This is a genomic window from Sphingosinicella sp. YJ22, assembly GCF_011320075.1.
Taxonomy (GTDB): Bacteria; Pseudomonadota; Alphaproteobacteria; order Sphingomonadales; family Sphingomonadaceae; genus Allosphingosinicella.
The window spans coordinates 1-53,123 of record NZ_JAANPA010000017.1 but is presented as its reverse complement, the minus strand read 5'-3'; the positions used below and the strand labels follow the sequence as shown (position 1 = coordinate 53,123).

Here is a 53,123-nt window from a genome sequence, read left to right as displayed (position 1 = left end):
CCTCGGCGGCGCGGGGCAGGAGGTCGACGGCCTCGCCGCGGCCGCGCGCGGCGACCAGCTGCGCCGCGCCGGAGCCGACCACGAGATCGGCCTTGATAACGGCAGCGGCGGCCTCGGGCGGAAGCGATCTGAGATCGTCGGTCGGCTCGAGCGTCGCACCGCCGAAGCTTTGCACGAAAAGCTCGCCATGTCCTCCCTGGATCGCCGCCGCCACGGGCACTCCGGGCCGGTCGGCCATGGCGGCGAGCAGGGCGGGCGCGGCATAGCCGGCGATCGGCACGCTCCAGCCGATCGCGAGGCCCTGCGCCGCGGCGAGACCGACGCGCAGGCCGGTGAAACTGCCGGGACCGCAATCGACCAGGACGGCGTCGGGGATGCGGCCGTCGAGCAGCTCGGCGATCAACGGCACGAGCCGCTCGGCATGGCCTCGGCCGACCACTTCATGCGCCTCGGCGACCACGGCGCCGCCCGCATCGATCAGCGCCGCCGAGCAGGCCGCGCTGACGCTGTCGATGACGAGAGTGACGTGCATAAGCTTCCCTAACCCGCTCGCCCTGAGCTTGTCGAAGGGCCGTCCTTCTTCATGCTACTCAAGAGGAGAAAGGGCGGGGCTTCGACAGGCTCAGCCCGAACGGTTCGTCCGCGGCGCAGAATGCTCAAACCGCCTGGACGGCCTCGACCTCGGGGACATAATGTTTGAGCAGGCTCTCGATGCCCTGCTTCAGAGTCATCGTCGAGGACGGGCAGCCCGAGCAGGCGCCGTGCAGGGCGAGAAAGACGGTGCCGTCCTTGAAGCCGCGATAGACGATGTCGCCGCCGTCGCGCGCCACCGCGGGGCGGACCCGGGTGTCGATCAGCTCGCGGATCTGCGCGACGACCTCGGGATCGGCGCCGCTGTCATCGATCTCCTCGGGAGCGATGAAGATGTCGGCGGCGCTGCCGGCGGTGAACAGCGGCGCGCCGCTGGCGAAATGGTCGAGCAGCACCTCCAGCACCTGCGGCTTCAGCGCGCGCCACTCGACGCCCGGCGCCGCGGTCACCGAGATGAAGTCGCGGCCGAAGAACACGCCCTCGACGTCGCCGATCGAGAAGATCGCGGCGGCGAGCGGCGACGCCGCGGCGTCCTCGTAGGACGCGAAGTCGCGAGTCCCCGAGTCCATCACTGCACGGCCGGGCAGAAACTTGAGGGTGGCCGGGTTCGGCGTCGGTTCAGTCTGGATCAGCATGACGCTCATGTGGTCTATGGCCGGCGCTCGATCAAGCGCGCGGCCGGTGGGAAAAGGATGAATTCGTGACAGCAGCTTTGCTCCTTGCACTGGCGATCGCGCAAGCGCAGCCGCAGCCGGCCACTTCGGTGCCGGCGCGCCCGTCGCTGCCGTTCGAAAGCGGCGACGTGCGGGTGGTCAACCGCGCCGACGGCGCCGGCGAGGCGGACTGCCGAGTCGCCGCGACGTCGGACCTTATGCGGGCCTATGGCGAGGCCACCTGCCGGCGGCTGGTCAGCCCGTGGCCGGGGCGGGCCGTCGCGGCGCCGGTACGGGAATCGACGATGGTGATCGGGATCGCCGCCGGCGACAGCGCGCTGCCCGAACCGAGCGGCCGCGGCGCCGTCGCCGTCGACCAGGAGGCCGAAGTCACGATCGCGGCGGACGGCTCGGTCAGCCAGTGCTGGCCGCTGCGCGAGACAAGCGCGGCGCCGATGAGCGAGCGGGCGCGGATCTGCGGCGGGCTGATGCGCGAAGGACCGGGCCTGTTCGCCGCGGCAACCGAGGCGGAGCGCCGGGCGCGCGTGCGCATCACCTACTTCAGCTGGGACGCCGGGCGCGCGGCCAACTAGGCCCGCCCGCCGCGCTTGGCATCGCGCGCGAACCCGGGCAGTGTGGGGACAGGGGGGATCGACCGAATGATGAGCAGTCTCATTGCTTTGGCCGCGGCGCAGGCCGCGGTCCAGCCGCCGGCGCCGCCGATCATGGTGGTCCCGTCGCCGCCGCCGATCAGAGTGGTGACGCCGCCGCCGCTCCTCATTCCGGTTCCGCCGCGGCCGACACCGCCGCCGCCGGCGCCCCCGTCCGGAGTCGCCGCGACTCCGGCCCGCCAGGTCAGCGGGCAGATCACGTCCGACGACTATCCCGCCGCCGCCATCCGCGCGGAGCAGCAGGGTTCGGTCAGGATCCGCTTCGTCGTCGGCGCGGACGGCCGGGCGAGCGCCTGCGAGGTGGCCGAAAGCTCGGGCAGCGCGGCGCTCGACTCCGCCTCGTGCCAGCTGACCGTCCGGCGCTTCCGCTTCCGGCCCGCGACCCGCGACGGCGTGCCGGTCCAGAGCATGGCGACTCGCCGCATCACCTGGCGGCTGCCGGAAGAGCCGGTCATCCAGTTCGCGCAGGGCCGCTTCACCTGGGCGGTCACGGCGTCGCCGGACGGCACCACCGCCTGCACGCTCAGCCTCGACGGCACCACGTTCCGCGAATTCGACGAGGACAATTGCGACGTGCCCGCTGACGCGTGGCTGGTCGACGAGGGAATGCTGGATCCGGGACATCCGCCGGTCCGCGTCACCCAAATCCTGTCGCTGCTCCCGCAGGGCGAGTTGCTGACCTTACCGCGGCTCGCCGGCACGCCCTTCTGGGAGGAAGTCGCCGAGCTCGAGATCGCGCCGGACGGCCGAGTGACGAGCTGCGCGCCGGCGTCGCAGATCGGCGAGGTGCCCGACTATGCCGACGGGCGCTTCCAGCCGTTGTGCGAGCGCCTGACGGCTTTGCGATATTTCTCACCAGCCGCCGACGGCGCCGTGCGCCGCGCGCGGATGCAGTCGGCGCTCTACGTCGAAGTGCTCCAGCCCGAGCGCCGCTGATCCCTTCCCTGCAATGGAGGGGGTAGGGGTGGGCAGCACTGGGGAGGCTCGACGTCGGAAGCGCTGCGAGCCACGGCTATCATAGCTTCCTTGTCAGGAACCGTTTCGTCTCGATAGGTTATGACTGTGACTTTGCTCTCGCTCCTTGCGCTCCTGACGACTCAACAGGAGACGCCGCCGCGGCTGGTGGCGGGTTCGATCTCGAACGACGACTATCCGACCGAAGCCATCCAAGCCGGGGAATCCGGAACGGTTGCGGCCACCTTGACGATCAGCGCCGAGGGGCGAGTGACCGACTGCCGAGTCACCGCCTCGTCGGGCAGCGCGGCGCTGGATTCATCGACATGCCGTGCAGCCATCGAACGCTATGTGTTCGAGCCCGCGCGTAATTCCCAAGGGATCCCGGTGGCCTCCACCTACGCGCATCGAGTTCGCTGGCAGCTTCCCGAAGAGTGGCAAGGTCCGTTCCGCGCTTTCAACGTCGTGGCGGCGGCGCGCGTCCACGACGGGCTGCTGCTCGACTGTTCAATCGGCCCGGTCGGCGCACCGCGCTCGAGACTGCCGGCCTGCGACGAATGGTTCGGGCAGTCGACGGAGTGGGCGCGCCGCCGGGGCGATGTCGAGGACCTGACTCAGCTCCTCGCATTCGCGCCCGAAGGATCCGCACCGGTCCAGGCCGATCCGGCCTGGGGACCAATTGTCGTTCTGGCCCGTGCCTTGGTCACGATCGACGTGGAAGGACGGATTGCCGGTTGCGATCGCTTTCCCGATCACATCGCAGCCGATGCGCGCGGGGTTAGCACCGGCGATCCATGCAGTTTGAGCGGCGGACGCGGAAGGCCAGCCTTCGAACCGGCGGCCGATGGCGCGGCGAGGCGCGGCGAAGTGGTCATCGCCACTTTCGCCAACCGATCGCTCCGCCCCTAGAAATCCACCTTGTCGTAATGGGCGGGCGGGGTGATCACTTCCATTCGCTCGGCGAGGAGCGGGCGGAAGCTGGGGCGCGACTTCATGACGCCGTACCAGTCGACCGTCTGCTTGTGCCCGCGCCAGTCGACTCCGCCGAGATAGTCGGCGACGGAGAGATGCGCGGCGGCGGCAAGGTCGGCCAGGGTCAGCAGCGGCCCGGCGAGCCAGCGGCGGTGGTCGAGCAGATAGTCGAGATAGTCGAGGTGGGCGTTGCACGCCCTCATCGCCTCGCGCAGCACCTTGGTATCGGGTGCCTCGCGCTTTACCAGCCGCTTGCGCATCCGCTCCTCGAGCAGCGGCCCGACGACGTCGGCGTAGAGCTGCTCGTCGAGCCAGGCGACGAGTCGGCGGATCTCGGCGCGGTCGGTGGCGGGACCCGGGATCATCGGCACCGCGTCGACCGTCTCCTCGAAATAGTCGCAGATCGCCCGGCTATCGATGAGGACGATGCCGCGGTCGCTCTCGACCATCACCGGCGTGCGCCCGGCGGGGTTGAGGTCGACGAACTCGTCGCGCCGCTCCCACGGAGATTCGCGGACCAGTTCGAACGGGACGCCTTTCTCGGTCAGCATCAGCCGGACTTTGCGCGAGAAAGGGCAGAGCGGGAATTGGAAGAGCTGCCACATTGCGCCGCCTTCTTAGCGGACAAGTGGGCGGCGTCTACCGGCTGCGGGCGTTAACGACCGGTCGCGGGACTCACTCGTCGTCCCAATCCTCGTCGTCGCGATCGTCGGGGTAATTGCGGTCCGGCCCGCGCGGTACGTTGCGCATGGCGCCCTCGATGCTTCGCGACATCTCCTCGATGCTGCGCTGGAGCTGCGGAGCGACGGTGGCGAAGGCGCCGGCCATCTGCTCGAGGCCCTCGGCCGCACCATGGACTCCTGCGCGCACGCGCTGGTCGAAATAGGGATCGTCGCGGCGGCCCATGTCGCCCAGCGTCCGGCCGGGCCGGCCATAGTCCGGGTTGCGCCGCTGCGGGTCGGCCGCATCCATGATCGGTCCGACGTCGATGGTCAGCAAGGCGCCGATCATCCGGTCCATCGCGCCGGTCATTTCCCGAATCTCGCCGGGGCCCGGCAGGGCAGCGCGAATGTCGCGCTCGTCGAGCGGGCGCGGCTCGGGCTGAGCGACGGCGGGGGCGGCCAACAGGGCCGCGGCGGCGAGCGTGAGGGCAATGCGCATACAGGCCTCCTTGGCTGCGCAGGTCGCTCCCTAAATGCCTGAAACGGCTGGTTCGTTCAATGATTCGGCGGGCAAGCCGCCGCGCTCTCCGGACGTTCCGGCGTTTAAGCGGCGCTGAGCCAGGCGAGGGCGCCAAGGCCGGCGACAATACGATACCAGGCGAACGGCGCGAAGCCGTAGCGCGAGACGATGCCGATGAACGCCTTGATGACCACTACGGCGACCACGAACGACACCGCGAAGCCGACGCCGATCAGGCCCCAGTCGACGCCCGCCGAGGCGATCTCGTCCAGATTGCGGGCGAGGACGATCGTGGTCGCGCCCATCATCGTCGGGACCGCGAGGAAGAAGCTGAACTCGGCGGCGGTGCGCCGCTCGACGCCGAGGGTGAGGGCGCCCATGATCGTCGCGCCCGAGCGGCTGACCCCGGGGATCATCGACAGGCACTGGAAAATGCCGATCTTGAGCGCGGTGCGCGCCGGCATCGCGGCGACCCCGGGCTCGATGTCGGCCGGCTTCACGTAGCGCTCGATCAAGAGGATCGCGATTCCGCCGAGCACCAGGGTGATGCAGACAACCTCGGCATTCTCCAGCAGCGCCTCGATATTGTCGATGAACAGGACGCCGAGCACCGCCGACGGCAGGAAGCCCAGTGCGACGTTGCGGACGAAGTGCCACGAGGTTGGCTCGGCGCGGAACATGCCCGCCATCACCGCCCAGAAGGTGCGCCAGTAGAGCACGATCACCGCAAGGATCGCGCCCAGCTGGATGACGACGTTGAAGATCGCCCAGTCGGCGGCGTCGTAGCCGAGCAGCTCCGACGCGAGGATGAGGTGACCGGTCGAGGAGACCGGGATGAACTCGGTCAGGCCTTCGACGATGCCGAGGATGATGGCGGTAAGCAGGACACTCATGAAGGCGGCGCTCTAGCGGCGGCGGGCGGGAGGGGTCCAGCGATTTTCCTGGATTTGAGAGCTCCTGTTTACGGCTCGCAAAGGGTTCGGGCGTACCTGTCGTGGCTGGGGCGAGGCGTTTCAACGTATTTCGGAGTAGGGGGCTCATGCTCAAGCGCGTACCGGCCAAGTCTTTGCGGCTCGGCATGTTCATCCACGCCCCCGACGGCTCCTGGATGGACCATCCCGAGTGGAAGACCCAGTTCCTGCTCACCGACGAGGGCGAGCTGGAGCGACTTCGCGAGGGCAAGTCCATCTTCATCATCGACACCGACAAGGGCGCCGACGCGCTGCTGGGCGGCGGGCCGCGCCGCAGCGGCTTCGGCAAGCGCCAGGTGCCGGTTGCCGCGTGCAGCGCCGAGGAAGAGTTCAGCCGGGTAGAGGCGATCACCAAACGCGCCGGCAAAAGCGTCGGCGAGATCCTCAAGCAGGCCCGTCTAGGCAAGGCGGTCGACGTCGCCCTGACCGTTCCGGTGATCGAGGACCTGACCAGCTCGATCGATCGCAACGCGTCGGCCCTGGTTAGCTTCGTCCGGCTGAAGGACGCCGACGAATATACCTATCTCCATTCGGTCGCGGTCTGCGCGCTGATGATCAACCTCGGCCGCCAGCTCCTGTTCGACGAATCGGAGATCGGCGAGCTGGCGACGGCGGGCCTGCTCATGCACGTCGGCAAAACCGCGTTGCCGGTCGAATTGCTGACCAAGCCATCGAGCCTGACCGCGCAGGAGATGGCGCTGGTCCGCCAGCACCCGATCCGGGGCTATGAGATATTGAGCCGCGCCAAGGGCGTTTCGGACGTGGTTCTGGACGTCTGCAAGCACCATCACGAGCAGATCGACGGGCATGGCTATCCCTATGGCCTGCGCGGCGACGCGATCAGCCTTCACGCGCGTATGGCGGCGGTCTGCAACGTCTACGACGCGCGGACCTCCAACCGCCCGTACAAGCAGGCCGAGGAGCCGGCCGAGGTCCTGTCGGACATGTTCAAGGCCAAGCACCAGTTCGACGAATCCGTGCTGTCGGCCTTCATCCGGAGCGTCGGCATCTACCCGATCGGCAGCCTCGTGCGGCTGAAGTCGGGCCGCCTCGCGGTGGTCGTCGAGCAGAACGAGGAAAATCTCACCAGGCCCCTGGTGCGAGTCTTCTACTCGGCCGCGAAGCGTGCTGGCCTTCCCTATCAGGACATCGACCTGGCCACCGACGGCGGCGACGAGATACTGTCGCGCGAGCGGCCGGAGCGCTGGGGCTTCAACGGCTGGGACCGGCTATGGGCCCAGATCCTGCGCGGCCACCAGCTGCAGGCGGCCTGAGGGCTTCCTAGTAAGGCTGCTTCACAGCGAAGCGGCCGCCGCGGCGATAAGGCCGCAGCCAGGTCTCGGCGAGCGCGGCGAGCGGCTCCGGACGGATCCCGAACGCCTCGAAGCCGGGCAGGTCGCCGCTGGCGACGTTCGGCCGTTGAAGCATCTTCCACTGGTCGCTGGTGATCGGCGCGCCCGGCAGCCAGCCGGTCAGGGCGGCGATCATGCCGCTGACCGAGTCCGGCACCGGGACCATCGCCTTGCCGGCGCGCCCGGTCACTTCGCAGATGATGCGATTGAGCTCCGCCATGGTCATGACCTGCGGGCCGGCCAGCTCATAGGTCTTGCCGCCATGAAGATCGGGGTGGAGCGCCGCGGCGGCGATCGCTCGGCCGAGATCGGCGACATAGACCGGCTGGAACTTGGCATCGCCGCCGATCACCGGAAGCAGCGGCATTTGCCGCGCCATCGCGGCGAAGCGGTTGGTGAAATTGTCCTCGGGCCCGAACACCACCGACGGGCGGACGATCGTCGCGCCGGGGAAGGCGGCGCGCACCGCCGCCTCGCCTTCACCCTTGGAGCGGCCGTAGCGGCTGTTGCTGTCGGTGGATGCGCCGATCGCGGAGACGTGGACCAGCGCGCGCGCGCCGGCCGCGGCGGCCGCCTCGGCGACATTGCGGGCACCGTCGACGTGGAAGCCCTGGAAATCGCCCTTCAGGATGCCGACCAGGTTGATGACCGCGCTGGCGCCCGCGACGGCGCGCTCGACGCTGTCGCGCTTGCGGATGTCGGCGCGGACGAACTGGAACTGGCCGAGCCAGCCGAGCGGCTGGAGGAAATGGGCGTGGCGCGGCTCGCGCTCGGCGATGCGGACCCGCCAGCCGCTTTTGACGAGGTGCTGGACGACATAGCGGCCAATGAAGCCGCTTCCGCCGAACACGGTGACGAGGCTTTCGGAGCGATCGATCATGCGGGCGCATTGGCCCGCTTGCGGCGTGAAGGCAAGTCGGGTCGCGGGGCCGTTGACATTAGTTTTCGCCGCCCCTAGTTCGCGCCGCCTACCGACTGTTTTCGACCCCGTGCCCAGGTGGCGGAATTGGTAGACGCACCAGCTTCAGGTGCTGGCGCTCGCAAGGGCGTGGAGGTTCGAGTCCTCTCCTGGGCACCATTTTTTTTCCGGGTCGGGCCGGGCGCGCGGGATGCGGCATCCTCCGGCGCCGGCGGCAATGCTCTTCGATCGGCTCAGTCTCGCCGCTCGAGCCAGGGCGGCAGGGTCTCGTCGCGCAGGAACGCGTCGACGTCGCGCCGCTCGCGAACCACCGCCCACTCCGCGCCGTCGACCAGCACCTCGGGTGCCAGCGGTCGCGAATTGTACGTGCCGGCCATGGTCGCCGCATAGGCGCCGGCGGTGCGGATGATCATCAGGTCGCCGGCTTCGACCCGCTCCATCGAACGCGACGTGGCGAAGGTGTCGCCGGTCTCGCAGATCGGGCCGACGACGTCGGCGACCACCCGCTCGCGCTTCGGCGCGACCGCGTCGATCGCGTGCCAGGCGTCGTAGAGGGTCGGCCGCATGAGGTCGTTCATCGCCGCGTCGAGGATGACGAACGGATATTTGGGCCCCGGCTTCACCCGGATCACCTCGGTGAGCAGGGCGCCCGCCTCGCCGACGATCAGCCGGCCAGGCTCGAAGATCAGCCGAACCTTCCAGTCCCGGGTCGCCCGGGCGACCATCGCGCCATAATCGTTCGGGCTGGGCGGCGGCGGCAACGACGGATCGTAGCGGATGCCGAGGCCGCCGCCGAGATCCGCGGTGCGGATGGCATGCCCCTGTGCGCGCAGCTCGGCGATCATCGCGCCGACCTTGGCGAACGCGGCTTCCAGCGGCGCGAGGCTGGTCAGCTGGCTGCCGATGTGGACGGCGAGGCCCTGCAGCGCGAGGCCGGGCAGGTCGCGGACCCGGGCGCAGGCGGCGGGGGCCTGGTCGATCGGGATTCCGAACTTGTTGTGCGCGGCGCCGGTCGAGATCTTGGCATGAGAGCCGGCCTCGACGTCGGGATTGACTCGGAACGCCACCGGGGCGGTCCGTCCCATCGCCGTGGCGACGTCCGATAGCATCTCCGCCTCGGGGAGCGACTCCAGATTGAACTGGCACAGGCCGCCGGCGAGCGCCTCGCGCATCTCGGCCGCGGTCTTGCCGACGCCTGAGAAGACGATCCGGTCGGCGGGGATGCCGGCGGCGCGGGCGCGGCGATATTCGCCGATCGAGACCACGTCGGCGCCGAGGCCCTCGGCTGCGAGGGTGGTCAGCAGGGCGGCGTTCGGATTGGCCTTGACGGCGTAGGCGATGAGGGGATCGTCAAGCGCGGCCAGGGCCGCGCGAAGCTCGCGCGCCTGGCTCCGCATCTTGCTGCTCGAATAGACGAAGACCGGGGTGCCGACCTCCCGCGCGATCAGCGGCAGCGGCACGTCCTCGCAGTGGATGGCGCCGTCTCGAAGGGGGAAGGGTTCCATCACTGGCGCTCCTGGGGCCGGCGCGCCCGACGCGGGCCCGTCAAAAATGCAAAAGCCGCGGCCACCAGGGCCGCGGCTTCGCAAGGGTCGCTTGGTCAGCGCAGCTGCAGGCGCATGCCGACGCGGAAGGCGCGGCCGAGCAGGTCGCTGTAGGTGCTGTTCGCCGCGAGCCCGGTTTCCGGGAGGATGATCGGGTCCGCGTCGAACACATTGGTGACGTTCACGAAGAACTCGCCGTCGCCCCGGTTCAGCGCGTCGAACTTCGCGGTGAAGTTGAAATCGACGTAGAACGTCCCCGAGACCTGGTTGCTCTCATAGGTCGGCGCCTGCGGCGTCGAGATCGGGCAGCCGGTCTGGCACTCGATGCCGTTGGCGACATATTTGCCGTCGCTGACTCCGCGCGCCACGCCGGTGATGGTGAAGCCCGGCGTGTCATAGGCGGCGGCGACACGGTAGATCCAGGTCGGCGTGCTGTACTGGCCGCCGTTGGCGCCGACCGTGTTCACCGGCACGGTCCCGGGGATTCCGGTGTCGACCGTGTTCTCGATGTAGCGGGTCGCCACGCCGCGCAGCGTGAAGTTGCCGTCGGCATTGGTGAAGACCCGGTCCAGCGGCATGCGGTAAGAGGCGTCGAAGTCGATGCCCCGCACCACCCGGCTCGCGAAGTTGAACGGGCGCGTCTGGATGATCAGGTAGGGCTGGCCCGGCGCCGACCGCACCGGATCCTCGGTGATCGCGTCGCAGAAGTCCTGCCGCCCCTCGAAGCAGCGATTGACGATTTCCTGAGCGCTGAGCGTGTCAATGGCATCGCTCAGCTCGATGTTGAAATAGTCGACCGAGGCGTTGAAGCCGGGCAGGAAGCGCGGCGAAACGACCGCGCCGACATTCCACGAATCGGCTTCCTCGGGGCGCAGGTTGGGATTGCCGGTGGCGAAGCCCGAATAGCCGAACGTCGCCGGTCCATTCGCCCCGTCGGGGGTGAACGCCGGGTTGCGAACCGCGTCGCTGTTCGCCGTGCCGGCCTGGAACAGCTCGTTGAGGTTGGGCGCTCGGATGTCGCGCGACCGCGTGGCGCGGAAGCGGATATCGTCGATCGGCTGCCAGGTGGCGCCCGCGCGCCACGTCGTCACATAGCCCGCGGTCGAATATTCGGTGGCGCGGACCGCGCCGTTGAACTCGATTCCGAGGCCGAGCGGCACGACCGCCTCGAGATAGGCCTCGGCCACGTCGTAGCGGCCGTTGGTCGGCAGGTAGTTGCCGACCGACCAGCGGTTGGTCGTGGTTCCGTTCGCGTTGATGACGGGCTGGAACTCCTCGGGCACGAAGCCGCGGATCTTCTCCTCGCGATATTCGCCGCCGACCGCGACGGTGACGTCGCCGGCCCAGGTCGCGAACGGCGTGAACGACAAGTTGGCGCCGGCGACGATCTGCTCGACCGTCTCGTCACGGAAGGGATCGCCGAGCACGTAGGGGATGGCCGCCGGATTGACGACTCCGAGTCCGAGACGGTTGATCGGCACGCAGCCCGGGTCGTTGTTGTTCGGGTTGGCGTCGACGTTGATCCGGCAGACGATCGGGCTGGAGGTGTCGCCCGGAACTGAGAACACCGCGTCGGTCGCCTGAGCCATGCGTTGCAGGTGCATGATGTTGCGCAGCTGTTCATGCAGTTCGGCGCGGCCATACTGGGCGTAGACGTCCCACGCGGCGCGGTCGCCGAACATGTCGAAATCGCCCTGGGCGCCGACCACGTAGCGCTGCACCTCGCGCTCGTTGTTGGAGGCACGGAAGGGGAGGTCGGCCGCGGTCGTCGCGAGCGTCACCGTGTTGATGCCAACGAGCGAGCGCCCGTTGGCGTTGAACGCGTTGATCAGGAAGGCGTTGTCGCGCTGGAGCGTGATTCCGGTCTGGAGGTTCGGGCCGGCGTTGAAGAACACTTCCTGCCAATTGTAGGAGCCTTCGGCGAACAGCTCGATGCCGTCGGCGACCTCGAAGCTGAGCCGGCCGTAGACGCCGTGCCGGTCGTCCTCCGGGTCGAGGCCGATGCGGCGGCCGGAATCGTTGACCTGCCAGGAGCCGCCCTGGGTCAGCGACGGCGCGGCGGACCCGGTCGGCGACGGGAAGGTCAGAGCGCCGTACTGGTATTGAAGGATCTGCCCGGCCGAGCCGAAATAGAGGCCGCGCAGGCCGTTCGCGGTGAGGCCGCTGCCGGCGAGCACGCTGTTGCCGGTGATGAGGCCGCCGGGCGTCGAGTTCGCCGCGCCGACCATGCGGCGGATCAGGAATTGCGGGGTGGTGCTGGCCGAGGTCCAGGTGGGGTCCTGGATGCGCACGAAGCCGGTGTGGTTCCAGTCGCGGTCGACCTCGAAGATGCCGTCGCGGTGCGCGACCTCGGCGCTGACCAGAAGGTGGCCGCGGCCGTCGGCGAACGACAGGCCGCCGGCGAAGCCCGCCGAATAGTTGAACCCGTCGCCATGGGTGGTGATGCCGATGTCGCCCTGAGTCCTCAGGCCCTCGAAATCATGGTCGAGGATGAAGTTGACGACGCCGCCGACGGCGTCGGAGCCGTAGGTCGCTGACGCGCCGCCGGTGACCACCTCGACTCGGTCGATGAGCAGCTGCGGGATGGTGTTGACGTCGACCAGGCCGGTCACGGTCGAGGCGACCGAGCGGCGGCCGTCGAACAGCACGAGAGTGCGGACCTCGCCGAGGTTGCGCAGGTTGAGCGCGTTGATGCCCGCCTGGCCGCTGCTGAGGTTGAGGCGCGAGTTCGACGGCCGGGTCGACCCGGCGAGCGACGGCAGCTGGTTGACGAAGTCGGCGACGTTGTTGGTCGGGGACGAGTTCTGGATGTCTTCCTGGGTGTGGACGCTGAGCGGCGTCGGCGCCTGGTAGCCGTCGCGCACCACGCGGGTGCCGGTGACGACGACGGTATCGTCGTCCTGCGCGGTCGCCGCCTGCGCTTCCGCCGGCGCGTTGGCCGGCTGGGTCGCGCCGGCGTCGGTGGTCTGCGCGAACGCGACTCCCGGCAGCGCAAGCGCCAGACCGGCGAAGGCGGTTCCCGAAAAAAGCGCCTTTTTCAGTGACATGGAAGCCAGCATGTGAATAATCCCCCTGGGGCGTGAGCCAGCCAGTATTAAGTGCCAAGAATGGCATGGCCGGCCATAGTTTCTGTTGGCCGAGCCATAACCTGCCGCCATTGTGCGCATAAATACCGTGCGTCTGCGGTCGGCATGCCGCAGGTACGGTCCCCGGTGCGGGCGCCAGGCTCGGCCGCATTGGGAGGGGTGATGGCGTCACGAGCGCAGGTTGGCGCCGCTTCGGCGGGTCAGGTGGTGGCGAGAGGGGGCGGCCGACAGGCGCTCTACGTGCTGCTCGGCTTTTCCGCGGGCCTGCCCTTCTACATGTTCTCGACCGTGCTTTCGCTGCGGCTGGCGATGCACGAGGTCGGGCTGGTCATCATCGGCTTCTTCGCCTGGGTCCAGCTGCTGCCGACCTTCAAGTTCCTGTGGGCGCCTTTGCTCGACCGCTACGAGGTGCCGGGCTTCGGCCGGTTCTGGGGCAAGAGGCGCGGCTGGATCATGCTCGCGCAGCTCGGCATCGCCTCGTCGATGGTGATGATGGCGCTGACCTCGTCCGACCGGAGCCTCGGCATTACGGCGCTGTTCGCGGTTCTGCTCGCCTTCTGGACGACGACGCTCGAAGTCGCCGCTGACGCGTGGCGAATCGAGCTCGCCCCGACCCAGGAGGAGCAGGGTCCGCTCGCGGCGGCGAACCTGTGGGGCTATCGCACGGCGATGGTCGCGGCCGGGAGCGGCGCGCTGCTCATCGCCGACCAGCCGGGCTGGGGTTGGACCGGCGCCTACCTCGCGATCGCCGCGGGTGCCTTCGCCGCTTTCCCGATCCTCGCCAGCATGCGGCCGGACCCGGGCCATGGCGGGAGCCGGATGACGGCGCTCGCAACCGGGCTGGCGGCAAGCGCCGCGATCCTGCTGGCGGCGACGGCGGCGACCGCGGCGGTGGGCTGGCTTTTGCTCGAGGCCGCCGCGGGCATGGGCATCAGCGGTGAGACCAACGTCACGCCCTACGTCCTCGCGCTGTGCATGCTGCCGTTCCTGATCATGGCGGCGGCGGTGCCCAAGATCCGCAACCTGCCGCCGTCCGCGCCGGCGCGCCGCTCGGTCGCGATCGGGCCCTATGTCGACTTCTTCTGGCGCTACGGCTTCATGGCGCTGGCGCTGATGGCGTTCGTGTCGATCTACCGGATGGGCGACGTGCTCGCGCTCAACCTGTCCAAGCCGATGATCCGCGACCTCGGCTATTCGCTGAGCGCGATCGGCCGCGCGGATTCCTATGTCGCGCTGATCGCCAGCATCGTCGGCGTCGGCCTCGGCGGATGGATGGCCGCGCGCTGGCCGCAGGCGCGGGCGCTGGCGGTGGGCGCGATCTTCGCCGCGATCGGCAATTTCGGCTTCGTCTGGCTCGCCCACCAGCCGGTCGACGAGACGATGCTCTACATCGCCACGGCCGCCGACCAGTTCGGCAACGGCATGGCGGGGGCGATCTTCGTCGTCTACCTCTCGCTGCTGGTGAATCCGCGCCACCCCGGCGCCCAATATGCATTCCTGTCGGGCTTCGCCTTCCTTCTGCCGCGCCTGCTGTCGGGGTCCGGCGGCGCGATGGTCGAGGCGTTCGACCGGGCAGGCTTCAACGGCTTCGACCTGTTCTTCCTGCTGTCCGGCGTGCTGAGCCTGGCGGCGCTCCTGTTCCTTCCGGCGATCGCCCGCGCCCGGCCGCGCGCGCCGGACGACGAGCCGGCATGATCGAGGACGTCGCGGAGCGGGCGTTCGCGCCGGCGCGGCAGGCGATCACCGATTGCCGCATCCCAGGCGCGACCGTGGGCGTCGTCGCTGCCGACGGGCGCCGCGCCGTGCGCTTCGCCGGAATGGCCGCTTTGATGCCGGAACCCGAGCCGCTCGGCGAGGATCACTGCTTCGACCTCGCCTCCGTCTCCAAGGTGATCGCGACGACGACGATGGTGCTGACCCTGGCCGAGCAGGGCCGGCTCGATCTCGACCGCCCGCTGACCGACGCGATCCCCGACCTTCGCCAATATGACCCCGACGGCGCGGCGGAGCGCAGGCTCACCTTCCGCGACTGCCTCGCCCACCGAACCTTCCTGCCCGCGGTCGAGCCGATCTACACCTATGGCGGCGATCCCGAGCGGTTGCGCGCCTTCGTCCTGCAGCGGGAATGGCGGCACGGCCCGAGCGTCTATTCGGATATCAACTTCATCCTGCTCGGAATCGCCGTCGAGCGGATCACCGGCCGATCGCTGCGCGACTGGCCGCTGCCGCCGGGGCTGAGCTTCGGGCCGCCGCCCGGGCCGGCCGTCGCCACCGAGCATTGCACCTGGCGCGGGCGGGTCATGAAGGGCGAGGTTCATGACGAGAATTGCTGGGCGCTCGGCGGAGCGGCCGGCCACGCGGGGCTGTTCGGCACGGTGGCGGGCGTGCTCGGCTATGCGGGCGGGCTGCTAGACGGCAGCGCCTCCCCCTTCCTGCTCGACGCGATCCGAGCCCGCGCGAACGAGAACCGGACCTGCGGCTGGGAGCGGCGTTTCGCCGGCTGGCACGGCGGCGATGCCTGCTCGGACGAGACGATCGGCCACACCGGCTTCACCGGCACCGGCCTGTGGGTGGACTTCGAGCGCAGCCTCGCCTGGACCCTGCTCACCAACCGGATCCATCCGACGCGCCACCGCGACACCGGCATCGCGGAGCTTCGCCGGGCCACCGGCGATGCGGTGATCGAAGCGGCCGGCTAGTTCGCCTCGGCGATCGCCGCCAGCACCGAATCCATCACCGCCGTCGCGCCGCCGCTGCGCAGCACGTCGTTGGCGAAGAAGGAGAAGATCAGGGTTCGGCCGCTGCGCGCGGTCATGTAGCCCGACAGGGCGTTGGTTGCGTTCAGGGTCCCGGTCTTGGCGAACAGTCGGCCCTCGAGCGGCGTCCCGCGGAAGCGGCGGGCGAGGGTGCCGTCCACTCCGGCGACCGGGAAGGTCTCACGCCAGGCGTCGCCCCAGGGCTGGGTCGTTGCCCAGCGAAGGAGAGCGGCGACGGCGCGCGGCGACATGCGGTTATAGGTCGACATTCCGGAACCGTCCGAAAGGTCCCAGCCGGCGCGCGGCGCGCCGGCGCTGGTCATCATCGCCTCGATCGTGGCCACGCCGTCCTGGATCGAGCCCGAGCCCTGGAGGGCGCCGAGGCGCCGCACCATCAGCTCGGAATGGAGGTTCTGGCTTTCCTTGTTGATCCGGACGAGATCCTCGGCGAGCGGCGGCGGGACCAGCCGCGCGAGCACCGGCTCCGCCGAGACAGCCGGGCGGGCGTTGTTGGTCACCTGCTCGCCTTCGCCGCCCTCGGCCGGGCGATGGCGGACCCGGACCTCGCCGGTGACCCGGACTCCGCGCGCCTCAAGCAAGGTGCGCAGCCGGGTCGCGGCGTAATGGGCGGGGTCGTCGATCCCGACGCGCAGATTCTCCGGCTCGGCGGTCGCGGCGATGCGGCCGGTCACGCGGATGTCCATGCTTCCGGGCATACGTGTGTAGCGGATCTGGGTCGGCCCGTCAGCGACGGTCACAGCCTCGTTGACGATGCGATAATAAGGCGGGTGTTCGAGCGCCGGCCGCTGCCCGACCGCGCCGGGCGTGACCCGCACAGCCAGCTCGTTGTCGTCCAGCGTGAGCGCCGAGATGCCGGTGCCATAAGCGGTGACGATGTTGTTCCAGCTCATCCCCGGGCTCCAGCGCTGGTCCGGGAACAGGGTGTCGTCGCCGATCACGTCATGGACCCGCCGGGTCCGCGCGGCCACTGCGTCGGCGAGGGCCGCGAGGCAATTGGCCACGCAATCGGGCGCGCTCGACAGGCGGGCGTCGCCATGGCCGACGAGGACCACGTCGGGCGCCCTGCGCCGGCCTTCCAGCCTCACCGCGGCTCCGCCCGCGGCGTCCGGCTGGTCGAGTCCGGTCAGAGTCGCGAACGCCGCCGCGGTGGTGAACAGCTTGGTGTTGGACGCCGGGACGAAGCGGTTGTCGGGATTGATCGCGATCAGCTCGCGCCCGTCCTGTGTCATCACCACCAGGCCGAAGCGCGGACCCGGCCCGGCCCGGTCGAGCTCGGCCTGCACCCGCTCCTGAAGCGTCGCCTGCCATGCCAGCGCGGGTGAAGGGGCGGCGGCGATGGCGAGCGCCAGCAGGGCGGCGCGGACGAGGACCGGGGTTCGCATCATGCTGTTCTCCTAATTCCGATTGGCAGCGTCGCGGAGACGCTCACACATAATGGGGATCGTCCCGCTCGCGCAGCGCTTCGTAGTGCACCATCGCCGGCTCCGGCCCCAGCGCGACCGGCCGGCCGTCGCGGAACGCCCATTCGCCCCGGTCGCAATCCGTCGCCCGGACATAGCCGTTGATGTAGAATCGGCGCTGGTGACCGGACCGGTTCGTGCCCGAGCCGTGGACCAGATAGGGGTTCCACAAAGCGAGGTCGCCGGGCTCGAGATCGAGCTGGATCGCATCGGCGGCGGACAGGCCGACCCGCTCGAGCGCCGCGTCCTGCATCGTTCGGCCGAGCACGTCCGCCGAGGTGTCGAGGTCGAGATCGCCGTGCAGGTGGCTTCGCGGCACGAACGCCATGCCGCCGGATTCGGGCTTGTGCGGATCGATCGCAAGGCCGGTCTGGACATAGGATGTCCCAAGGTTGCGATAGCATTCGGCCGGCAGCCGGAAGCGCGAATCCTGGTGCCAGGCGAAGTCGCCGGCGGCGCCCGGCGCCTTCCAGTGAATCTGGTTGATGATCTGCTTGACGTCGCGGCCGATCAGCGGCTCCAGCAGGGCCGCGAAACGGGGGTCGAGGCGAACCGCATCCAGCACCGGCCGGTGATAGGACGGCCATTGCACCATCCGCACGACGGGGCCGTGCTCGCGCTCTGCGACATTGTAGAAGAGGTTGCCGTGGCGAAAGCTGCGGCCGTGAGCCACGCCCTCGGCATGGACCGCGTCGATCTCGGCGCCGATCGCGGCGACCTCGTGCGGCATGAAGAATTGGCGGACGATGGCATAGCCGTCGCGCCGCCAGGCTTCAGGATCGATGACGCGGGACATGAGCCGATCCTAAGGGCGATGCGCCCCGGAGGAATATGGGACGGTCATACAGAGCGTTGCGGCGGTCATAACATGGCTGCATGCAGCGCCGCGGCGCGCTTGCGGCGGGCCGCGGCAGCCTTCCATAACGGCGCCATGTCTCGACGCCTCTTCTTCCGCCTGTGGCTCGCCTTCGTCGGATTGGCGCTCGCCCATCCGGGCGCCGCCGCATCCGATCCGCTGGCCGAGGCGCTTGCGCTTCCCACGGCGGGGGCGTTGACCGGGGCCGCCGAGGCGCCGCTTTTTGCATGGGTCGAGAATGCGGCCGGAGTCCGCAACATCTGGGTCGGCGCGCGGGGGCAGCCCGCGCGTCGGCTCACGGCGTTCGCCTGGGACGACGGCCTCCAGCTCTACGATCTCGCGTTCAGCCGCGACGGCTCCAGCCTCGCCTTCGTCGCCGGCGGCGACGAGGAATATCCGGACGAGGAGGACCTGCCCAACCCCGCCGCCGCAGCCGATGCGCCGGCGCAGCAGGTGTTCATCGTGCCGGCCGCGGGCGGGGCGCCGCTGCTGGTCGGGCGCGGCCATTCGCCGGTCTTCTCGCCGGACGGCCAGCGCATCGCCTTCACCCGCCGCAGCGAGGTGTGGCTGTGGAGCCGCGGCGGCGAGGCGCGGCCGCTGGCAAAGGTGGATGGGCGGATCACGCGGCTCGCCTGGTCGCCAGACGGCGCGCGGCTGCTCCTGTCCGAGAATCGCGGCGAGCACGGCCATGTCGCGGTGCTGGAGGCCGATGGCGGGGGGCTTCGCTACCTCGATCCCGGACTCGGCCAGTCGGTCGAGCCGGTCTTCTCTCCCGACGGGCGCGAGGTCGCCTTCATCCGTTATCTATCGCCGCCGCAGGGCGCCGCTCACGACGTCGGCACCTATTGGTCGATCCGGGTGGCGGAAGTCGCCAGCGGGCGGGCGCGTACCCTGTGGACGGCGCCGGCGGGCCGCGGCGGCCGCTACGCCGGGACGCGCAGCCGCAACCTGTTCTGGAGCCGCGACGGCCACATCCTGTTCCCATGGGAGCGGACCGGCTGGATGCACGTCTATGCCATCGACGCCGCCCGGGGAGGGGAGGCGCGGGCGCTGACCAGCGGCGCCTTCGAGGTCGAGACCTTCCTGCTCGGCGGCGACCGGACGTCCCTTATCTATGCCGCCAATGACGGCGACATCGACCGCCGCCGGATCTGGCGGCGGCCGATCGCCGGCGGCCAGGCCATCCGTCTCGGCGGCCGCGACTCGACCATGCTCTTCTATCCGGCCGTGGCGGGCGACTCCGTGGGCGCCATCGCAACCGACGTCGCCCGTCCAGCCCATGCCGTGCTGCTCGACGAGCGCGCGTCGCCGCTCGGCACGGCGTCGGCTGCGCAGGGCTTCATCGCGCCGGAGGCGGTGACGTTCAGGGCCGCCGACGGGATGGAGATCCGCGGCCAGTTCTTCCGCGGGCGCGGCGAGGGCCGGCGGCCGGCTCTCGTCTACATCCATGGCGGGCCGCGGCGGCAGATGCTGCTCGGCTTCCACCCGTCGCGTTATTATTCGAACGCCTACATCATGAACCAGCAGCTCGCGGCGCGCGGCTATCATGTGCTGGTCGTCAACTACCGCGGCGGCACCGGCCACGGCCTCGCCTTCCGCGACGCTCCGGACACCGGCCGCGAGGGCGCTTCGGAATATCGCGACATCCTCGCGGCCGGCCGCTGGCTCGAGGCGCGGAGCGACGTGGATCCCGCCCGGATCGGGTCGTGGGGCGGAAGCTGGGGCGGCTATCTCACCGCGCTCGCGCTCGCGCGCGACAGCGACCTGTTCGCGTCCGGAGTCGATCTCCACGGAGTCCACTCCTTGCTCCGGCCGGTTCCGAACAGCCTCTCGCCCGAGGCTCAGGAGCGCGCCCGCCAGATCCAGTGGGAGTCCTCGCCGCTGGGCGCGATCGACCGCTGGCGCTCGCCGGTGCTCCTCATCCATGGCGACGACGACCGCAATGTCGATTTCTCGCAGTCGCTGGTCCTCGCCCGCGAGCTTTCGGCGCGCGGCATTCCCTATCGCGAGCTCGTCTTTCCCAACGAGCGGCACAGCTTCTTCCGCCACGACAGCTGGCTCCAGAGCCTGCGCGCGACGATGGACTTCCTCGACCACACGCTGATGCGGCGGCAGCCGCTGCAATGATCTGGACCCGTTTGGTCGGCGTCCTGCTGGGGCTGCTTTGTCTCGGCGCGGCTCCGCCGCCGAGCCATGTGCTGATCCGCGGCGGGCACGTCTTCGACGGCACCGGCGCGAAGGCCGTTTCGGCCGACGTGCTGATTTCAGGCGATCGCATCGTCGCGGTCGGTCCCGACCTGCAGGCGCCGCTGGACAGCCGGGTCGTCGATGCGCGCGGAATGACCGTGCTTCCGGGTCTCCACGATCTTCACACCCATCTCCGCGCCCCCGGCTTCGATGCGCCCGACGATCTCGGCAAGGCCTATGCCGGGCACCTCGTCCATGGCGTGACCAGCGTGAACGACTTCTCGGTGTCGGGCGAGATGCTGGCGCCCATCCGGGAGATGGTCGCGGGCGGCGATGTCGCGGCGCCGCAGCTCCAGCTCGCCATCCGCCTCGGCGTGCCCGGCGGGCATGGCACCGAATATGGCTGGGGCGACTTCTTCACGATGGAGGCGGCGACTCCGCGCGCGGCCGAGCTGGCGATGGACCGGGCGCTCGCCTATCGGCCCGATGTCATCAAGGTGTTCGCCGACGGCTGGCGCTACGGCCGCTCGCCCGACATCAACAGCATGAGCCTGCCGACGCTCCGCACGATCGTGAACCGCGCCCATGAGGCCGGGATCGCGGTCATCACCCACACGGTGACCCTGGACGGCGCCAAGACCGCTGCGGCGGCGGGCGTGGACGCGCTCGGCCATGGCATCGGCGACACGCTTGTCGACGACGAACTGATCGCGCTGATGAAGGCGAACGGCACCGCCTATGTCCCGACCATGGTCGTCTACGAGCCGCAGCAGGACCGCGCCTTCCTTCCGGCGGAATGGGAGCGGCTGCGTCCGCAGGAGCAAGCCCGCGAGGACGCGCGGCTCGCCCGCCCGCTCGCGGTTATTCCCGAGCTCGAGGCGCGTCGCTGGAACATCCTCCGCGAGAATCTGCGCCGGTTGAGGGCAGGAGGAGTGAAGGTCGGCATCGGCACCGACGCCGGCATCGGCGGAGTCTACCAGGGCTCGTCGGCCGTCCGCGAAATCCGCCTTCTCACGGAGGACGGTTTCACGCCAGCCGAGGCCCTGGCCGCGGCGACCAGCGTCAGCGCGGCCATCCTTCGGCGGGAGGATCGCGGCCGCGTCGCGCCGGGCCAGCGCGCCGACCTTCTCCTGGTCGGCGGGCGGCCCGACCAGCGGATCGAGGATCTATATGATGTCCGCCGGGTTTTCGTCTCCGGGCGCGAGGTCGCGCTCGAGCCGCTTCGGCGCCTGCTCAAGTCCGACGAGCCTTCGCCCCTGCCGGTTCACCGCCTCGCCGGCCCGATCGATGTCGGCGGGGGTCGCGACGGCCGCACCGACCTCGGCACGCTGCCGGTCGAGACCAGCGAGTCCGGCATCGACCACAGCCATCTTCACTATGTCCGCCAGCGCGGTGAACCGGGCCACCTCTTCCTTTTCGCCCGGATGGGCGCGGCGCCGCAGCCCTACGCCAACCTCGTTCTTCCGCTGACCCCGGGGCCGGTCCATCTCGCCGACGCGCGCGGCTTCGACGGGATCGCGTTCGAGGCGCGGGGATCCGGACGCTACGCGCTGCTTCTCGATTCCTATGGCGTCGACAGCCGGAGGATGTTCCGCACTGCCTTCACGGCAGGACAGACGACGCGGGAAGTGCGGATCCCGTTCAAGCAATTCAGCAGCTCGAGCGAGGCGGCGCGGCTGGACCTCGCCCGCCTGCGCGCCGTCGTCATTCGGCTTGAGGGAGAGCCTGGCGGTCAGGAGACGCTGGAGCTGGGGAATATTCGCTTCTACCGTTGAGCGCCGCCTCGTCGAGCTCGCCTTCCCAGCGCGCGACGGAGGTGGCCACCGTCAAATTGGCGCAGGCGCTCGGCACGGTGCGGGTCATGTCGAGCAGGCGGTCGAACGGGAGCACGAAGCCGACCACCAGTGCGGTCTGCTCCGGAGGGACGCCCACCGACGACAGCACCGCCGCCAGCATGAACAGCGACGCGGAGGGGACCGGCGCGGTGCCGAACGCGGCCAGCGCTCCGGTCAGCAGGACGAGCGCATAGACGGTCGGGGTGAGGGGCACTCCCAGTGCCTGAAGGCTGAACAGGCTGAGCAGCCCGACATACATGGCGGTGCCGTCCTTGCCGATGCTGGCGCCGAGTGGCAGCACCGTCGAATAGACCGCCCGCCCGACGCCGAGATTCTTCTCGGCGACGCGCATCGCCACCGGCAGGGTCGCCGAGCTCGACGCGGTCGAGAAGGCCACCGCAAGCGCGTCGATGATTCCGCGGAAGAAGCGCGTCACGGGCACGCGCGCGAGGAACTTCAGGATCAGGCTGTGGACCAGCAAGATCTGGAGCGCCGAGCCAAGCACGACCGCGAGCGCGAGCCAGCCGACATTGACGAACACCGCCGCCCCGTTGGCGGCGACCGCGTTGGCGATCAGCGCGAACACGCCGAACGGAGTCGCCTCCATGACGATGCCGACGACCTTCAGTAGGACGGAGGTGGCGGACTGGAGAAGCGCGGCGAACGGCCGTCCCGCCTCGCCCGCGAGCAGGGTGCCGACCCCGAGCAGGATGGCGACGAAGATGATCGCCAGCATGTCGCCCTTGGCGAGCGCCTCGACGATGTTGGTCGGGATGATCCCGACCAGCTGCTCGTACGGGGTCGGCGGGGCGCCGAGCGCGTGCGCCGCAGCGGTCCCAAGCGGGGCACCCTCGCCAGGGCGGATCAGGGTCGCCACCAGCATTCCGACCGACACCGCGATCGCGGTGGTGAACGCGAACAGGCCGATGGTGCGGGCGCCCAGCCCGCCGATCCGCTTGGGATCGCCGAGCGTGGTGATTCCGGCCGCGATCGTGACCAGCACGATCGGTACCACGAGCATCCGGATGGCGCGGACGAACAGGTCGCCCATGAACTGAACGGCCGGCGTCGCCTGCGGCCAAAGCGCACCAAAGAGAAGCCCGAGCGCGAGCGCGGCGAGCACCCGCTGCCACAGGGGAATCGCGAACCAGCCGCGCAATAATGTCATGAACAGGTTCCCGGGGTGGGTGTGTGCGCGAGGCCGCGCCCGGCCGCGGCGCCGGTGAGCGCCCCGTTCTCGACCGCCGGCACGCCGTTGACGATGACGGCCCGGACGCCGGCGGCGAGCTCGGTCGGCCGCTCATAGGTGGCGTTCGCAGCATAGCTGGCGGGATCGAACACCACGATGTCGGCAAAGGCGCCCGGGCGCAGCCGGCCACGGTCGACGATTCCGAAGGTGTCCGCGGTCAGCGCGGTGCTCCGCTCGATGAACTCGCGCAGGGTCAGCACTCGGCGCGCCACCACATATTCGGCATATTTGCGGGCAAAGCTGCCATAAACTCGGGGATGGCCCGTCGAGGCGTCGGAACTGGTCATCACCCAGGGCCGGCGCATGAAGGCGGCGATGTCGTCCTCGGTCTGGTTGAACGACGCCACCGCGGGGTCGTGCAGCCTGATCACCGCGATCGCCGCGGCGATCGGATCCGTCCCCTGCGCCGCCGCCACCTCGGCCAGCCTGCGGCCGAGATGGGTCCCCTCGGTGATCAGCAGCGATTCGGCGCCGCCGCGCCGGCGCAGATTGTCGGCCATTTCGGCGCGCAGGCGCTCCGCCACGGCAGCATCGTCGAAGCGCCGCAGCATCGCGTCCCGGCCGCCGTCCTGAGCCCAGCGCGGGACGAGGGCGGCGGCGAGCGAGGTGCCCGACGCCGACCAGGGATATTGGTCGGCGGTGACGTGCTGGCCGGCGGCCTGCGCGGCCTCGATCCGGGCGATGATCGCCGGCGCCTGGCCATGCACGTCCACGCCGAGCGCCTTGATGTGGGAGATGTTGACCGGAAGACCGGCGTCGCGCCCGACCGCGATCGCCTCGTCGATGGCGGCGGCCAGGCCGATGCCGTAGCTTGATTCGTCGCGGATGTGGCTGTCGTACACGCCGCCGCGCCGGCCCGCTTCCCGTGCCAGGGCGGTGACTTCGTCCGTCTCGGCGAAGCTCTGCGGCGCGTAAAACAGGCCGGTCGAGAAACCGAGCGCGCCCTCGCACATCGCGCGGGCCACCATCTGCCTCATGCGGTCGAGCTCGGCCGGAGTCGGCGCGCGGTCGGCGTTGCCGACCGTCGCCGTGCGCACCGGGCCCAGGCCGACGAACGCGGCATAGTTGATCCCGACCGGGCTGGCCTCGGACCGGCCCAGCACCGCCGCCACGTCCGGATCGCCGCCGCCGTCATTGCCGATAAAGGCGGTCGTCACCCCCTGCATCAGGAAAGCGGGGATCAGTCGGGTCCGGTCATCGTCCGACGCGAGCTGTGCGCCGGCATGGGTGTGCGGATCGATGAAGCCGGGCGCGACGACCATGCCGCGCGCGTCGACGATCCTGGCGGCCAAGTGGGGAAGGTTCGGCCCGACCGCGCGGATGCGGTCGCCCGAAATCGCCACGTCACCGACGAATGGGGCGTCCGCACCGTTGTAGATGGTGCCGCCGCGGATGATCAGGTCGACCCGTTCGGGCGGCGTCATCGCGCCGACCATCAGCGGCGCGAGCAGCCATGCAACCCATCCCGCTCTCATGAAGTACCCCAGAATCCGTCGAGGGGAGGATGGAGCAAGCCGCCTTCCTGACGCACCCCGCCGGAGCGATCCTCACGAAGCCAGAGCGGGCCGTCAAGGTCGACGAAGTCGGAGAGCATGGCGACGTGCATCGCGGGCGCGATCGACAGCGACGAGCTCACCATGCACCCCGTCATCAGCAGGAGGCCGCGTTCGCGCGCGGCCCGCGCGAGCATCAGAGCCGCGGTCAGCCCGCCGGTCTTGTCGAGCTTGATGTTGACCGCCTGGTAGCGGCGGGCGACCGTCGGCAGGTCCTCCGCGACATGGATGGATTCGTCGGCGCAGATCGGCACCGCCGGAGCGAAGCCTTCGAGCCATTCGTCCGATCCGGCGGGGACCGGCTGCTCGAGCAGGTCGACATGCATGTCGATGAGCAGCGGCTGCATCGCCTCGACCAGCTCGCGATCCCAGCTCTCGTTGGGATCGACGATCAATCTCGCGTGGGGCGCCGCCTCGCGCACCGCGCGGATCTGCGCCTCGGGCTGGGCGGCATCGACCTTGACCTTGAGCAACGGCATGTCGGCCAGGCCCGCGGCCGTCCGCGCCATCGCGTCGGTATCGTCGATCGTCACCGTCAAAGCGCTTGCGACCGGCCCGGGCGCGGGCCGTCCGATGAGGCTCGCCACATCGCGCCGCGACAGCTTCGCCTCCAGGTCCCACAGGGCGCAGTCGACCGCGTTGCGCGCCGCGCCGGCCGGAAGCAGGCTCAGCAGCTCGTTGCGGCCCGCGCCGCCCTCGATCCGGTCGCGGACCGCCTCGATGGCGGCCAGCGCGCTCGCCGGGCTCTCGCCATAGCGGGGATAGGGCACCGCCTCGCCGCAGCCGGTCTCCCCGTCCTCGCCGATCGCCACCGTGACCACGTCGGCTTCCGTCTTCGCGCCGCGCGCGATCCGGAACGGCCGGGTCAGCGGAAAACGGACGTGCTGAGCGAGGAGGGTTCGAGGCATAGCAGCTTGTCGATGATGGGTTCGACGCCGAAGGCAATCGGGTCGGTGCAGGGAAGGCCGAGCCGGTCCTCGGTCGCGTCGCACAGGCGCCGCGCCGCTGCCGGATCCATGGCGGAGGTGTTGAGGCAGATGCCCGCCGCCCCGACCTCGGGGCTGGTCAGCCGTGCCGCCTCCAGATTGCGCTCCAGGCATTCGGCGAGGTCGGGCAGCGGCCGTCCGGGGATGCCGCGCATGTGCGGCCGCCCGGGCTCGTCGCAGATCACCAGCGCCTCCGCCTGCGCGCCGTGGAGCAGGCCGAGCGACACGCCGGCGAAGGACGGGTGGAACAGCGAGCCCTGGCCCTCGATGACGTCCCAGCCGTGATCGTAGCGGGCCGGGGCGAGCTGTTCGATCGCGCCGGAAATGAAATCGGCGACGACCGCATCCACCGCCACGCCGCCGCCGGCGATGAGGATGCCGGTCTGCCCGGTGGCGCGGAAATCGGCCGCGGCGCCGCGGTCGCGAAGCCCGCGCGCCAGGGTGATGGTCGCGTACATCTTGCCCACCGAGCAGTCGGTTCCGACGGTTAGCAGGCGGCGGCCCGAACGGGGATAGCCGGTGCCCACCTTGAGGTCAGCCGGCGGATCGCGGACATCGAACAGGCTGAGCGACCGCGCCTCGGCGAGCGCGGCGAGCCGCGGCTGGTCGCGAAGCCGCTGGTGGAGGCCGGAGGCGACGTTCATGCCCGCCTCCAGCGCCGCCGCCGCGTCCTCGATCAGATCGTCCCCAAGCCGTCCGCCAGCCCCGGCGATGCCGAGGATCAGGGTCCGCGCGCCGGCCGCGGCGGCCTCGCGCATGCCGAGCCGCGGCAGGCCGAGCGTCAGCGGGCACTCGTCATGCCGGAATTCGCCGAGGCAATCCTCGGGGCGGAACGCCGCGACACCGCGCGAGGTCTTGATGGCGAGGGGATCGGCGCTTCGGCCGAGATAGAGAAGGTAGGGCGCAGGGATCATAGAGCCCGCGAGCCTAACCGCCGTTCCTGCGGCCCACGCATAGTCAGATGGCGGGCCGCCATAGCCAGCCGCTATGGAGCGTCGAGGATGCGCCCAAGCGTCTTCAGGAAGTCGGTCGCGAGCGCGCTCGGCGGCCGGTTGATCAGGAACATCGCATGAATGTCGAAGGCGACGCGGGGTTTCAGTGGTCGCATCGACAGGCCCGGCGCGAGATAGGCCTGGGCGGTGAAATTGTCGACCACGGTCATCCCGATGCCCTGCCTGACCAGCGCTCCGGCCATGTAGAAGGTTCGCGCGGATACGACGGAGTCGAGCTCCAGATCGAGCCGCTCGAGCTCCTGGGTGAACAATTGGCCGATCGGCCCGCTGGACGCGAGGCTGATGAAGGGCTGACCCTTGAGGCGCTCGAGCTCGACGCAGGGCGGCGCGTCGGGCATGTCCTCCTCGCGATAGAGCACGACCAGTTCGCTCTCTCCCAACCAGTGTTGAGCGATCGGCGCCGCCGCGGGAACCTGGCAGGCGATGGCGATGTCGGCCTCGCGTTCGTAGAGCTTGCGGAGCAGGTCGTCGTGATGCGCGGTCTGGAGGTCGAACTTCACATCCGGGTGGGTGCGCATGAAGTGCGACACCGCCGCCGGGATGGCCTCGAGCGCGAGCGAAGGCAAAGCGAGGATGCGCAGGGTGCCGCCGCTTCCGCGGCGCAGGTTCCTGCCCGCCTCGCGCAGCCCGACGACCCGGTCCTGGATTTCCTTGACGTCCGCGAACAGGGTGTGGGCGTCCTCGGTCGGCACCAGCCCGCCATTGGTGCGCTGGAACAGCTGGAAGCCGAGCAGGCTTTCGGCGTGGCGAAGCATCTTGGAGACCGACGGCTGGGAGACGTTCAGCGCCCGCGCCGCGGCGCTGACCGAGCCGTTGACGTAGACGGCGTGGAAGATCTCGATGTGTCGGAGGTTCATGGCGCGGCGTTATGCGTGCCGAGCGCGGCCGTGGCAATCGAGCCCGCCGGTTTTGCCGGTGGGGCGTTCGGGAGAGCGGGTGGCGCGCCCGGCAGGATTCGAACCTGCGACCCCAAGCTTAGAAGGCTCGTGCTCTATCCAACTGAGCTACGGGCGCCCGGGCGAACGCTTAGCGCGCTTTGCGGCCTCATGAAACCGCGCTAGGCGGGAGCGATGAACGGGGGGCGGATCGAGGCTGTCGAGGCCGGCGCGGTCGCGGGGCGGAACCTGCGCTATTTCGATTTCGTGATGGCTGCGTTCGTCACCGTTCTGCTGCTGTCCAACGTGATCGGCGCGGGCAAGGTGGCGGAGTTCCAGGTGCCCGGCATCGGGCCGGTGCCGTTCGGCGCGGGCATCCTGTTCTTCCCGGTCTCCTATGTGATCGGCGACATTTTGACCGAGGTCTATGGTTTCGCCCGGGCGCGGCGCTGCATCTGGGCGGGGTTCGGCGCCCTGCTGTTCATGGTGTTCATGTCGATCGTCGTGGTGGCCCTGCCGCCGGCGCCGACCTGGCCGGGGCAGGAGGCCTACGAGCAGGTGTTCGGAGCGGTGCCGCGCATCGTTCTCGCCTCGATCCTCGCTTTCTGGGCCGGCGAGTTCGCCAATTCCTACGTGCTCGCGCGGATGAAGGTGTGGACCAAAGGCAAGCATCTTTGGGCCAGAACGATCGGCTCGACCCTGGTCGGGCAGGGCGTCGACAGCCTGATCTTCTACCCGCTCGCCTTCTACGGCCTCTGGGACAATGAGCTGCTGTTCAAGGTGCTGCTCATCCAGTGGGCGCTCAAGGTCGGCTGGGAAGTGCTCCTGACGCCGGTCACCTATGCGGTGGTCGGTTGGCTCAAGCGCAGGGAAGGCATCGACATCTACGATGAAGCGACCGATTTCACGCCGTTCAGCACGCGGGTTTGACCATGGGTGAGTATCAGGATCTCAAGATCGTCCTCATGCAGCTGTTCGGGCTGGGGAAGGACGCGCTCCACGTCTATGTCGGTATGGGCGTGTTCCTGCTCACCGCGATCCTGTTCCGCCTGCCGCTGCGCGACTGGCGGCCGCTCGCCGCGGTGTTCCTCGCGGCCGTCGCGGGCGAGATCATCGACCTGTTCGAATGGAGCAACCGCGCGCGCGGCCCGCTGGTATGGGGCAATCACTGGCACGACGTGTGGAACACCATGTTCTGGCCGACGATGCTGTTCCTGCTCGCCCGGTCGCCCAGGCTGCTCAAGCGCTGACTTCCCCTCCCGCAAGCGGGAGGGGAGTAGCTACAGCACCTCGAACAGGCCGGCCGCGCCCATGCCGCCGCCGACGCACATGGTGACGACGACGTGCTTGGCGCCTCGGCGCTTGCCTTCGATGAGCGCGTGGCCGGTTAGGCGCGCGCCGGACATGCCGTAGGGGTGGCCGATCGAGATGGCGCCGCCGTTCACGTTCAATTTGTCGTCGGGGATTCCGAGCTGGTCCTGGCAGTAGAGGACCTGGACCGCGAACGCCTCGTTCAATTCCCACAGGTCGATGTCGGCGGCGGTGAGGCCGAAGCGCTTGAGCAGTTTGGGCACGGCGAAGACTGGGCCGATGCCCATCTCGTCGGGCTCGGTGCCGGCAACGGCCATGCCGACATAGCGGCCGAGCGGCTGGAGGCCGCGCTCGGCGGCGAGGCCGGCCTCCATCAGTACCACGGCGGAGGCGCCGTCGCTGAGCTGGGAGGCGTTGCCGGCGGTGATCATCGCTTCCGGCCCCATTACCGGCTGCAGCTTCTGAAGGTCCTCGAGGGTAGTCTGCGGCCGGTTGCCCTCGTCCTTGGCGAGGGTCACCTCCTGCATCGAGGTCTCGCCGGTCGCCTTGTCCTTGACCATCATCCGGGCGGTCACCGGCACGATCTCGTCGTCGAACTTGCCGGCGGCCTGGGCGGCGGCGGTGCGCTGCTGCGAGCGGAGCGCATATTCGTCCTGGCGCTCGCGGCTGACGCTGTAGCGCTTGCCGACCACCTCGGCGGTGTTGATCATCGGCATATAGACGCCGTTGTGCATCGACAGCAGCTCCGGGTCCGGCCCGAGCCGCATCTCCGGGGTCTGGACGAGGCTGATGCTCTCGACCCCGCCGGCGACCATCACGTCCATCCGGTCGACGATGATCTGCTTGGCGGCGGTGGCGATGGCCATCAGGCCCGACGCGCACTGGCGGTCGATCGACATGCCCGAGACGGTGACCGGAAGGCCCGAGCGGAGCGCCGCGGTGCGGCCGATCGTGGTCTGGACGCCCTGCTGAAGCGCCGCACCCATGATCACGTCGTCGACCTCGCCCGGGTCGATCTTCGCGCGCTCGACCGCGGCCTTGATCGCGTGGCTGGCGAGGGTCGGGGAGGGCGTGGCGTTGAACGCGCCGCGATAGGCCTTGCCGATCGGCGTGCGGGCGGTGGAGACGATGACGGCTTCGCGGGTCATTCGGGCGTTCCTTTCGGACGGGTGTTCAAACGAATATAAGGCCGATCCATTCGGCGGTGAGGGCGGGCTTGGGCTCGTCCTCGATCTCGACGCTGACATGATGGACGAATTGCCACTGGCCGGGGCGCTTCTCCTCGACGCTGGCAAGGGTGAAGCGGCCGCGCACGCGCTTGCCGGAGCGGACCGGGGACAGGAAGCGGACTCGCTCGAAGCCGTAATTGACCGCCATCTTCACGCCGTCGGGGATGAGGAAGACGTCGGCTGCCATCCGGCTCAGCAGCGACAGCGACAGGAAGCCGTGGGCGATGGTGCCGCCGAAAGGCGTCTTCGCCGCCGCGGCCGGATCGACATGGATGAACTGATGGTCCTCGGTGACTTCCGCGAAGGCATCGATGCGCGCCTGGTCGACCAGGATCCAGTCGGACGCGCCGATCTCGTGGCCGACCTTCGATCGGATTTCGTCCAGGCTGGCCGTCGGCATTGAGCCTCCCCGTCTCCCGCGCTAATCGGCCCGCCATAAGGCGGCCGCAACCGGCCGCACAAGCCCTTGGAAAGACCCCTGATGACTGACGCTACGGCAACCGCGCGCGAGGCGATCGACCGCCTGCATCGCGCCCCCGAACCTGACGTGCTGAAGCCGCTGCTCGAGGCCGCGAAGCTCGACACCGAGTCGCGTCACAGGGTCGAAAGCCGTGCGCTGGGCCTGCTCGCCGAGCTTCGCGCCGCCCAGGCCAAGGGCTGGGTCAACCAGTTCCTCCAAGAATATCGGCTCAACACGTCGGAGGGCGTCGCCCTTCTGAGCCTCGCCGAGGCGTTCCTGCGCGTGCCGGACCCCGAGACCGCCGACGCTCTGATCGCCGACAAATTGGGCGAGGGCGATTGGGGCCTCCACAAGGGCAAGTCCAACTCGAAGCTGGTCAACACCGCGACCTGGGGCCTCGTCATCGGCCGGGCCCTGGTCGGCGAGAGCGAGCAGGCGAGCGCGTTGAAGCGACTGCTCGCCCGCGCCGGCGAGCCGTTCGTCCGCCAGGCGGTCGGCACCGCGATGAAGATGATGGGCGAGATCTTCGTCATGGGCCGCACCATCGACGAAGCGATCGGCCGCATGCGCAAGCCCGAGAACAAGGGCTTCACCGCGAGCTTCGACATGCTCGGCGAGGCGGCGCGGACCTTCCCGGACGCCGAGCGATATTTCCAGGCTTATGACGAGGCGATCCGCGCGGTCGGCAAGGTCGCGAAGGAAGGCCACAGCATCTCGGTCAAGCTGTCGGCGCTTCACCCGCGCTACGAGGTCGCGCAGTATGAGCGCTCGGTCGGCTCGCTGATCGAGCAGACCGAGGCGCTTGCGACTCTCGCCGCGAGCCAGGGCATCGGCCTCACCATCGATGCGGAGGAGAGCGAGCGGCTCGAGATGAGTCTCGAGATCATCGAGAAGGTGGCGGGACTTCCGGCGCTCAAGGGCTGGGACGGGCTCGGAATGGCGGTCCAGGCCTATTCCAAGCGCGGCCGGGCGGTGATCGGCTGGGCCGAGGCGCTCGGCGCGAAGACGAGCCGGCGGCTGGCGGTCCGGCTCGTCAAGGGCGCCTATTGGGACAGCGAGATCAAGCGGACCCAGGAAGCGGGCCTCAGCGACTATCCTTTGTTCACGCGCAAGGCGGCGACCGACCTCTCCTACCTCGCCTGCGCCCGCGACATGCTCGCGGCGCCGCACATCTACCCGGCCTTCGCCACGCACAATGCGCTGACCGTCGCCAACATCCTCGAATGGGCGGGACAGAGCCGCGACTTCGAGTTCCAGCGGCTGCACGGCATGGGCGAGGGGCTCTACGAGCATCTGGTGCGCGAGCAGGGTTTCCATACCCGCATCTACGCGCCAGTCGGCGGGCACCGCGATCTGCTCGCCTATCTGGTCCGACGGCTGCTTGAGAATGGCGCCAATTCGAGCTTCGTCCACCAGCTCGCCGACGAGAATCTTTCGGACCGCGACCTGCTCGCCGATCCCGTTGCGAAGATCGCCTCAGTCGGCGGCACGCGCCACCCGGGCATCGTTCTGCCCGAGGATTTGTTCATGCCCGAGCGCAAGAACAGCACCGGCATCGACCTGCAGGACGAGGACGAGCTGGCGCGGGTGGCGAAAGCCGTTTCAAGGCCGCTCGAGCCAACGAGCGGAGAGGGCGCGGCGGGCACCAGCCCGGTTTCGGCCGCCCTCGCCGGCTTCACCGCCTGGTCGTCGCGCAGCATCGAGGACCGCGCCGCGTGCCTCGACCGGCTCGCCAATCTGCTCGAGCGCAACCGCGACGAGCTGATGCGGATCGCGGTCCAGGAGGCGTTCAAGACCATCCCCGACGCGCTTGCCGAAGTGCGCGAGGCGGTCGACTTCTGCCGCTATTATGCCGCCCAGGCGCGCGCCAATTTGCAGCCGATCGAGCTTCCCGGGCCGACCGGCGAGCGCAACGTGCTGCGCATGGAAGGGCGTGGCGTTTGGGTGTGCGTGGCGCCGTGGAACTTCCCGCTCGCGATCTTCCTCGGGCAGGTCACGGCGGCGCTGGTCACCGGCAACACAGTGGTCGCCAAGCCCGCACCGCAGACTCCGCGCATCGCCGCGCGGGCGGTCGAGCTCGCCTACGAGGCCGGCGTTCCCCGGGACGCGCTGGTCCTGGCGCCGGGCGGGCCGGAGGTCGGCCAGGCGCTGATGGAGGACGTCCGAATCGCCGGCGTCGCCTTCACCGGCTCCACCGCCACCGCCAAGAAGATCGCGCGCACCCTGCTCGCCGACGACGACCGGCCGATCGTTCCGCTGATCGCCGAGACCGGCGGGATCAACGCGATGATCGTCGATTCGACCGCTCTTCCCGAGCAGGTCGTGGTCGATGTCGTCACCTCCGCCTTCCGCTCGGCCGGCCAGCGCTGTTCCGCCCTTCGCCTGCTCGTGCTCCAGGAGGAGATCGCCGACCGAACGCTGGAGATGCTGCGCGGAGCGATGGACACGCTCGTCGTCGGCGACCCCGCCGACCCGCGCACCGACGTCGGGCCGGTCATCGACCAGGCGGCCTACGACCGGCTGATGACCTATCGCGAGAGCATGAAGGCGCAGTGGCTTCACACGATCGAAGCGCCGGCGGAGGGCCTGTTCGTGCCGCCGACGATGATCGGCCTTCATCGCATCGAGGACCTCACGCGCGAATGGTTCGGTCCCATCCTCCATGTCACGACCTGGCCGGCGGGTCAGCTCGTGGAGACGGTGCGGCGGGTCAATGCGAGCGGCTTCGGCCTGACCATGGGCCTTCACAGCCGAATCGCCCGCGCCGCCGAGACGATCGAGGGCGCGGCCACGGCGGGCAACCTCTACGTCAACCGCTCGATGATCGGCGCCATCGTCGGCTCGCAGCCGTTCGGTGGCGAGGGGCTGAGCGGCACCGGCCCCAAGGCCGGCGGCCCGCACTATTTGCCGCGCTTCGTCGCGGAGCGGACGACGAGCACCGACACGACCAGCTCGGGCGGCAACGCGACCCTGCTCAGCCTGGAGGACGTCGGCTTCTAGAGCGCGGCCTCTCGCCTTCTCGGAATTGCCACAATGCGCCGTCAGTCCTTTGGCGGTGAGGGGAGCAATCGCCAGATCGGGAAGCGTGGCGGTGCTGGCCCTCGTCATCGCGGCGGAAACGCTTTCTGCGCAGCCCGCCGCGCCTTCGGCAGTGGCCGGGCCGGAGGTGGCCGGGCCGCCGCTGCCGCGGATCGTCCAGCGGCAGCGCTGCCAGGCCTCCGACGACCCGGACGAAGTCGTGGTGTGCGGGCAGAGCCAGGAGAACAGCCCCTACCGGATTCCGCGCGAGCTTCGCGACACCGGCGAGGTTCGGGACGAGCATGCGTCGTTCGACGCACAGACCCGCGACATGGAGGCGCTCGAGCGCTTCTCCAGCCAGAATATCGGCCATTCGGGAATGTCGCAGCATTCGCGGCAGGTGGATTGCGAATGGCGCGCGGCGCGCCAGGTGGCCGCGGGCCGGCGACCCGATTGCGGCAGGCGGCGCCGCTCGGGCGAATAGCCTCTTGATCCCTCAATCGGGCGCGTTCGTCGCCTGATCGACGGCTGAACGGCACCGGTCGCGCCGCAGTGCCTGTGCCGCGCTGAGGCGACTAGCGAGCCTCCCGATCAATTCATCGGGGGAGGCTCGGGACGATGCAGCGCATCGACATCATGTTCATTTTGCTGGGCGCGCTGATGCTCGTCTGCGGCGTCAGCATGGGCATCTACATGGGAATCGCCCACGACTTCAGCCTGGCGCCGATTCATGCCCATGCCAACCTCGTCGGCTGGGTGTCGCTGACCCTGTTCGGAATCGTCTACCGCATCTTCCCCGAGCTGAAGGAGCGGCGGATGGCCGCGACCCATCTCGGCTTCGCGGCGCCGGCCGCCATCGTTTTCCCGTTCGGCATCTATCTCGCGATCTTCGCGGAATGGCCGTTCCTGTCGATCGTCGCGGCACTGGCCTGGATGGTCGGCTGCCTGATCTTCCTGGCGCAGCTCATCGGGCTCGCCTTCGCTGGCGGGGCCGATCCGGTCGCCGTGCCCGCCGAGTAACCGTCGCTACGACCCCCACGACCCTATTCGGAGAGACATCATGCTGTTTCACTGTTCCGTCGAGGCCGACGATCCCCAGCGCGTGGCCGGCTTCGTCGCCGAGCTCTGGGGCGGCGAGGCCTTGCCCTTCCCGTCGGTGATCGACGGTTCCTGGGTCGCGCTCGCCGGCGACGACCGCGGCACGATGATCGAATTCTATCCGCGCGGCACCGAGCTGCACGAGACCGAGGACGGCGCTATCGGCGTGTTGAGCGCGCACCGCCGCCTCAACGGCACCCATATGGCGATCGCCACCAGGCTCGACCGCGACGAGGTCCTGACCCTGTGCGAGCGCGAGGGCTGGCCCGCCAAATATTGCCGCCGCGGCGGCGTGTTCGGGCTCGTCCAGGTATTTGTCGAGGACTGCCAGATGCTGGAGATCCTCACCGAGGAGATGCAGCGCGAATATCTCGACGCGATCACCATTCCCAATTGGAAGAAGATGCTCGCCGCCGGCGAGAATTTGTCCGAGCCGGGCCGCCTCGCCGCCTGACTAGGCCGTGGGCGCGGCGGGAGCGGCGGGGGGCGCCGCGAAGGCCACGCCCAGCGCCTCCAGCCGGCGGAGAAGCGCGAGGATGATGTCGTGGCGCGCCTGGAAATGGACGCGCGCGTCCGGCGTGTCGGTGAAGAACACGACCTCCATGTCGATCGACGCCGTTCCGAAGCGGACGAGATGGGCGCGGTCGAAGCGGGCCTTGGGATCGGCGGCGACGATCTTCTCGATCTCGGCGGGTAGGGCGGCGAGCGCGTCCGGGCTGCTGTGCGGCAGCAGCGGGATCGTCATGACGACGCGGCGGCGACGCTGCTGCGCGTAATTGTGGACCCGGTCTTGGAGAAGCTTGTCGTTGCCGACCGCGACCAGCTCGCCGTCGAGGGCGCGCAGCCGCGTCGTCTTCACGCCGATATGCTCGACCGTGCCTGTGACTCCGCTCGGCCCGCCGAAGCTGATCGTGTCGCCGCGCTTGAACGGCCGGTCGAAGATGATCGACAAAGCGGCGAACAGGTCGCGGAAGATGCCCTGCGCGGCGAGGCCGATGGCGATGCCGCCGACGCCGAGGCCGGCGATGAGGGCAGTGACGTTGACCCCGACATTGTCGAGAATGACGACGAAGGCGATCAGGAAGGCGGCGACGGTGACCAGGCCCTGGATGAGGCCCATGGCGGTGCCGAGGCGGCCGCTCTCGTCCTCGCCGGTCTTCTGCTCGATCGCGCCGATGATCAGCGCGCGGGTCCAGATCGCGATCTGGACGGCGGCCGCGACGATGAACAGGAAGTCGATGGTGTCGGCGACCGCGCGCGGAAGCACGGTCGGTTCCGAGACGATCTTGGCCGCCGCCAGGACGATGAAGAAAAGATAGGTCCGGGCGACCACCCGCTCGGCGACCTGGCGCCAGCCGGTCGCGGCCGAGCCGCCGAGGATTCGGCGGACCAGGCCGCGCAGCCCGATCAACGCCAGCACGATGAGGATGGCGATGCCGATCGCGGTCAGGATCTCGGCATAATGGGCGGCGGTCCAGTTGCTCAGCCGCTGCCAGTTGGCGAACAGGTCGGGCTGCGCGGCGGCTTGGTTCGGTGCGGTCATCAGGCGGCTTTGGCCACGGCCTCCTCTGCGCCGGCCGCCCGTTCCAGGAAAAGGAGGAGCCCCCGCTCGGCCCGCGAGAGATACTTGCCGGAGCGCGGGCATTGCAACCCGCCCAGGGGATCGTCCGGATTGGCCTTGACCGCATCGACCAGCGCCGGGTGGACATAGGCCTTGCGGCTCATCGCCGGCGTGTTGCCGAGCTTCCCGGCGACCGGTTCCAGCGCCGTCTTGAGGCCGATGCGGCCGCCCTTGGCGTCGCAGAGCTGCTCGAAGAAGATCGCCGACGCGCCCCAGGTGCGGAAATGCTTGGCCGAGAAATCCTCGCCCATCGCGTCCTTGATATAGGCGTTCACGTCGGCCGAGGTGACCGGGCAGGGCTGGCCGTCGTCGTCAGCATATTGGAACAGGTGCTGGCCGGGCAGGTCCTGCACCTTGCGGACGATTCGGGTGAGATTGCGGTCCGTGATGCTGAGCTCGCGCTCGATGCCGTGCTTGCCCTTGAACCGCATCTTCACGGTGCGGCCGAGCTGCTTAACGTGGCGGCTGCGGATGGTGGTGGCGCCGAAGCTCTTATTCTCCTTGGCATATTGCTCGTTGCCGACGCGAATATGCTCGCAGTCCAGAAGGCGCACGACGGCGGCGACCACGGCGTCCTTGCTCACCGCGCGCCTGGCGAGATCTGCCTCGACCTTCTTGCGCAGCTTGGGCAGCGCCTGGCCGAAGGCGAGGAGCATGGCGTATTTCTCCGCCTCCTGCCGCTCGCGGAAATCGGCATGATAGCGGTACTGGCGGCGGCCGCGGGCGTCGTAGCCGATCGCCTGGATGTGGCCGTTGGAGTCGGGGCAGAACCAGGCATTCTCATAGGCCGGGGGAAGGCCGATCGCGTTGAGCCGGTCGATCTCGTCGCGGTCGGTGATCCGATCGCCCTTATGGTCGAAATATTGCCAGTAGCGGCCGCGGCGCTTGCGGGTGTAGCCCGCCACTTCCTGGTGATCGATATAGGCGAGCATTGCCGCAGCCTAATGCGGCGGCGGCACCTTCGTTCCGGTCACGTCGCGATGGCCGCCTGGTCGAGGTTGAACCTCAGGCCTTTCCTGGCTTTCTCCTGCGCGGTGACCCAGCGGTCGAAGGCGACCTGGACGCCGAGGATCATCCACACGAAGGGCTGGAAGGCTATTCCGACGAACAAGGCGCCGACCAGGTAGGTGAGCTGGAAGTTCTGGAGCGCGGTGGCGAGGGGGGCGATCCACGGCCGCTCGTCATTGTCGCGGTAGCGCCGCCTGAGGCGCTCCATTCGGATGAGGCCGATGGCGTGGATCAACAGCCACAGGACGAGGCCGGGGAAGCCCTGCTCGCCGAGCATCTCGAAATAGGCGCTGTGCCAGGCGCGGCCGGCATCCTGGACGGTGCTGGCGCTGACGCTGGTCATGGTGCCGTCGCCCTGCTGGCTGACCGTATCGAACTGGATCCGGTTCTGGCGATAGGCCTCGAAGCCGCCGCCGAACGGCTTGCCTTTGACGTATTCCAGCGTCCAGCCCCACACGGCGATGCGCGTGCCCGCCGACTGGTCGGCCTGGTATTCCTGGATGGTGGTCATCCGGCTGGTGTAGCTGGCCGGGAGGAACGGCACCGCGGCGAGCGCGAGGAAGCCGGCGCCGGCGAGGTAGAGGATGCGGCGCTGTGAATCGCGAAGCATGAACAGGAACAGGGCGGCGATGCAGACGAGGCCGGTGCGCGCCTGGGTGCCGATCGGGATCAACAGGCAGGCGAAGCACAGCGCATAGCAGAAGGCGCGGACTCGTCCGTCGGGCGGGAAGATGGTGCCGTGCTTCGAGAACCACATCACCAGCGGGATCATCGCGATCGCGACCGTGGAGATGGTGCTGCCTTCGTAGAGGCCGCTATTGTCGTCGAGCAGGAGCACCAGCGAGCCGTAGCCGCCGCCGCCCAGCGCCGTCTTGATTCCGCCCGAGATGATCAAGGCCGCGGCGCACAGCAGCATGGTCAGCAGATAGGCCTCGATGCGCAGCATGGTGCGCAGCGTGAAGGGCAGGAAGATCGCGAAGAACACCGCCTTCCACGCCCAGTCCCACTTGGCCCAGGCGTCGACCTGGACGTCGGCGTTGATCGTCGTCACTCCGGCATAAGCGAGCAAAGCGAGCATGAGCAGCTGGCGGGTGGCGATGCTGATGCCCTTGCCGGCATCGGTCAGAAGCCAGCCGCCGATGGCCAGCGCCGCGGCGATCAGCGACAGGTTGGGAATTCCGGCGAGGAAGGAGAAGCCGAGCCGCTGCGGCGCGATGATGTCGATATAGGCGTAGAGCAGCACCCACAGGAACGGGCGCTTGAGGCCGAGCACCGCGAAGGCGCCGATGAAGGCGAGGAGGCCGAGGTCACGCACCGGGATCGGCCTCGTCGACTGGAGCGAAACTCTGGTGCGGCTTGCCGCTGTCGTCGTCGAGATCGGGGCGGGAGAGCAGCCGCCAGGCCGCGACCAGGATCAGGCCATGGCTGAGCGCGAGCGCGAAGGTGTCGATCATGGCTCGTCCAGGGGTCCCGCAGCGGCGCGCGAGATTGCTTTAAGCGAAGGCGGTTGACGGGCCGTTAAGTCATCTCTGCCATAGCGTGGGGCATGCGTATCCTGCACGTCCTGGACCATGGCTTGCCGCTTCACAGCGGCTATGCGTTCCGGACTCGCGCGATCGTCACGGCGCAGCAGGGCCGCGGCTGGGACGTCGCCTGCCTGACCGGGGCCAGGCAGGGCAAGCGGCCGGCGCGGCGCGAGGAGATCGACGGAATCACCTTCTTCCGGACGCCGTCCATGGCCGCGGCGCGCTCACCGGTGCGGGAATGGCGCGAGGTCAAGGCGCTGCGGCGCCGGCTCGATGAAGTGATCGCCGAATGGCGGCCGGACCAGATCCATGTCCACTCGCCGGTGCTCGGAGCGCTTGCCGCGCTGCCGGTGGCGCGGCGTTCCGGCCTTCCTCTGCTCTATGAGATCCGCGCCTTCTGGGAGGATGCGGCGGTCGGCAACGGCACGGGCCGCGAGGGCTCGGCGCGCTATCGGCTGACCCGGATGCTGGAGACCCGCGCGTGCCGCCGCGCCGACGCGGTGGCGGTGATCTGCGAGGGGCTGAGGCGCGACCTGATCGCGCGCGGGATCGACGGCAACAAGGTGATCGTGTCGCCGAACGGAGTCGATCTCGGCCTGTTCGGGACTCCGGCCGAGCCGGACCGGAGCCTTACGCGGCAGCTTGGGCTCGAAGGGGCGGACGTGGTCGGCTTCATCGGATCCTTCTACGACTATGAAGGGCTGGACGACCTGATCGCGGCGATGCCGTTGCTGATGGAGCGGCGTCCGAAGGCGCGGCTGCTGCTCGTCGGCGGCGGGCCGATGGAGGCGGCGCTGAAGGCGCAAGCGGCATCGTCCGGAGTCGCCGAGCGCATCCATTTCGCCGGACGCGTTCCGCACGAGGAAGTCGAGCGCTATTACGCGCTGATCGACCTGCTTGCTTATCCAAGGAAGGCGATGCGGCTGACCGAGCTGGTGACGCCGCTGAAGCCGCTGGAGGCGATGGCGCAGGGCAAGCTGGTGGTGGCATCCGATGTCGGCGGCCATCGCGAGCTAATCGAGGACGGGGTAACCGGGACCTTGTTCCCGGCCGGCGAACCTGCCGCGCTCGCAACCGCGCTCGCCGACCTGTTCGACCGTCGCGACGGCTGGGACGAGCGCCGCGAGACCGCGCGCCGTTTCGTCGAGCGCGAACGCAACTGGGCTGACAATGTCGCGAACTACGATCCGGTCTATCGCCGGCTGATGAGAAAGGCTGCATGATGGGGAGCTTGCTTGACGTAGCGGTGCGCCGCGCCGGGGAGGGCGGCTTCGACAAGCCGGTCGCGCTGCTGGCGGGCGGCGCGGCGGCGGCGCTGCTGATGCTGATGCCGCTCGACGCGCTTCAAAATCTGGTGATCGACAGCGGCCTGCCGTTCCTGCTCGCCGCGGCCGAGCCGCCGCTCGGCATGAAGGCGCGGCTGCTGCTCGCCGGTGTCGGCGGAGTCGCCGCCTTTGCCGTCATATTCGGCGTGATGCGCCTGCTCGGGCGCAAGCCGGCGCGGCCGACGCGCTGGGGCGCCGAGGACAGCGACACCCGTGTCGAGGCCGCCCCCCGCATGCGCCGCCGCGACCTCCACCCCGACGCGCCGACGCCGGCGCCCATCTCGGCCTTGCGCGACCTCGGCGAACCGGACTCCGCGTGGGCGCCCGAGCCGGTGCTGATCCCGACCGAAACGCTGCCCGAGACCGAGGACGAGGAGCTGATCCTCTCCGAAGCGGACGCGATCGACGAGCCTGCTCCGCTCCCGGCTCCGGTCCCGGCGGCCGCGCCCGCCGCGCCGAGCGTGCAGCCGCAGGGCCAGGAAACGATCGCCGAGTTGCTGGCGCGGCTCGAGCGGGCGATCGAGAAGAAGCCGCTGCCGCAATGGCTGGAGCGGTCGAGCCCCGTCCAGGCGCAGCCGGCGCCAGCGAACGAGGAGGAGGAGACTCCCGTGGCGATGGACGACCGACTGCGTTCGGCCCTCGCGAATCTGAAACGCTTCGCCCCGGCGCACGGCTGACCCTCACCGGTCCTCGATGGTGAGGGCCTCCAGCTCCAGCGCGGCATAGCGGCCGTCATCGCCTCGTTCCTCCGCGACCAAGGCGATGTCGGCGACGATGTGACCGGGGACGGGCAGGTCGAGATCGGGCAGCTGCGCCAGGAAATCGGCGGCCGCTCCGACCGCGCCGCCGCCCTCCAGCGTGACTCGCAGCCGGTGGCGGGCGCCGGTGAAGGTGACGCTCGCCCAATCCACCTGGTCCAGGACAATCGCCGAGATTTCGCCAGCGAAACCGACAAACCCGACACTCACCATTCGCGCCAGCCTTTCGCCAACAGTGCTCATCGCTTCGTCCTCCCGTCCAGCCAGGCCGTGACCCGGCGACTGGTCTCGTCGCGCGGCTCGCGGCCGGCGCGCAGGTCGAAGACGAAGCGCGGGTCGCCGACGGTCTCGCGGCCGAAGCGGGTCGGCGGCATTCCGGTGGCGTCGAGATGGCGCTCGATGCGTCTGAGCAGGGTCATGTCGCCTCCTTGCGGACGAATCGCTGTTCGTGTTATGTTCCAAGCATTCTAGGGCAAATCCTATTTGTCTAGGATTTTTCCTATGGTAGAGGTGTGACCATGGCTGACGGTGGAGCGCGCGCCGCATTGCAGCGGCTGATCGAGGAGCGGGGCGAGGATTATGCCGGCCTGTCGCGACTGCTCGGCCGCAATCCGGCCTATGTGCAGCAGTTCATCAAGCGCGGCAGCCCGCGGCGGCTGGCCGAGGAGGATCGGCGGCGGCTGGCGCGCTATTTCGGAGTCGAGGAGGCGTTGCTCGGCGGCGAGGCGGCGGCGAACGACCGCGCCGGGCCGGTGATCGTTCCGATGCTCGACGTCGGCGCCTCGGCCGGCGCCGGCGCCGCAGTCGACGGTGAGCGCACCCGCGCCCATGCCGCCTTCGATCCCACCTGGCTGCGCAAGGTCGCGAGCGGCGGGGCGGACAAATTGTCGATCATCCGCGTCGAGGGCGATTCGATGGCGCCGACGCTGGCCGACGGCGACGAGATCCTCGTCGACCGCGCCGACGCGACCGGGCGTCTCAGGGACGGCATCTACGTGCTGCGCCTGGACGGGGCGCTGATGGTCAAGCGGCTCGCGTTCAATCCGGCGGCGCGCACCGTGACGATCCGAAGCGACAATCCGGCCTATCCGAGCTGGGCGGATTGCGATCCGGCCAAGGTCGAGCTGGTCGGACGCGCGGTGTGGGTCGGGCGACGGTTGACTTGACCGGTTGGCGTGGGATGCTGAGGCGACGCTGAAGGGGAGCGGCGAAATCGTGGAAAGGGCGGGGCATCAGCTTGAAGCGGCGCGGCGGCTCGCGGGCCGGCTCAATTATCTGCCCATCGCCGCCTTCGGCCTGTGGTCGATCCCCGCCAAGCTGTTCTGGCTGATCGCGCTCGGCCTGGTCCCCTGGTTCCATCCGGTGCCGTCGTTCGAGGCGGTGCTGCCCTGGTTCGTCGGGGCCCTGCTGACCGGGCCGCCCGCCTTCCTGCTGCCGCGCGCGTTCCACGAGCCGAAGGCGTGGGAATATCGCGGTACCTTCTATCGCGGCGCCGGAGTCGAGCTTTTCCGAGCGATCGTCGCCAATGGCGACCTGGTGAACCGGTTCGTGCGCGCGCGGCACGGCAGCGGCTACAGCGTCTATGGGCCGGACATCGAGCGGCTGGTGCCCAAGTCGATCTTCAACGAGCGGCGCCACATCGCCTATCTGTGCTGGGGCATGGTCAGCGCCTACTACGCCTGGTCGATCGGCTGGAGCGGCTGGGCTCTGTGGCTGGCGGTGACCAATATCGGCGCCAATCTCTATCCGACGATGCTTCAGCGTTACTCGCGGGCGCGGGTGATGCGGCTGGCGACGGCGGCGCAGCGGCGGCCGCGTGACCTGGGCATCGGTGCCGGGTTGGCGAGCGAAGGGGCGATTGGCTGAGATGGGCGAAGAGGATGTCCTGGCCGCCGCACGGCGGCGGATCCTCGTGGCGGGTGCCTTGCTTGCGGCGCTTGGCATCGTGCTCGGCGCGTTCGGCACTCACGGCCTCCGCGACACGCTCGACGCGCGCGCGCTCGGCTGGTGGCAGACCGCGGTCCAATATCAGATGTGGCAGGCGGTCGGGCTCGTCGCTCTCGGCGCTTTGCCGCTGCGGATGGGACTTCCGGCGACGATGATCGGCGTCGGCGCTCTGGTCTTCTCGGGCAGCCTCTATGCCATGGCGCTAACCGACGCGCGCTGGCTCGGCGCGGTCACGCCGTTCGGCGGGCTGCTGATGATCCTGGGATGGCTGCTCGCGGCGTGGCGGCTGGCTCGGTGAGCTGAAACGATTGCCGGCATGGCGTGCTGGCCGCTCGCCATGCCGGCAGTTCGCGCAGTTGTGCGGCCAGGCGGCGGCTCAGTGATCGGTGAACCCGTGCCGTCGGCGCTTTCTGCCCTTGTCGTCGTAGGCCCCGGCGGGAAGGAACCGGAGGTGTCGGAGGGGTGGCATAAATTCGCAACGCGCACAATCGTTAACGGCGCCTCGTCCCCAGCCGGGACATCAAGGCTGTGGATGCTTTCCGCCGTTTCGGCGCCATTGCGGACCTTGTCGCGGTCCTGCTCCAAACGCGGATTTGGCAAGATCGCGCCGATGCAGATGGACACCGCCCGCCACGCCGCAGACCTGCTCGCGCCCCTGTTCGCCGGGCGGTTGGAGGAAGCGGTCGCGATCCTGCATCTCGGCGGCGACCGGCGGGTGCTCGGGGTCATGCAGTTCGACGGGGAATCGGATTGGGCCGACCTGCCGTTCCGGGCGATCGTGGCTGACGCCTTACGGCTCGGCTCGGCGGCGCTCGTTCTGGCCCATAACCATCCGAGCGGCTTGGCGGCTCCGAGCGAGGACGACCTGGCGGCGACGCGGCGGCTGGCGCAGGTCGTCGAACCGCTCGGCATCCGACTTCACGATCACCTGATCTTCGCCGGCGGCTGCTGCCTCAGCCTGCGCGGACTCGGCCTGCTATGAGCGGTGCCGCAACGGTTCAGGAATTGCCGAGTACGTCCTCGCCGCACACCGGGATGTCCTCCGGATTGGGCTTCGGCCCGCGCGCCTCGAACATCGCGAAGAAGGTTTCGCTGTCGGGCAGCCGCTCGAAGCGCGACAGCGAATAGCCGAGCGCGTTGAATTCGCACTGGAGCAGGCGCGGCGGCGTGCCGTGGCGGTCGGTCGGGCGGTCGGCGTCGACCACGACGATTCGGCCGTCGCGCTTGAGAGCGTCGCGCAAATGCCAGAGGAATTCGCTGGGCCGCTCGATCTCGTGATACATGTGAATGAGCAGGATTCGGTCGAACGACGCGTCCGGCAGCTGCGGGTCGTTGGGCTGGCCGAGCTTCAGCGCCACATTGTCGAGCCGCTCGCGCTGGACTCGGCGGGCGAGCGCCTGGATCGTCTCGGGCACGATGTCCTGGGCGAGCACGCGGCCGCGCGCCCCGACCATCGGCGCCAGCCGCACCGTGTAATAGCCTTCGCCGGCGCCGATGTCGGCGATCCACATGCCCTCGCGGATCTCGGCGAGGCGGGTGACGGTCTCGAACTCGCCGACGCTGTCGCGGGCGTCCTCGGCCATGTAGCGCGGCGACACGATCGGCGCGACCGGGCGGTGCGGCTCGGGAAAGGGCGATGCCGCGGGCTGCTCGCGGCAGCCGGCGGCCAAGGCCAAAACGAGAAAGGGGACGAGGCGGTTCACCGCGCCTGTCCTATCCGTTCGTTACGCGCGAAGTCGAGAGGCGCCGTCTCAGTCGACGTCCTCCACGTCGACCTTCTCGCCGGTGACGCGCTGGGACAGGGCCGCGGCCATGAAGCGGTCGAGGTCGCCGTCGAGCACGTCGCCGGGCGCGGTCGAGGTGACTCCGGTGCGCAGGTCCTTGACCAGCTGATAGGGCTGAAGGACGTAGGAGCGGATCTGGTGGCCCCAGCCGATATCGGTCTTGGTGGCGTTGACCGCATTGGCCTCGGCCTCGCGCTTCTGAAGCTCGGCCTCGTAGAGGCGCGCCTTCAGCATCTTCATCGCCTCGGCGCGGTTCTTGTGCTGGCTGCGCTGGTTCTGGCAGGCGACGATGATTCCGCTCGGAACATGGGTGATGCGCACAGCGCTGTCGGTGGTGTTGACGTGCTGGCCGCCGGCGCCGGAGGCGCGGTAGGTGTCGATCTTGAGGTCGCTCTCGTTGACCTCGATGTCGATGTCGTCGTCGACGACCGGATAGACCCACACGCTGGCGAAGCTGGTGTGGCGCCGCGCCGAGCTGTCATAGGGGCTGATGCGGACGAGACGGTGGACGCCGCTCTCGGTCTTGGCATAGCCATAGGCGTTCTCGCCCTTGAGCAGCAAAGTCGCCGACTTGATGCCCGCCTGCTCCCCGGCATGGCTGTCGACCAGCTCGACCTTCAGGCCGTGGCGCTCGGCCCAGCGCTGGTACATGCGGCTGAGCATGCCGGCCCAGTCGTTGCTCTCGGTGCCGCCGGCACCGGCATTGATCTCGACATAGGTGTCGTTGGCGTCGGCCTCGCCGGCCAGGAGGGCGGTGACCTTGTCCTTTTCGGCGCGCTCGGCGAGCTCGCCCAGCGATTTGACCGCGTCGGTCGCGAGCTCCTCGTCGCCTTCCGCCTCGGCCATTTCGAGCAGCTCGACGGTGTCGGCGAGCTCCTTCTCGATCGCCCGGGTGGCGCCGATCGCCTCGTCGAGGCGGCGACGCTCGCGCATCACCTCCTGGGCGGCCTTGGGCGAATCCCACAGGGTCGGATCCTCGACGCGCGCGTTCAATTCGTCGAGCCGTGCCAGCGCGCGATCCCAGTCGAGGAAGCGGCGCAGCAAGGCGAGCGCGGAATTGATCTGGTCGGCATAGGCTTGCGCTTCGGCGCGCATCGGAAGTCTCCATTGCCGACATTCCCGCGAAGGCGGGAATCCAGCTTCTTTGGCGATGTTAGAAGGTCAGCTGGATTCCCGCTTTCGCGGGAATGACGTGGTTGGGGGCGGACCTAATATATGCCCCCCTGGTCTTGCAAGAAGGTGCTGTCGGGGTTGCGCTCGGTCGACTGGTTTGTCGAGCGGGTCCCGGCGCGGGCGCGCGGGCGGCGGGCCTGCTCGGCGGCGAGCTGGACTTCCTGGCTCTGGATGGTGCGCCGCGGCTCGCTTTCCGGCTTGAACGCCTCCCAGATGACCGCGGCGCGCGGGTCCTCGCCCGACGGCCAAGCGCCCTGGACCCGGCGGCCGGTGCGCCGGTCGATGCGGACCATGCGGATTCCGGCCGGCGCGCGGAACGGCACCACCGGCATGCCCTCGAAGGCGGTCTCGGCGAAGGCGCGGAAGATCGGCGCGGCGAGGGTGCCGCCCTGGGCGTAGCCGCCCATCGGCCGCGGCTGATCGAAGCCCATATAGATTCCGGCGACGATGTCGGCCGAGCCGCCGACGAACCACACGTTGGTCGGGCCGGTGGTCGTTCCGGTCTTGCCGAACAAGGGCCGCTCGAGCACGCGCAGGCTGGTCGCGGTGCCGCGCTCGACCACGCCTTCGAGCATGTGGACGACCTGATAGGCGGTGAGCGGGTCGACGACCTGGCGGCCGGCGACCGGCGGGCGCGGCATCGCCCGGCCGTCCCAGTCGGGCGCGTTGCAATTGCCCATCTGCTGGCAGCGATTGTCGGCTCGGAAGATGACCCGGCCGGTCCTGTCCTGGACGTAATCGATCAGGTGCGGAGTCACCGAGCGGCCGTGATTGGCGAAGGTCGCGAAGGCGTGGGTCATCGCCGCGACCGTGGTGTCGCCGGCGCCGAGCGCGAGCGACAGATAGGGCGTCGAGCGATAGTCCCCGACGCCCATGCTGCGGGCGAGGCGGATGATGCGGTCCATGCCGACCTGGTTGGCGGCGCGCACGGTCATCAGGTTGCGCGACTGCTCGAGACCCCAGCGCATCGTCTGCGGGCCGGCATAGCCGCCCGAGAAGTTGCGGAAGCACTTATTGGTCGTGCCGTCGTTGGTGCAGAAGGGCGCGTCGAGGATGATCGAGGCCGGGGTCATGCCGCCGTCGGCGAGCGCGGCGGCGTAGACGATCGGCTTGAAGGTCGAGCCGGGCTGGCGCTGGGCCTGCGTCGCGCGGTTGAAGTTGGAGCCGCGCACGTCCCAGCCGCCCTGCATGGCGCGGATGCGGCCGGTGCCGACTTCCTCGACGACCATGCCACCGCCGACCTCGGGGATGGAGCGAAGCGCCCAATTGTCGCCTTCGCGCTCGACCGCGATGATCGCGCCGGGGCGAAGCGCGCTGAACGCGCTCTGGCCGGTGCCGCGCCGGGGCATCGAGGCGAGGCCCGCGGGCAGGGTGCCGGTGCTTCCGTCGGTGAAGCCGATCCGGGCGGAATCGCCGCTCTTCGACAGCACGACGGCCGAGCGCCAGTCGTCATAGCCGACTCCGAACTGGGCGACGGCGAGCTGCTGGCGCCAATTGCCGTCGACGTCGATCGACAGGCCCGGGTCGCGCCAGCCGCGGCCGGCCTCGTAGCGCCTCAGGCCGTCGCGAAGCGCGGTCTCGGCCGCCTGCTGCATGACCGGATCGTAGCCGGTGCGCACCCACAGGCCGCCGGCATAGACGCTGTTCGGGCCGGCCTCGGCATTCTCGCCGAACTGCTGGATGAGCTGGCGGCGGACCTCTTCCATATAATAGCCGCCGACGTTGCGGACGGTGGTGCTCGGCCCGTCGGCGGTGGTCAGCGGCTGGGCGACGGCCTCGGCGCGCTGGGCGGCGGTGATGTTGCCGTTGCGCTCCATCTGCTCGAGCACATAGTTGCGCCGGCGGGTCGCGAGCTCGAGGTTGCGGCGCGGCTCATAGGTGCTCGGCGCCTGGGGCAAGCCGGCGATGAACGCGATCTCGTGAAGCGCGAGCTGGTGGACGTCCTTGTCGAAATAGGCGCGCGCCGCGGCCTGAACGCCATAGGCGTTACGGCCGAGGAAGATCTGGTTGAGGTAGAGCTCGAGGATCTGCTCCTTGGTCAGAGTCGCCTCGATCCGGCGGGCGAGGAACGCCTCGCGGATTTTCCGAGTCACCGAATATTCGTCGCCGAGGATCAAATTCTTGGCGACCTGCTGGGTGATCGTCGAGCCGCCGCGGGCGCGCTCGCCGCTGCCCGCCTTGCTGGCATAGTCGAACACCGCGCCGATCGTGCCCGGCCAGTCGATGCCGTTGTGGCTGAAGAAGGTGCGGTCCTCCGACGACACGAAGGCGTCGATCAGCTGCTGGGGATATTCGTCATAGGCGAGCTGGACCCGGCGCTCGCGGGCGAAGCTCTGGACCGTCGCGCCGTTGGCGTCGCGGACATAGGTCGGCAGCGCCGGCTGATATTCGAGCAGGGTCGAAGCCGAGGGCAGGTCGCGCGCGAAGATGATCCACAAGGCCGCGTAGGCGATGACCGGCAGAAGCGCGAGGATTGCGAGGACCTTGAACCAGCGCCGGCCCCACAGGCCGCGAATCCGCTCGGTCTGCGGCGCATATTTGTCGCCGAGTTCGCGGGTCCATTCGGTGAAGCGCGTGAGGCCGCCGCGCCGGAGCGTCAGCCGTTCGGTCGGAGTGTCTGCATCTGCCATTTGGAGCGCGGTTTAGCCGAAGCCGGTCGGAGCGGGAAGCGCGTAGGAACCGAGTCCCGCGGAAAGTCGCGACCGTCACCGCGTCACGCAGCCTGTCCGAATGTCCGCTTTGGGTGGAAAGCGGACATTAGGCGCGGCACTGTAGATCCATGACCAACGAACTCTGCAACGCCTGTCAGGTAGGGTATCACGCGCCGTTCGAGCGCTTCCAGCAAGTTGCCGTTCACGAGCACGGCCCCACGTTTCTCAAGCGGTGCGAGCGCTGCGGAACACTGTGGCATGAGACGCTGCGCGATGCGCGGATCGTCAGTGTGGAAGAAGCGAAGCACCTCTACTCGGATGCGTCCCTCCCCTAATGTCCGCAATGGGTCGAAAGCGGACGCTCCGAAAGGCTCGCGTCCGCCCTGCCGCGGGGCGGGGATTGAGGTTATCCTGGCGCGCCCTGAGGGGAGAATCGGCGGCATGGCGAAGCTTGTCTTTGGGATGAACCAGTCGCTGGACGGCTATGTCGACCATGAGGGGTTCGCGCCGGGGCCGGCGCTCTTTCGGCACTTCATCGAGCAGGCGCGGGAGCAGGTGGGGGGTGTTTACGGGCGCCGGCTGTATGAGATCATGCGCTATTGGGACGAGGATCATCCCGAGTGGGGCGAGGCGGAGCGCGAATTCGCCGAGGCGTGGCGGGGGCAGCACAAATGGGTGGTGTCGCGGTCGCTGACGTCGGTCGGGCCCAATGCGACGCTTGTCGACGGCGACCTCGAGGGGGCGATGCGCACGATCAAGGCCGAGGTCGACGGGGAGGTCGAGGTCGGCGGGCCGAAGCTTGCGCACAGCCTGACCGAGCTCGGGCTGATCGACGCCTATCGCATCTATCTCCACCCGGTCGTGCTCGGCGGCGGCGATCCCTATTTCGCCGGAGCGCGGCCGCGGCTTCGGCTGGAGGGCTGCGAGCCGATGGGCGAGGACGTGATCAGGCTGACCTACGTCCCCGCCTGATCAGCCCGCCTGCCGGGTGAGGAAGCGGCGGGCGAAATGGGCTTCGATGGCGCGGCGGAGGCCGGTGGCGATTTGGGTGCGGCCTTCGGGGGAGGTGAGGTAGGCGACGTCCTCCGCGTTGGTGACGTAGCCGCTTTCGAACAGGACCGAGGGGATGTCGGGCGCCTTCAGCACGATGAAGGCGGCGAAGCGGTGCCAGTCGTCCTGGAAGCGGATCGTCGATGACGCCTCGCGGTGGAGGATCTGGGCGAAGCGGGCGCTCGCCTCCATCGACTCGCGCTGGGCGAGGTCGACGAGGATGAGGTTGACGTTGGGATCGCGGCTCATCGTCACGCCGCCGATCGCGTCGGAGGCGTTCTGCTGCTGGGCGAGGAGGGCGGCCTCGCGGTCGGAGGCGACCTCCGACAAGGTGTAGATGGTGGCGCCGCGGGCGGCGTCGTTGCTCGGCGCGGCGTCGGCGTGGAGCGAGATGAACAGGTCGGCGCCGAGCCGGCGGGCGATCGAGTAGCGGCCCTCGAGCGGAATGAAGCGGTCGTCGTCGCGGGTGAGGGCGACGCGCACCCGGCCCGACGCGGCGAGCTCGTCGCGGATCGCCCGGGCGAGGGCGAGGGTCACCTGCTTTTCGTAGAGGCCGGCCATCGCGGCGGGGGCGCCGGGATCGCGGCCGCCATGGCCCGGGTCGATCACCACCACCGGAGGATCGTCGCCGCGTGCCTCGGTCAGGGCCGGAAGCGGGCCCTCGGCGCCGCTCGACTGGATCGGCAGGGTCACGGCGCTGCCGGCCGAGCCCGGGTCAGCGTCGCCGGGCTGGCCGAGGCCGAACAGCGAGAGGAGGAATGCGACGAGCCAGGTCATTAGTGGGGCCGAGATCGATAAGGCCGGGATTCCCCCGGACTGATAGGCTCCACTGCCCGCAGAATATCGTCATATCCGGGATCGCCCGGCTTAAGAAATCGATGCCCCCGTCCGGTATCGCCGAGCGAATTCCGGACGGCGAAATGGAACGTTAGGTTTCGATCTTCATCCATCTCAACATACCCGACGACCCACGTCTCGACGTTCTCATACCGTGCGCTTGGTCGCGGGTGGGAGCACGAGCACATGCCGAGCAGGATCAACGCGAGCAGAGAAGAAGCTTTAGCCCTTCCTGCTCTCACCGCAGCGCGCTCTTCCTGATCGCGCCTTCTGCTGGGCGGGCCATTTGAGATGGCTCCTTTGCGCCGTCCGCTATCCGTCTCAATCCGGCCATTTTCCCGCTTTCGCCCTTCCCAAGCGGTTGCCCGCCCTCCACATGGATGCTAGCAAGCCTAGTCCGACGTGCAGCCGAGGGAAAGACGCCCTGGCTCACCGCTCGCGACGCAGTTTCGTTTAGGTTCACCGCTGCATGAGGCATTTCCCCACTGAGCTGATGCGACCCGCACCCGCGGGCCCGCACGCTTGGGGCATTTCGCCGGTCTCTCAAACCGGCCGCCGCACCGCAGTCATGAAAGCCGATTTCCTTAGCAACCGGACATCGTCCGCGCCGCTGCCATTTGCCGCGCGGCCGTCCACAATCGAGCGCGTGCGCCCCTTCCTGTCTCAGGCCTGGGTGCGCGCGTGGAGACATCATAATGACAATGCGCATGCTGGTCGACGCGCGCCACCCGGAGGAAACCCGGGTCGCGGTGGTCAAAGGTAACCGGATCGAGGAATTCGACTTCGAATCCGCCGAGCACAAGCAGCTCAAGGGCAATATCTATCTCGCCAAGGTAACCAGGGTCGAACCGTCGCTTCAGGCGGCGTTCGTCGACTATGGCGGCAACCGCCACGGCTTCCTGGCCTTCAGCGAAATCCACCCGGATTATTACCAGATCCCGCGCGAGGACCGCGAGGCGCTGCTCCGCGAGGAAATGGAGCATGCCGAGGAGGAAGCGCGGCTTCGCGCCGCCGATTTCGACGATGACGAGGACGGCGAGGGAAGCGTCGTCGAGGCCGACGAGGATTTCGCCCGGGAGCGGTCCGAGGACGAGGACGGCGACGCCGACGGTGATGGCGAGGCCCCCGCGCCGAAGGATGCCGAGAATGGCAGCGACGAGAGCGCGGTCGAGACGCTCCGCCGCAAGCGCCAGAATCTGCGCCGCCGCTACAAGATCCAGGACGTCATCAAGCGCCGCCAGGTGCTTCTCGTCCAGGTCGTCAAGGAAGAGCGCGGCAACAAGGGCGCGGCGCTGACCACCTACATGTCGCTCGCCGGCCGCTATTGCGTGCTGATGCCGAACACGTCGCACGGCGGAGGCATTTCGCGGAAGATCTCGAACGGCGCCGACCGCAAGCGCCTCAAGCAGATCATGGCCGACTTCAACCTGCCGTCGACGATGGGCATCATCGTCCGCACCGCGGGCCTGTCGCGCACCAAGACCGAGATCAAGCGCGACTTCGACTATCTCGCCCGGCTGTGGGACGAGATCCGCGAGACGACGATGAAGTCGGAAGCGCCGGCGCTGATCTACCAGGACAGCGACCTCATCAAGCGCGCGATCCGCGACATCTACAGCCGCGACATCGACGAGATCCAGGTCGAGGGCGACGAGGGCTACCGCCACGCCCGCGCCTTCATGAAGCTGCTGATGCCGAGCCACGTCCGGCGCGTGAAGCAATATGCCGACCCGGTGCCGCTGTTCCAGCGCCACGGGGTCGAGGACCAGCTGTCGGGCATGTACCAGCCGGTGGTTCAGCTGAAGTCGGGCGGCTACCTGGTCATCAATCCGACCGAGGCGCTGGTGTCGATCGACATCAACTCGGGCCGCTCGACCCGCGAGCACAATATCGAGCAGACCGCTTATGCGACCAACCTCGAGGCGGCGGCTGAGATCGCCCGCCAGCTGAGGCTTCGCGACATGGCCGGCCTCGTCGTCATCGACTTCATCGACATGGAGTCGAACGGCCATATCCGGAAGGTCGAGAAGGCGATGAAGGAGGCGCTGAAGAACGATCGCGCCCGGATCCAGGTCGGCCGCATCTCCAGCTTCGGCCTGATGGAAATGAGCCGCCAGCGCCTGCGCACCGGCGTTCTCGAAGCGTCGACCAAGCCGTGCGCGCATTGCGAGGGCACCGGCCTGATGCGCACCGCGTCGTCGGCCGGCCTGTCGGCCCTGCGCATGCTCGAGGACGAGGCCGCGCGCGGCCGCGGCTCGATCATCCGCCTGCGCGCCGGCCGCGAGGCGGCGATCTACCTTTTGAACAAGAAGCGCTCGGAGATCGGCGAGGTCGAGGCGCGCTACGGCGTCCAGGTCGAGGTCGCCATCGACGAGGCCCTCGAAGGCGCGCGCATGAGCGTCGAATCGATGGGCCCGCCGCCGACCTTCCGCCCCGCCGCCGTCGCCACGCCGATGATCGACGAGGCCGACGAGGTCGAGGACGAGATCGAGGACGAGGTCGAGGAGGAAGAAGCCGAGGCCGAGGCCGAGGCGGCGCCGAAGCGGCGTGGCCGCGAGCAGCGCGAAGAGCGCGAGGACCGCGAGGACCGCGAGGAGCGGGGCGAGGGCGGACGCCGCCGCCGCCGCCGCCGCGGCCGCCG

At 69.1% G+C, this 53,123-nt stretch carries 50 protein-coding genes and 2 tRNA genes; 24 read left to right on the top strand and 28 right to left on the bottom strand.

Annotated features, from left to right (window positions below):
* Nucleotides 1–532: tRNA (adenosine(37)-N6)-threonylcarbamoyltransferase complex dimerization subunit type 1 TsaB (gene tsaB, locus G7B71_RS08020; RefSeq protein ID WP_166039674.1), on the bottom strand; the 532-nt coding region annotated here is incomplete at its 3' end.
* 124 nt (nt 533–656) lie between these two features.
* On the bottom strand, nt 657–1,226 hold the full coding sequence (locus G7B71_RS08015; RefSeq protein WP_166039672.1) for a NifU family protein: 570 nt from the start codon (nt 1,224–1,226) through the stop codon (nt 657–659).
* Nucleotides 1,227–1,291: 65 nt separating this feature from the next.
* On the opposite strand from G7B71_RS08015, the gene G7B71_RS08010 reads away from it, so the two are divergent.
* From G7B71_RS08010 to G7B71_RS08000, 3 genes are all read left to right on the top strand, one after another.
* On the top strand, nt 1,292–1,837 hold the full coding sequence (locus G7B71_RS08010) for a hypothetical protein (RefSeq protein ID WP_166039669.1): 546 nt from the start codon (nt 1,292–1,294) through the stop codon (nt 1,835–1,837).
* A 66-nt stretch (nt 1,838–1,903) separates the two neighbouring features.
* Nucleotides 1,904–2,851: an energy transducer TonB gene (locus tag G7B71_RS08005; protein ID WP_166039667.1), complete on the top strand. Its 948-nt coding sequence runs from the start codon at nt 1,904–1,906 to the stop codon at nt 2,849–2,851.
* Between the two features lie 126 nt (nt 2,852–2,977).
* Complete coding sequence (locus G7B71_RS08000) at nt 2,978–3,778, top strand: energy transducer TonB (protein ID WP_166039665.1); 801 nt, start codon at nt 2,978–2,980, stop codon at nt 3,776–3,778.
* Here G7B71_RS08000 and G7B71_RS07995 read toward each other — a convergent pair.
* The 3 genes from G7B71_RS07995 to G7B71_RS07985 all read right to left on the bottom strand — a co-directional run bounded on the left by G7B71_RS07995 (nt 3,775) and on the right by G7B71_RS07985 (nt 5,916).
* Entirely contained in the window at nt 3,775–4,446 is a 672-nt protein-coding gene (locus G7B71_RS07995) for a glutathione S-transferase family protein (RefSeq protein WP_166039663.1), read from the bottom strand. The two genes, G7B71_RS08000 and G7B71_RS07995, sit on opposite strands and share 4 nt — an antisense overlap.
* Before the next feature lie 70 nt (nt 4,447–4,516).
* Nucleotides 4,517–5,002, bottom strand: coding sequence for a hypothetical protein (locus G7B71_RS07990; protein WP_166039661.1), 486 nt, complete (start codon nt 5,000–5,002; stop codon nt 4,517–4,519).
* A 104-nt stretch (nt 5,003–5,106) separates the two neighbouring features.
* Nucleotides 5,107–5,916 carry an undecaprenyl-diphosphate phosphatase gene (locus G7B71_RS07985; RefSeq protein ID WP_166039659.1) on the bottom strand — a complete coding sequence of 270 codons (810 nt, stop codon included), beginning with the start codon at nt 5,914–5,916 and terminating at the stop codon, nt 5,107–5,109.
* A 146-nt stretch (nt 5,917–6,062) separates the two neighbouring features.
* Here G7B71_RS07985 and G7B71_RS07980 point away from each other — a divergent pair, with 146 nt between their 5' ends.
* Nucleotides 6,063–7,268 carry an HD-GYP domain-containing protein gene (locus tag G7B71_RS07980; protein WP_166039657.1) on the top strand — a complete coding sequence of 402 codons (1,206 nt, stop codon included), beginning with the start codon at nt 6,063–6,065 and terminating at the stop codon, nt 7,266–7,268.
* A 7-nt stretch (nt 7,269–7,275) separates the two neighbouring features.
* Here G7B71_RS07980 and G7B71_RS07975 read toward each other — a convergent pair whose 3' ends face one another.
* On the bottom strand, nt 7,276–8,226 hold the full coding sequence (locus G7B71_RS07975; protein ID WP_166039655.1) for a complex I NDUFA9 subunit family protein: 951 nt from the start codon (nt 8,224–8,226) through the stop codon (nt 7,276–7,278).
* A 111-nt stretch (nt 8,227–8,337) separates the two neighbouring features.
* Between G7B71_RS07975 and G7B71_RS07970 the strand changes: the two genes are divergently transcribed.
* Nucleotides 8,338–8,424 (top strand) — tRNA-Leu (locus tag G7B71_RS07970).
* Between the two features lie 74 nt (nt 8,425–8,498).
* On the opposite strand, the gene lysA is transcribed toward G7B71_RS07970, so the two are convergent.
* A complete protein-coding gene (gene lysA / locus G7B71_RS07965; protein ID WP_166039653.1) occupies nt 8,499–9,770 on the bottom strand; it encodes a diaminopimelate decarboxylase in 1,272 nt (423 codons plus the stop codon).
* Between the two features lie 95 nt (nt 9,771–9,865).
* A complete protein-coding gene (locus G7B71_RS07960) occupies nt 9,866–12,856 on the bottom strand; it encodes a TonB-dependent receptor (protein ID WP_243406157.1) in 2,991 nt (996 codons plus the stop codon).
* A 201-nt stretch (nt 12,857–13,057) separates the two neighbouring features.
* On the opposite strand from G7B71_RS07960, the gene G7B71_RS07955 reads away from it, so the two are divergent.
* Both G7B71_RS07955 and G7B71_RS07950 read left to right on the top strand, forming a co-directional pair.
* On the top strand, nt 13,058–14,590 hold the full coding sequence (locus G7B71_RS07955; RefSeq protein WP_243406156.1) for a permease: 1,533 nt from the start codon (nt 13,058–13,060) through the stop codon (nt 14,588–14,590).
* Nucleotides 14,587–15,594 carry a serine hydrolase gene (locus G7B71_RS07950; RefSeq protein ID WP_166039649.1) on the top strand — a complete coding sequence of 336 codons (1,008 nt, stop codon included), beginning with the start codon at nt 14,587–14,589 and terminating at the stop codon, nt 15,592–15,594. Before G7B71_RS07955 ends, G7B71_RS07950 begins: the two co-directional genes overlap by 4 nt.
* Here G7B71_RS07950 and dacB read toward each other — a convergent pair.
* Nucleotides 15,591–17,057 (bottom strand): D-alanyl-D-alanine carboxypeptidase/D-alanyl-D-alanine-endopeptidase, encoded by a 1,467-nt coding sequence (dacB, locus tag G7B71_RS07945; protein WP_243406155.1) that lies wholly within the window; start codon nt 17,055–17,057, stop codon nt 15,591–15,593. The genes G7B71_RS07950 and dacB overlap by 4 nt on opposite strands.
* Nucleotides 17,058–17,097: 40 nt before the next feature.
* Complete coding sequence (locus tag G7B71_RS07940) at nt 17,098–17,928, bottom strand: phytanoyl-CoA dioxygenase family protein (RefSeq protein WP_166039647.1); 831 nt, start codon at nt 17,926–17,928, stop codon at nt 17,098–17,100.
* A 135-nt stretch (nt 17,929–18,063) separates the two neighbouring features.
* Here G7B71_RS07940 and G7B71_RS07935 point away from each other — a divergent pair, with 135 nt between their 5' ends.
* Together G7B71_RS07935 and G7B71_RS07930 are read left to right on the top strand one after the other, a co-directional pair.
* A complete protein-coding gene (locus G7B71_RS07935; protein ID WP_166039645.1) occupies nt 18,064–20,115 on the top strand; it encodes a prolyl oligopeptidase family serine peptidase in 2,052 nt (683 codons plus the stop codon).
* Nucleotides 20,112–21,950: an amidohydrolase family protein gene (locus G7B71_RS07930; protein WP_166039643.1), complete on the top strand. Its 1,839-nt coding sequence runs from the start codon at nt 20,112–20,114 to the stop codon at nt 21,948–21,950. The genes G7B71_RS07935 and G7B71_RS07930 overlap by 4 nt, the downstream gene beginning before the upstream one ends.
* Here the strand turns inward: G7B71_RS07930 and G7B71_RS07925 are convergent.
* The 6 genes from G7B71_RS07925 to G7B71_RS07900 form a co-directional block, all read right to left on the bottom strand.
* The gene (locus G7B71_RS07925; RefSeq protein ID WP_166039641.1) at nt 21,880–23,178 is read right to left on the bottom strand and encodes a dicarboxylate/amino acid:cation symporter; all 1,299 of its coding nucleotides are present in this window, start codon (nt 23,176–23,178) and stop codon (nt 21,880–21,882) included. The genes G7B71_RS07930 and G7B71_RS07925 overlap by 71 nt on opposite strands.
* On the bottom strand, nt 23,175–24,734 hold the full coding sequence (locus G7B71_RS07920; RefSeq protein WP_207774742.1) for an amidohydrolase family protein: 1,560 nt from the start codon (nt 24,732–24,734) through the stop codon (nt 23,175–23,177). The genes G7B71_RS07925 and G7B71_RS07920 overlap by 4 nt, the downstream gene beginning before the upstream one ends.
* Entirely contained in the window at nt 24,731–25,720 is a 990-nt protein-coding gene (gene dgcA / locus G7B71_RS07915; RefSeq protein WP_166039639.1) for an N-acetyl-D-Glu racemase DgcA, read from the bottom strand. Before dgcA ends, G7B71_RS07920 begins: the two co-directional genes overlap by 4 nt.
* Nucleotides 25,678–26,712, bottom strand: a complete 1,035-nt coding sequence (dgcN, locus tag G7B71_RS07910; protein WP_166039637.1) for an N-acetyltransferase DgcN — start codon at nt 26,710–26,712, stop codon at nt 25,678–25,680. The genes dgcA and dgcN overlap by 43 nt, the downstream gene beginning before the upstream one ends.
* Before the next feature lie 71 nt (nt 26,713–26,783).
* Nucleotides 26,784–27,668, bottom strand: coding sequence for a LysR substrate-binding domain-containing protein (locus G7B71_RS07905; protein ID WP_166039635.1), 885 nt, complete (start codon nt 27,666–27,668; stop codon nt 26,784–26,786).
* An 80-nt stretch (nt 27,669–27,748) separates the two neighbouring features.
* Nucleotides 27,749–27,825, bottom strand: a tRNA-Arg gene (locus tag G7B71_RS07900).
* 56 nt (nt 27,826–27,881) lie between these two features.
* Here G7B71_RS07900 and G7B71_RS07895 point away from each other — a divergent pair.
* Nucleotides 27,882–28,616 (top strand): queuosine precursor transporter, encoded by a 735-nt coding sequence (locus tag G7B71_RS07895; protein ID WP_166039633.1) that lies wholly within the window; start codon nt 27,882–27,884, stop codon nt 28,614–28,616.
* A 2-nt stretch (nt 28,617–28,618) separates the two neighbouring features.
* A complete protein-coding gene (locus tag G7B71_RS07890) occupies nt 28,619–28,936 on the top strand; it encodes a hypothetical protein (protein ID WP_166039631.1) in 318 nt (105 codons plus the stop codon).
* Between the two features lie 30 nt (nt 28,937–28,966).
* On the opposite strand, the gene G7B71_RS07885 is transcribed toward G7B71_RS07890, so the two are convergent.
* Together G7B71_RS07885 and G7B71_RS07880 are read right to left on the bottom strand one after the other, a co-directional pair.
* Nucleotides 28,967–30,145: an acetyl-CoA C-acyltransferase gene (locus G7B71_RS07885; RefSeq protein WP_166039629.1), complete on the bottom strand. Its 1,179-nt coding sequence runs from the start codon at nt 30,143–30,145 to the stop codon at nt 28,967–28,969.
* Nucleotides 30,146–30,170: 25 nt separating this feature from the next.
* The gene (locus G7B71_RS07880) at nt 30,171–30,626 is read right to left on the bottom strand and encodes a MaoC family dehydratase (protein ID WP_166039627.1); all 456 of its coding nucleotides are present in this window, start codon (nt 30,624–30,626) and stop codon (nt 30,171–30,173) included.
* A gap of 81 nt (nt 30,627–30,707) precedes the next feature.
* On the opposite strand from G7B71_RS07880, the gene G7B71_RS07875 reads away from it, so the two are divergent.
* The 4 genes from G7B71_RS07875 (at nt 30,708) to G7B71_RS07860 (ending at nt 35,256) form a co-directional block, all read left to right on the top strand.
* On the top strand, nt 30,708–33,686 hold the full coding sequence (locus tag G7B71_RS07875; RefSeq protein ID WP_166039625.1) for an L-glutamate gamma-semialdehyde dehydrogenase: 2,979 nt from the start codon (nt 30,708–30,710) through the stop codon (nt 33,684–33,686).
* An 85-nt stretch (nt 33,687–33,771) separates the two neighbouring features.
* Nucleotides 33,772–34,188 carry a hypothetical protein gene (locus G7B71_RS07870; protein ID WP_166039623.1) on the top strand — a complete coding sequence of 139 codons (417 nt, stop codon included), beginning with the start codon at nt 33,772–33,774 and terminating at the stop codon, nt 34,186–34,188.
* Between the two features lie 134 nt (nt 34,189–34,322).
* Complete coding sequence (locus tag G7B71_RS07865) at nt 34,323–34,724, top strand: hypothetical protein (RefSeq protein WP_166039621.1); 402 nt, start codon at nt 34,323–34,325, stop codon at nt 34,722–34,724.
* A gap of 40 nt (nt 34,725–34,764) precedes the next feature.
* On the top strand, nt 34,765–35,256 hold the full coding sequence (locus G7B71_RS07860; RefSeq protein WP_166039619.1) for a hypothetical protein: 492 nt from the start codon (nt 34,765–34,767) through the stop codon (nt 35,254–35,256).
* Here the strand turns inward: G7B71_RS07860 and G7B71_RS07855 are convergent, their stop codons facing one another.
* From G7B71_RS07855 to G7B71_RS07840, 4 genes are read right to left on the bottom strand one after another with little or no spacing between them, the layout of a single operon-like run.
* A complete protein-coding gene (locus G7B71_RS07855; RefSeq protein ID WP_166039617.1) occupies nt 35,257–36,345 on the bottom strand; it encodes a mechanosensitive ion channel family protein in 1,089 nt (362 codons plus the stop codon).
* A complete protein-coding gene (locus tag G7B71_RS07850; RefSeq protein ID WP_166039614.1) occupies nt 36,345–37,355 on the bottom strand; it encodes a DNA topoisomerase IB in 1,011 nt (336 codons plus the stop codon). The genes G7B71_RS07855 and G7B71_RS07850 overlap by 1 nt, the downstream gene beginning before the upstream one ends.
* 38 nt (nt 37,356–37,393) lie before the next feature.
* Nucleotides 37,394–38,746 (bottom strand): putative O-glycosylation ligase, exosortase A system-associated, encoded by a 1,353-nt coding sequence (locus tag G7B71_RS07845; protein ID WP_166039612.1) that lies wholly within the window; start codon nt 38,744–38,746, stop codon nt 37,394–37,396.
* Entirely contained in the window at nt 38,739–38,885 is a 147-nt protein-coding gene (locus G7B71_RS07840; protein ID WP_166039610.1) for a hypothetical protein, read from the bottom strand. Before G7B71_RS07840 ends, G7B71_RS07845 begins: the two co-directional genes overlap by 8 nt.
* 92 nt (nt 38,886–38,977) lie before the next feature.
* Here G7B71_RS07840 and G7B71_RS07835 point away from each other — a divergent pair, with 92 nt between their 5' ends.
* Both G7B71_RS07835 and G7B71_RS07830 read left to right on the top strand, forming a co-directional pair.
* Nucleotides 38,978–40,180, top strand: coding sequence for a TIGR04063 family PEP-CTERM/XrtA system glycosyltransferase (locus G7B71_RS07835; protein WP_166039608.1), 1,203 nt, complete (start codon nt 38,978–38,980; stop codon nt 40,178–40,180).
* Nucleotides 40,181–40,188: 8 nt separating this feature from the next.
* A complete protein-coding gene (locus tag G7B71_RS07830) occupies nt 40,189–40,959 on the top strand; it encodes a hypothetical protein (protein WP_166039606.1) in 771 nt (256 codons plus the stop codon).
* Nucleotides 40,960–40,962: 3 nt separating this feature from the next.
* Here the strand turns inward: G7B71_RS07830 and G7B71_RS07825 are convergent, their stop codons facing one another.
* Entirely contained in the window at nt 40,963–41,283 is a 321-nt protein-coding gene (locus G7B71_RS07825; RefSeq protein WP_166039604.1) for a hypothetical protein, read from the bottom strand.
* Nucleotides 41,280–41,459 (bottom strand): hypothetical protein, encoded by a 180-nt coding sequence (locus G7B71_RS07820; protein ID WP_166039603.1) that lies wholly within the window; start codon nt 41,457–41,459, stop codon nt 41,280–41,282. Before G7B71_RS07820 ends, G7B71_RS07825 begins: the two co-directional genes overlap by 4 nt.
* 99 nt (nt 41,460–41,558) lie before the next feature.
* Between G7B71_RS07820 and G7B71_RS07815 the strand changes: the two genes are divergently transcribed.
* The 4 genes from G7B71_RS07815 (at nt 41,559) to G7B71_RS07800 (ending at nt 43,969) form a co-directional block, all read left to right on the top strand.
* Nucleotides 41,559–42,206: a S24 family peptidase gene (locus tag G7B71_RS07815; protein WP_166039601.1), complete on the top strand. Its 648-nt coding sequence runs from the start codon at nt 41,559–41,561 to the stop codon at nt 42,204–42,206.
* 49 nt (nt 42,207–42,255) lie between these two features.
* Nucleotides 42,256–42,906: a hypothetical protein gene (locus tag G7B71_RS07810; protein ID WP_166039599.1), complete on the top strand. Its 651-nt coding sequence runs from the start codon at nt 42,256–42,258 to the stop codon at nt 42,904–42,906.
* Nucleotide 42,907: 1 nt separating this feature from the next.
* Nucleotides 42,908–43,285, top strand: coding sequence for a DUF423 domain-containing protein (locus tag G7B71_RS07805; RefSeq protein WP_166039677.1), 378 nt, complete (start codon nt 42,908–42,910; stop codon nt 43,283–43,285).
* Nucleotides 43,286–43,597: 312 nt separating this feature from the next.
* The gene (locus G7B71_RS07800; RefSeq protein ID WP_166039597.1) at nt 43,598–43,969 is read left to right on the top strand and encodes a JAB domain-containing protein; all 372 of its coding nucleotides are present in this window, start codon (nt 43,598–43,600) and stop codon (nt 43,967–43,969) included.
* A gap of 16 nt (nt 43,970–43,985) precedes the next feature.
* On the opposite strand, the gene G7B71_RS07795 is transcribed toward G7B71_RS07800, so the two are convergent.
* The 3 genes from G7B71_RS07795 to G7B71_RS07785 form a co-directional block, all read right to left on the bottom strand.
* Entirely contained in the window at nt 43,986–44,690 is a 705-nt protein-coding gene (locus tag G7B71_RS07795; RefSeq protein ID WP_166039595.1) for a class I SAM-dependent methyltransferase, read from the bottom strand.
* A 48-nt stretch (nt 44,691–44,738) separates the two neighbouring features.
* The gene (gene prfB, locus G7B71_RS07790) at nt 44,739–45,866 is read right to left on the bottom strand and encodes a peptide chain release factor 2 (RefSeq protein ID WP_166039593.1); all 1,128 of its coding nucleotides are present in this window, start codon (nt 45,864–45,866) and stop codon (nt 44,739–44,741) included.
* Nucleotides 45,867–45,979: 113 nt separating this feature from the next.
* Entirely contained in the window at nt 45,980–48,574 is a 2,595-nt protein-coding gene (locus tag G7B71_RS07785) for a PBP1A family penicillin-binding protein (protein ID WP_166039592.1), read from the bottom strand.
* Between the two features lie 149 nt (nt 48,575–48,723).
* Here G7B71_RS07785 and G7B71_RS07780 point away from each other — a divergent pair, with 149 nt between their 5' ends.
* Nucleotides 48,724–48,930, top strand: coding sequence for a hypothetical protein (locus G7B71_RS07780; RefSeq protein ID WP_166039590.1), 207 nt, complete (start codon nt 48,724–48,726; stop codon nt 48,928–48,930).
* Nucleotides 48,931–49,036: 106 nt separating this feature from the next.
* On the top strand, nt 49,037–49,567 hold the full coding sequence (locus G7B71_RS07775) for a dihydrofolate reductase family protein (protein ID WP_166039588.1): 531 nt from the start codon (nt 49,037–49,039) through the stop codon (nt 49,565–49,567).
* Here the strand turns inward: G7B71_RS07775 and G7B71_RS07770 are convergent, their stop codons facing one another.
* A complete protein-coding gene (locus G7B71_RS07770) occupies nt 49,568–50,422 on the bottom strand; it encodes an N-acetylmuramoyl-L-alanine amidase (RefSeq protein WP_166039587.1) in 855 nt (284 codons plus the stop codon). It abuts the gene before it with no gap.
* Between the two features lie 755 nt (nt 50,423–51,177).
* Between G7B71_RS07770 and G7B71_RS07765 the strand changes: the two genes are divergently transcribed.
* On the top strand, nt 51,178–53,123 hold a 1,946-nt coding region (locus G7B71_RS07765; protein WP_207774741.1), incomplete at its 3' end, for a ribonuclease E/G.

Coding starts and splice junctions, on each gene's coding strand:
- G7B71_RS08015 (WP_166039672.1), bottom strand. CDS start 1,226: ATGCTGATCCAGACTGAACCGACGCCGAACCCGGCCACCCTCAAGTTT.
- G7B71_RS08005 (WP_166039667.1), top strand. CDS start 1,904: ATGATGAGCAGTCTCATTGCTTTGGCCGCGGCGCAGGCCGCGGTCCAG.
- G7B71_RS07995 (WP_166039663.1), bottom strand. CDS start 4,446: ATGTGGCAGCTCTTCCAATTCCCGCTCTGCCCTTTCTCGCGCAAAGTC.
- G7B71_RS07990 (WP_166039661.1), bottom strand. CDS start 5,002: ATGCGCATTGCCCTCACGCTCGCCGCCGCGGCCCTGTTGGCCGCCCCC.
- G7B71_RS07985 (WP_166039659.1), bottom strand. CDS start 5,916: ATGAGTGTCCTGCTTACCGCCATCATCCTCGGCATCGTCGAAGGCCTG.
- G7B71_RS07980 (WP_166039657.1), top strand. CDS start 6,063: ATGCTCAAGCGCGTACCGGCCAAGTCTTTGCGGCTCGGCATGTTCATC.
- G7B71_RS07975 (WP_166039655.1), bottom strand. CDS start 8,226: ATGATCGATCGCTCCGAAAGCCTCGTCACCGTGTTCGGCGGAAGCGGC.
- lysA (WP_166039653.1), bottom strand. CDS start 9,770: ATGGAACCCTTCCCCCTTCGAGACGGCGCCATCCACTGCGAGGACGTG.
- G7B71_RS07960 (WP_243406157.1), bottom strand. CDS start 12,856: ATGTCACTGAAAAAGGCGCTTTTTTCGGGAACCGCCTTCGCCGGTCTG.
- G7B71_RS07955 (WP_243406156.1), top strand. CDS start 13,058: ATGGCGTCACGAGCGCAGGTTGGCGCCGCTTCGGCGGGTCAGGTGGTG.
- G7B71_RS07950 (WP_166039649.1), top strand. CDS start 14,587: ATGATCGAGGACGTCGCGGAGCGGGCGTTCGCGCCGGCGCGGCAGGCG.
- dacB (WP_243406155.1), bottom strand. CDS start 17,057: ATGATGCGAACCCCGGTCCTCGTCCGCGCCGCCCTGCTGGCGCTCGCC.
- G7B71_RS07940 (WP_166039647.1), bottom strand. CDS start 17,928: ATGTCCCGCGTCATCGATCCTGAAGCCTGGCGGCGCGACGGCTATGCC.
- G7B71_RS07935 (WP_166039645.1), top strand. CDS start 18,064: ATGTCTCGACGCCTCTTCTTCCGCCTGTGGCTCGCCTTCGTCGGATTG.
- G7B71_RS07930 (WP_166039643.1), top strand. CDS start 20,112: ATGATCTGGACCCGTTTGGTCGGCGTCCTGCTGGGGCTGCTTTGTCTC.
- G7B71_RS07925 (WP_166039641.1), bottom strand. CDS start 23,178: ATGACATTATTGCGCGGCTGGTTCGCGATTCCCCTGTGGCAGCGGGTG.
- G7B71_RS07920 (WP_207774742.1), bottom strand. CDS start 24,734: ATGAGAGCGGGATGGGTTGCATGGCTGCTCGCGCCGCTGATGGTCGGC.
- dgcA (WP_166039639.1), bottom strand. CDS start 25,720: ATGCCTCGAACCCTCCTCGCTCAGCACGTCCGTTTTCCGCTGACCCGG.
- dgcN (WP_166039637.1), bottom strand. CDS start 26,712: ATGATCCCTGCGCCCTACCTTCTCTATCTCGGCCGAAGCGCCGATCCC.
- G7B71_RS07905 (WP_166039635.1), bottom strand. CDS start 27,668: ATGAACCTCCGACACATCGAGATCTTCCACGCCGTCTACGTCAACGGC.
- G7B71_RS07895 (WP_166039633.1), top strand. CDS start 27,882: ATGAACGGGGGGCGGATCGAGGCTGTCGAGGCCGGCGCGGTCGCGGGG.
- G7B71_RS07890 (WP_166039631.1), top strand. CDS start 28,619: ATGGGTGAGTATCAGGATCTCAAGATCGTCCTCATGCAGCTGTTCGGG.
- G7B71_RS07885 (WP_166039629.1), bottom strand. CDS start 30,145: ATGACCCGCGAAGCCGTCATCGTCTCCACCGCCCGCACGCCGATCGGC.
- G7B71_RS07880 (WP_166039627.1), bottom strand. CDS start 30,626: ATGCCGACGGCCAGCCTGGACGAAATCCGATCGAAGGTCGGCCACGAG.
- G7B71_RS07875 (WP_166039625.1), top strand. CDS start 30,708: ATGACTGACGCTACGGCAACCGCGCGCGAGGCGATCGACCGCCTGCAT.
- G7B71_RS07865 (WP_166039621.1), top strand. CDS start 34,323: ATGCAGCGCATCGACATCATGTTCATTTTGCTGGGCGCGCTGATGCTC.
- G7B71_RS07860 (WP_166039619.1), top strand. CDS start 34,765: ATGCTGTTTCACTGTTCCGTCGAGGCCGACGATCCCCAGCGCGTGGCC.
- G7B71_RS07855 (WP_166039617.1), bottom strand. CDS start 36,345: ATGACCGCACCGAACCAAGCCGCCGCGCAGCCCGACCTGTTCGCCAAC.
- G7B71_RS07850 (WP_166039614.1), bottom strand. CDS start 37,355: ATGCTCGCCTATATCGATCACCAGGAAGTGGCGGGCTACACCCGCAAG.
- G7B71_RS07840 (WP_166039610.1), bottom strand. CDS start 38,885: ATGATCGACACCTTCGCGCTCGCGCTCAGCCATGGCCTGATCCTGGTC.
- G7B71_RS07835 (WP_166039608.1), top strand. CDS start 38,978: ATGCGTATCCTGCACGTCCTGGACCATGGCTTGCCGCTTCACAGCGGC.
- G7B71_RS07825 (WP_166039604.1), bottom strand. CDS start 41,283: ATGAGCACTGTTGGCGAAAGGCTGGCGCGAATGGTGAGTGTCGGGTTT.
- G7B71_RS07820 (WP_166039603.1), bottom strand. CDS start 41,459: ATGACCCTGCTCAGACGCATCGAGCGCCATCTCGACGCCACCGGAATG.
- G7B71_RS07815 (WP_166039601.1), top strand. CDS start 41,559: ATGGCTGACGGTGGAGCGCGCGCCGCATTGCAGCGGCTGATCGAGGAG.
- G7B71_RS07805 (WP_166039677.1), top strand. CDS start 42,908: ATGGGCGAAGAGGATGTCCTGGCCGCCGCACGGCGGCGGATCCTCGTG.
- G7B71_RS07800 (WP_166039597.1), top strand. CDS start 43,598: ATGCAGATGGACACCGCCCGCCACGCCGCAGACCTGCTCGCGCCCCTG.
- prfB (WP_166039593.1), bottom strand. CDS start 45,866: ATGCGCGCCGAAGCGCAAGCCTATGCCGACCAGATCAATTCCGCGCTC.
- G7B71_RS07785 (WP_166039592.1), bottom strand. CDS start 48,574: ATGGCAGATGCAGACACTCCGACCGAACGGCTGACGCTCCGGCGCGGC.
- G7B71_RS07780 (WP_166039590.1), top strand. CDS start 48,724: ATGACCAACGAACTCTGCAACGCCTGTCAGGTAGGGTATCACGCGCCG.
- G7B71_RS07775 (WP_166039588.1), top strand. CDS start 49,037: ATGGCGAAGCTTGTCTTTGGGATGAACCAGTCGCTGGACGGCTATGTC.
- G7B71_RS07770 (WP_166039587.1), bottom strand. CDS start 50,422: ATGACCTGGCTCGTCGCATTCCTCCTCTCGCTGTTCGGCCTCGGCCAG.